At 58.9% G+C, this 57,671-nt stretch carries 49 protein-coding genes (2 of these 49 only partly in view); 23 read left to right on the top strand and 26 right to left on the bottom strand.

The features are described 5' to 3' along the window. The 3 genes from NMB39_RS14660 to NMB39_RS14650 form a co-directional block, all read left to right on the top strand. Nucleotides 1–1,327, top strand: the 3' portion of a protein-coding gene (locus NMB39_RS14660; RefSeq protein ID WP_494340560.1) for an ATP-binding protein. It extends 344 nt beyond the left edge of the window; only the last 1,327 of its 1,671 coding nucleotides appear in the window; its start codon lies beyond the left edge, outside the window; it ends in the stop codon at nt 1,325–1,327. Nucleotides 1,328–1,459: 132 nt separating this feature from the next. Then, the gene (locus NMB39_RS14655) at nt 1,460–4,690 is read left to right on the top strand and encodes a hypothetical protein (protein ID WP_494340561.1); all 3,231 of its coding nucleotides are present in this window, start codon (nt 1,460–1,462) and stop codon (nt 4,688–4,690) included. A 216-nt stretch (nt 4,691–4,906) separates the two neighbouring features. Beyond that, nucleotides 4,907–8,104: a hypothetical protein gene (locus tag NMB39_RS14650; RefSeq protein WP_494340562.1), complete on the top strand. Its 3,198-nt coding sequence runs from the start codon at nt 4,907–4,909 to the stop codon at nt 8,102–8,104. Between the two features lie 95 nt (nt 8,105–8,199). Here the strand turns inward: NMB39_RS14650 and NMB39_RS14645 are convergent, their stop codons facing one another. From NMB39_RS14645 to NMB39_RS14625, 5 genes are all read right to left on the bottom strand, one after another. Then, the gene (locus NMB39_RS14645) at nt 8,200–8,577 is read right to left on the bottom strand and encodes a response regulator (RefSeq protein ID WP_057022269.1); all 378 of its coding nucleotides are present in this window, start codon (nt 8,575–8,577) and stop codon (nt 8,200–8,202) included. A 78-nt stretch (nt 8,578–8,655) separates the two neighbouring features. Further along, nucleotides 8,656–9,849: a hybrid sensor histidine kinase/response regulator gene (locus tag NMB39_RS14640; protein WP_057022268.1), complete on the bottom strand. Its 1,194-nt coding sequence runs from the start codon at nt 9,847–9,849 to the stop codon at nt 8,656–8,658. Continuing rightward, nucleotides 9,843–10,442: a chemotaxis protein CheB gene (locus NMB39_RS14635; RefSeq protein WP_306957962.1), complete on the bottom strand. Its 600-nt coding sequence runs from the start codon at nt 10,440–10,442 to the stop codon at nt 9,843–9,845. The genes NMB39_RS14640 and NMB39_RS14635 overlap by 7 nt, the downstream gene beginning before the upstream one ends. Then, nucleotides 10,439–11,254 carry a CheR family methyltransferase gene (locus NMB39_RS14630; RefSeq protein WP_057022677.1) on the bottom strand — a complete coding sequence of 272 codons (816 nt, stop codon included), beginning with the start codon at nt 11,252–11,254 and terminating at the stop codon, nt 10,439–10,441. The genes NMB39_RS14635 and NMB39_RS14630 overlap by 4 nt, the downstream gene beginning before the upstream one ends. A 15-nt stretch (nt 11,255–11,269) precedes the next feature. Further along, on the bottom strand, nt 11,270–14,767 hold the full coding sequence (locus NMB39_RS14625; RefSeq protein ID WP_057022266.1) for a response regulator: 3,498 nt from the start codon (nt 14,765–14,767) through the stop codon (nt 11,270–11,272). Between the two features lie 255 nt (nt 14,768–15,022). Here NMB39_RS14625 and NMB39_RS14620 point away from each other — a divergent pair, with 255 nt between their 5' ends. Both NMB39_RS14620 and NMB39_RS14615 read left to right on the top strand, forming a co-directional pair. After that, nucleotides 15,023–15,388 carry a response regulator gene (locus NMB39_RS14620; RefSeq protein ID WP_057022265.1) on the top strand — a complete coding sequence of 122 codons (366 nt, stop codon included), beginning with the start codon at nt 15,023–15,025 and terminating at the stop codon, nt 15,386–15,388. Between the two features lie 153 nt (nt 15,389–15,541). After that, nucleotides 15,542–16,942, top strand: coding sequence for a DUF1254 domain-containing protein (locus NMB39_RS14615; RefSeq protein WP_494338973.1), 1,401 nt, complete (start codon nt 15,542–15,544; stop codon nt 16,940–16,942). Between the two features lie 18 nt (nt 16,943–16,960). Here the strand turns inward: NMB39_RS14615 and NMB39_RS14610 are convergent, their stop codons facing one another. From NMB39_RS14610 to NMB39_RS14600, 3 genes are all read right to left on the bottom strand, one after another. Next, a complete protein-coding gene (locus NMB39_RS14610; protein ID WP_198719002.1) occupies nt 16,961–17,632 on the bottom strand; it encodes a DUF3313 domain-containing protein in 672 nt (223 codons plus the stop codon). A gap of 125 nt (nt 17,633–17,757) precedes the next feature. Further along, complete coding sequence (locus tag NMB39_RS14605; protein WP_057022262.1) at nt 17,758–18,252, bottom strand: hypothetical protein; 495 nt, start codon at nt 18,250–18,252, stop codon at nt 17,758–17,760. 88 nt (nt 18,253–18,340) lie between these two features. Further along, nucleotides 18,341–18,595, bottom strand: a complete 255-nt coding sequence (locus NMB39_RS14600) for an NUDIX hydrolase (RefSeq protein WP_057022261.1) — start codon at nt 18,593–18,595, stop codon at nt 18,341–18,343. A 211-nt stretch (nt 18,596–18,806) separates the two neighbouring features. Between NMB39_RS14600 and NMB39_RS14595 the strand changes: the two genes are divergently transcribed. Continuing rightward, nucleotides 18,807–19,499 (top strand): aspartate/glutamate racemase family protein, encoded by a 693-nt coding sequence (locus NMB39_RS14595; protein WP_057022260.1) that lies wholly within the window; start codon nt 18,807–18,809, stop codon nt 19,497–19,499. Here the strand turns inward: NMB39_RS14595 and NMB39_RS14590 are convergent. Further along, nucleotides 19,496–20,008, bottom strand: a complete 513-nt coding sequence (locus NMB39_RS14590) for a GNAT family N-acetyltransferase (protein WP_494338974.1) — start codon at nt 20,006–20,008, stop codon at nt 19,496–19,498. The two genes, NMB39_RS14595 and NMB39_RS14590, sit on opposite strands and share 4 nt — an antisense overlap. A gap of 228 nt (nt 20,009–20,236) precedes the next feature. Here NMB39_RS14590 and NMB39_RS14585 point away from each other — a divergent pair, with 228 nt between their 5' ends. The 4 genes from NMB39_RS14585 to NMB39_RS14570 all read left to right on the top strand — a co-directional run bounded on the left by NMB39_RS14585 (nt 20,237) and on the right by NMB39_RS14570 (nt 24,456). Continuing rightward, nucleotides 20,237–21,208, top strand: a complete 972-nt coding sequence (locus tag NMB39_RS14585; protein ID WP_057022258.1) for a helix-turn-helix transcriptional regulator — start codon at nt 20,237–20,239, stop codon at nt 21,206–21,208. A 98-nt stretch (nt 21,209–21,306) separates the two neighbouring features. Continuing rightward, nucleotides 21,307–22,182, top strand: coding sequence for a transporter (locus NMB39_RS14580; protein ID WP_494338975.1), 876 nt, complete (start codon nt 21,307–21,309; stop codon nt 22,180–22,182). Nucleotides 22,183–22,204: 22 nt separating this feature from the next. Beyond that, on the top strand, nt 22,205–23,347 hold the full coding sequence (locus tag NMB39_RS14575) for an MFS transporter (RefSeq protein WP_494338976.1): 1,143 nt from the start codon (nt 22,205–22,207) through the stop codon (nt 23,345–23,347). Further along, a complete protein-coding gene (locus NMB39_RS14570; protein ID WP_198719007.1) occupies nt 23,344–24,456 on the top strand; it encodes a class II histone deacetylase in 1,113 nt (370 codons plus the stop codon). The genes NMB39_RS14575 and NMB39_RS14570 overlap by 4 nt, the downstream gene beginning before the upstream one ends. Here NMB39_RS14570 and NMB39_RS14565 read toward each other — a convergent pair. Both NMB39_RS14565 and NMB39_RS14560 read right to left on the bottom strand, forming a co-directional pair. Further along, a complete protein-coding gene (locus NMB39_RS14565) occupies nt 24,446–25,585 on the bottom strand; it encodes a glycerate kinase (RefSeq protein WP_494338977.1) in 1,140 nt (379 codons plus the stop codon). The genes NMB39_RS14570 and NMB39_RS14565 overlap by 11 nt on opposite strands. 100 nt (nt 25,586–25,685) lie before the next feature. Next, nucleotides 25,686–26,786, bottom strand: a complete 1,101-nt coding sequence (locus NMB39_RS14560; protein ID WP_057022253.1) for a sugar diacid recognition domain-containing protein — start codon at nt 26,784–26,786, stop codon at nt 25,686–25,688. A 157-nt stretch (nt 26,787–26,943) separates the two neighbouring features. Here NMB39_RS14560 and NMB39_RS14555 point away from each other — a divergent pair, with 157 nt between their 5' ends. Beyond that, nucleotides 26,944–28,254, top strand: coding sequence for an MFS transporter (locus NMB39_RS14555; protein ID WP_306957969.1), 1,311 nt, complete (start codon nt 26,944–26,946; stop codon nt 28,252–28,254). Nucleotides 28,255–28,512: 258 nt separating this feature from the next. Here the strand turns inward: NMB39_RS14555 and NMB39_RS14550 are convergent, their stop codons facing one another. Beyond that, nucleotides 28,513–29,217 (bottom strand): SDR family oxidoreductase, encoded by a 705-nt coding sequence (locus tag NMB39_RS14550; protein ID WP_057022251.1) that lies wholly within the window; start codon nt 29,215–29,217, stop codon nt 28,513–28,515. A gap of 101 nt (nt 29,218–29,318) precedes the next feature. On the opposite strand from NMB39_RS14550, the gene NMB39_RS14545 reads away from it, so the two are divergent. The 3 genes from NMB39_RS14545 (at nt 29,319) to rarD (ending at nt 32,401) form a co-directional block, all read left to right on the top strand. Next, nucleotides 29,319–30,221, top strand: coding sequence for a LysR family transcriptional regulator (locus NMB39_RS14545; RefSeq protein ID WP_057022250.1), 903 nt, complete (start codon nt 29,319–29,321; stop codon nt 30,219–30,221). An 81-nt stretch (nt 30,222–30,302) separates the two neighbouring features. Further along, nucleotides 30,303–31,319 carry an aldo/keto reductase gene (locus tag NMB39_RS14540; RefSeq protein ID WP_494338978.1) on the top strand — a complete coding sequence of 339 codons (1,017 nt, stop codon included), beginning with the start codon at nt 30,303–30,305 and terminating at the stop codon, nt 31,317–31,319. 200 nt (nt 31,320–31,519) lie between these two features. Further along, nucleotides 31,520–32,401: an EamA family transporter RarD gene (rarD, locus tag NMB39_RS14535; RefSeq protein WP_057022248.1), complete on the top strand. Its 882-nt coding sequence runs from the start codon at nt 31,520–31,522 to the stop codon at nt 32,399–32,401. Between the two features lie 69 nt (nt 32,402–32,470). Here the strand turns inward: rarD and NMB39_RS14530 are convergent, their stop codons facing one another. The 3 genes from NMB39_RS14530 to NMB39_RS14520 form a co-directional block, all read right to left on the bottom strand. Beyond that, nucleotides 32,471–33,700, bottom strand: a complete 1,230-nt coding sequence (locus NMB39_RS14530; protein WP_494338979.1) for a dermonecrotic toxin domain-containing protein — start codon at nt 33,698–33,700, stop codon at nt 32,471–32,473. A 165-nt stretch (nt 33,701–33,865) separates the two neighbouring features. Further along, a complete protein-coding gene (hppD, locus tag NMB39_RS14525; RefSeq protein ID WP_057023914.1) occupies nt 33,866–34,942 on the bottom strand; it encodes a 4-hydroxyphenylpyruvate dioxygenase in 1,077 nt (358 codons plus the stop codon). A gap of 245 nt (nt 34,943–35,187) precedes the next feature. Then, nucleotides 35,188–36,108 (bottom strand): DMT family transporter, encoded by a 921-nt coding sequence (locus NMB39_RS14520; protein WP_057023915.1) that lies wholly within the window; start codon nt 36,106–36,108, stop codon nt 35,188–35,190. A gap of 77 nt (nt 36,109–36,185) precedes the next feature. Between NMB39_RS14520 and NMB39_RS14515 the strand changes: the two genes are divergently transcribed. Continuing rightward, entirely contained in the window at nt 36,186–37,073 is an 888-nt protein-coding gene (locus NMB39_RS14515; protein ID WP_057023916.1) for a LysR family transcriptional regulator, read from the top strand. Here the strand turns inward: NMB39_RS14515 and NMB39_RS14510 are convergent. The 5 genes from NMB39_RS14510 to NMB39_RS14490 are packed head-to-tail and all read right to left on the bottom strand — an operon-like array spanning nt 37,064 to nt 42,876. Continuing rightward, on the bottom strand, nt 37,064–38,131 hold the full coding sequence (locus NMB39_RS14510; RefSeq protein ID WP_124356131.1) for a fimbrial protein: 1,068 nt from the start codon (nt 38,129–38,131) through the stop codon (nt 37,064–37,066). The genes NMB39_RS14515 and NMB39_RS14510 overlap by 10 nt on opposite strands. Next, a complete protein-coding gene (locus NMB39_RS14505; protein ID WP_057023917.1) occupies nt 38,128–38,877 on the bottom strand; it encodes a fimbrial biogenesis chaperone in 750 nt (249 codons plus the stop codon). The genes NMB39_RS14510 and NMB39_RS14505 overlap by 4 nt, the downstream gene beginning before the upstream one ends. Further along, on the bottom strand, nt 38,877–41,498 hold the full coding sequence (locus NMB39_RS14500) for a fimbria/pilus outer membrane usher protein (protein WP_494338980.1): 2,622 nt from the start codon (nt 41,496–41,498) through the stop codon (nt 38,877–38,879). Before NMB39_RS14500 ends, NMB39_RS14505 begins: the two co-directional genes overlap by 1 nt. A 2-nt stretch (nt 41,499–41,500) precedes the next feature. Continuing rightward, entirely contained in the window at nt 41,501–42,271 is a 771-nt protein-coding gene (locus NMB39_RS14495) for a fimbrial biogenesis chaperone (protein WP_057023919.1), read from the bottom strand. A gap of 44 nt (nt 42,272–42,315) precedes the next feature. Beyond that, a complete protein-coding gene (locus NMB39_RS14490; protein WP_306957977.1) occupies nt 42,316–42,876 on the bottom strand; it encodes a fimbrial protein in 561 nt (186 codons plus the stop codon). Nucleotides 42,877–43,172: 296 nt separating this feature from the next. Between NMB39_RS14490 and NMB39_RS14485 the strand changes: the two genes are divergently transcribed. Both NMB39_RS14485 and NMB39_RS14480 read left to right on the top strand, forming a co-directional pair. Then, a complete protein-coding gene (locus tag NMB39_RS14485; protein ID WP_198719021.1) occupies nt 43,173–44,714 on the top strand; it encodes an EAL domain-containing protein in 1,542 nt (513 codons plus the stop codon). 198 nt (nt 44,715–44,912) lie between these two features. Further along, a complete protein-coding gene (locus NMB39_RS14480) occupies nt 44,913–45,278 on the top strand; it encodes a histone-like nucleoid-structuring protein, MvaT/MvaU family (protein WP_057012468.1) in 366 nt (121 codons plus the stop codon). Between the two features lie 113 nt (nt 45,279–45,391). On the opposite strand, the gene NMB39_RS14475 is transcribed toward NMB39_RS14480, so the two are convergent. Beyond that, a complete protein-coding gene (locus NMB39_RS14475) occupies nt 45,392–45,928 on the bottom strand; it encodes a DUF4946 domain-containing protein (protein WP_494338981.1) in 537 nt (178 codons plus the stop codon). Between the two features lie 176 nt (nt 45,929–46,104). Here NMB39_RS14475 and gloA point away from each other — a divergent pair, with 176 nt between their 5' ends. Further along, a complete protein-coding gene (gene gloA / locus NMB39_RS14470; RefSeq protein ID WP_057023922.1) occupies nt 46,105–46,626 on the top strand; it encodes a lactoylglutathione lyase in 522 nt (173 codons plus the stop codon). Nucleotides 46,627–46,691: 65 nt separating this feature from the next. Here gloA and ahpF read toward each other — a convergent pair whose 3' ends face one another. From ahpF to NMB39_RS14455, 3 genes are all read right to left on the bottom strand, one after another. Next, entirely contained in the window at nt 46,692–48,257 is a 1,566-nt protein-coding gene (gene ahpF / locus NMB39_RS14465; RefSeq protein ID WP_057023923.1) for an alkyl hydroperoxide reductase subunit F, read from the bottom strand. A gap of 131 nt (nt 48,258–48,388) precedes the next feature. Continuing rightward, on the bottom strand, nt 48,389–48,952 hold the full coding sequence (gene ahpC / locus NMB39_RS14460) for an alkyl hydroperoxide reductase subunit C (protein WP_003191303.1): 564 nt from the start codon (nt 48,950–48,952) through the stop codon (nt 48,389–48,391). A 133-nt stretch (nt 48,953–49,085) separates the two neighbouring features. Further along, nucleotides 49,086–50,018: a site-specific integrase gene (locus tag NMB39_RS14455; protein ID WP_494338982.1), complete on the bottom strand. Its 933-nt coding sequence runs from the start codon at nt 50,016–50,018 to the stop codon at nt 49,086–49,088. A 168-nt stretch (nt 50,019–50,186) separates the two neighbouring features. Between NMB39_RS14455 and NMB39_RS14450 the strand changes: the two genes are divergently transcribed. Beyond that, complete coding sequence (locus NMB39_RS14450; protein WP_057023925.1) at nt 50,187–51,194, top strand: DNA-binding protein; 1,008 nt, start codon at nt 50,187–50,189, stop codon at nt 51,192–51,194. Here the strand turns inward: NMB39_RS14450 and gorA are convergent, their stop codons facing one another. Both gorA and galU read right to left on the bottom strand, forming a co-directional pair. Next, the gene (gorA, locus tag NMB39_RS14445) at nt 51,195–52,553 is read right to left on the bottom strand and encodes a glutathione-disulfide reductase (protein ID WP_494338983.1); all 1,359 of its coding nucleotides are present in this window, start codon (nt 52,551–52,553) and stop codon (nt 51,195–51,197) included. A gap of 103 nt (nt 52,554–52,656) precedes the next feature. Then, the gene (gene galU / locus NMB39_RS14440) at nt 52,657–53,496 is read right to left on the bottom strand and encodes a UTP--glucose-1-phosphate uridylyltransferase GalU (protein ID WP_043049885.1); all 840 of its coding nucleotides are present in this window, start codon (nt 53,494–53,496) and stop codon (nt 52,657–52,659) included. Nucleotides 53,497–53,805: 309 nt separating this feature from the next. Between galU and NMB39_RS14435 the strand changes: the two genes are divergently transcribed. The 4 genes from NMB39_RS14435 to NMB39_RS14420 all read left to right on the top strand — a co-directional run. Further along, nucleotides 53,806–53,991, top strand: a complete 186-nt coding sequence (locus NMB39_RS14435) for a hypothetical protein (RefSeq protein ID WP_057012475.1) — start codon at nt 53,806–53,808, stop codon at nt 53,989–53,991. Nucleotides 53,992–54,481: 490 nt separating this feature from the next. Next, nucleotides 54,482–55,003: a fimbrial protein gene (locus tag NMB39_RS14430; RefSeq protein WP_043049883.1), complete on the top strand. Its 522-nt coding sequence runs from the start codon at nt 54,482–54,484 to the stop codon at nt 55,001–55,003. 52 nt (nt 55,004–55,055) lie between these two features. Further along, complete coding sequence (locus NMB39_RS14425; protein WP_043051527.1) at nt 55,056–55,616, top strand: fimbrial protein; 561 nt, start codon at nt 55,056–55,058, stop codon at nt 55,614–55,616. 19 nt (nt 55,617–55,635) lie between these two features. Then, nucleotides 55,636–57,671 carry the 5' portion of an outer membrane usher protein gene (locus NMB39_RS14420; RefSeq protein WP_198719025.1) on the top strand. 574 nt of this gene lie beyond the right edge of the window, so only the first 2,036 of its 2,610 coding nucleotides appear in the window; its start codon is at nt 55,636–55,638; its stop codon lies off the right edge, out of view.

The raw sequence follows: 57,671 nt of genomic DNA, 5'->3' as shown, positions 1-57,671 counted from the left end.
CTTCCACCCGGTCACGCTGATCAGCCTGGTCAGCACCGCCCTGCGCGGTCGGCGGCGCCAATACGAAGCGCGCGACCGATTGATCGACCTGAGCGAAAGCGAACTGCGCCTGCAACGCATCCTGGAAACCCTTGAACAGCAAGTCGAAGAACGTACGGCGCAATTGCGGCAAAACGAAGAAGCCTTGCGCCAGTCACAGAAAATGGAAGCCGTCGGCCAGTTGACCGGCGGCATCGCCCATGACTTCAACAATATGCTTACAGGGATCATCGGCAGCCTGGAGTTGCTCCGCAGGCGCGTGTCCCGCGGCAAGCTGGATGATCTGGACAGCCTGATCGACCTGGGCGTCACCTCGGCAAACCGCGCTGCCGCCCTCACCCACCGCCTGCTGGCTTTCTCCAGGCGCCAGTCATTGGATTCCAAACCCGTGGAAATCAACCAATTGGTGTCCTCCATGGGCGAGTTGCTGCAACGCAGCATCAACGAAAGCATCGCACTGGACATGCGCCTGGCGAGCACGCTGTGGACTGCCGAAGCCGACCCCAATCAACTGGAAAGTGCACTGCTCAACTTGGTCATCAATGCCCGAGATGCGATGCCCAACGGCGGCAAGTTGATCGTCGAAACCTGTAACCGGCATCTGGACAGCGTATTCACTGCGGCCTACGGCACCTTGCAGCCCGGCGATTACGTTGAGCTGAGCGTCAGCGATACAGGCTGCGGGATTCCCGAACATCTGATGAACCGTGTGTTCGACCCGTTTTTTACCACCAAGCCCATCGGCCAGGGCACGGGGCTGGGACTGTCGATGATCTACGGCTTCGCCCGCCAATCCCACGGCCATGTGACGATTCACAGCGAACTCGGCAAAGGCACCACGGTAAGTTTGTTTCTGCCGCGTTTCATTGGCGAGATGCAGACACAGGAGCCGATCAACCCGACATTGTTGCCGTTTGCCAGTGCGGGGGAAACCGTACTGATCGTCGAAGACGATCCCGCTGTCCGGGTATTGGTCAGCGCCGTACTCAAAGAGTTGGGCTATGGATTTGTCGAGGCGTGCGACGCGGATACGGCGGTGCCGATCATTGAGTCCGGGCAACGCATTGATCTGATGATCAGCGATGTCGGCTTGCCCGGCATGAACGGGCGGCAATTGGCAGAAATTGGTCGGCAGATTCGCCCGGCTCTCAAGGTGTTGTTCATCACCGGTTATGCCGAACATGCGGCGGTGCGCGGGGGCTTCCTGGACCCCGGGATGCAGTTGATCACCAAGCCGTTCACCTTTGATTTATTGACGGCCAAGGTGCGGGAGATGATCCAGGCGTAGAGCAGTCAGAACTCGTAATAGGCTGTAATGGTTTAACAAGCAGCAGATGGAATCGATGTAGGTTTCTTTCCACATAGGGTTGCGAACAACTTTTGTAAAGAACCCAAACTACATCGATCTGGACCATTTCTGATGACTTATATTCCTAATTCACGTCTGCCTGAACTGTCTACGCCTGCGCGGATTAATGCAGGTTCCTCCCCCACGCCACTGACGCTTATCGATACAGAGGTTTCCAGGCACGACGTTGAAACACCCCAGGACAAGGGTGAACGAAGCCTGGCCAGGTTGTATGCGCAAGCGTTGAATCAACCGCCGGGGTCTGATGAGAAACCTGGACAGAGGACCGTCAAGGATATCCCGCCGGCATCTGCTTTCGGACAGTGGAGGACACTTCTTCATGAAATCCTCGATAGCCCGCAAATGAAAAGTTGGGCAGCCGAGAAAGGCGTCAGTCTGTCAGCTCGTAACATCATCGATATAAATGGCACCCTATACGTCCCGGGCTCGTTCGGTTTTGGAACCGTTGACCTGCGTGAATTTGTTGGTTGGCCTTTGCTTAAGAGCGTCGTTACGGCCCTTGCAGGTTCTGGCACCTCCGTACGGTCAGACACAGCCACCACGGCAAGGATCTCGGACATCGGCCAATTTTATGGCCACTCCCTGCCTTTTGATCCCTCCCTCTCACCCTCAGAGCAAGAGGCGTCCATCACCGATTACATCGCCGGGTGGGACCGCAAAGGTACCCTTGGCGCAGACAGTTCCAATCTCCCTTCCAAGATGGATCTGGACCGTTATACCGCACAACTCGGTGACCAGAACAACCAAACGACCGTGATCGCGGTAGTACCCAAGCTGGCAGCTGAGGCATCCAAAGGCATAATGGAAGATCTCGCTAGCGCAAGTGAACAGTCGAACCTTACCGAAGACGAATATTTGGAGGTGTCCAAGCAGTCCAAGCGCCAGCGGATGCAGACTGCTCTGGATACGCCCATCGATATAGACCCTGCCTCCTCCTACGCCCTGAACCACGGGCTGAAGCCTGGCGTGGCGGTGACCCTTCGCGAGTATATAGAGGCCCATGGCTTGTTGGTTCCAACGGAGCCTTCAGAGTTAGAGGCCATTGCAAAGTCTCTGGCAAGTCCGCCGCTGGAAAAGCCGGCACACGGTAATATGGGTGGGGCCCTGTCGTGGCCTACGCTATTGAGCAATCAGGACCAACGCCAACTCAGTCGCGTCGTTGATGATGTCTTGAAAACAGAGCCAGAGGGCGATTTACTCGAGTATCTGACCCGTGATATCGAATTGGATGAGAACGCTGTCAAGAATGACCCGCGTCGCGTCATTGACGACATCCTCAAGTCAAGCAACGCTCAAACCCTAGGTCGCGCTGCCGAGCAGGAAATCGGTGAAATCGCTTCGTCGGAACCTATCAACGACTGGGTTCTGGCAGCGCTCCATGTCTCCCTGGAGAAGCAGAACGTATTCACCAGCCCGTCGCTCTCTACCAGAACCAATATCGCTGGATTCGATTTGAATAGCGTTGCTGGGCGAAGCGCTTCCTACATACGCGCAGCGTTGGCTGATTACTTGATCCAGACTGGCAAAGCGACGCCGCGAACGGTCGACCTTGCGGTGTTTGTACTGTTGTCACGCAAAGCCCCGGAACTCTTGGTGAAGGATATACCTGAGAGCTTGGTCAAGGGTTCCCACGCATGGGTGACTTTTACGACGGCTGTGGCTCGTATTGAGGCGCAATCTCCGGGTTCGACCAGCTCAATGACTTATGCGCAGATCATGCTGCGACATGAGCTGGCTCCCGTCACACGGGCAGACAAACTGGTGGAATCACTGGCCCAAACTGACGCACTCAAAGATTGGGGCCGCAACAACGGCTTGCTCGGAGGCAACGCGGAAGATAAATACCCAGACACTAAAATGAACGAAATACGCTTTGAGTTCAGCAAGCAAGTGTTTGAGTTGAGTAATGCTTCCAATACGTTTGCGATGGAAAGCCCTGACCTTCACAAATGGGCAGTCGCTGAAATAAAAAGTCAAAACCCACATTTATCAGAAGAGCAAATCAAAGAAAAGGTCTTAGACCCTAAAGAATCCGGCATTTTAGAGTCCCTAGGCCCCTACTCACTGCTGGATATATTTCTCAATACACGCGACTACCTTAATGACATCGATTTTTCCAAGTACACCTCTCGAAGCAAAAGCATAGATCTCAATGCAATAACAGTTAAATCCGGCTCAAGAGCTGATATCAAGTCCCGATTTGAAAATGGTGTTGAGTTATATTTCAATCGCTTTGAAGCGGCTGTGCAGGCGCAAACCAAATACTTGATTTCGACACTGCCGATCGAAGACCGCGAGATCATTGAGCATGGCAAAGTCTCGGTTGCCAGAGAAATGTCAGTTAGTACAAATAATTCTGGTGCATCCGATAAGAAATCAACGCCTGGAACCCTAGTAGTGCGCAGCGAGTTCAAGGACCGGGAGGGTAATGAAAGCACCCATACCTATGAAATAAACATAGCATCTAACACCATCAGCAAACGTGACGACTTGAACGATAGGGAGATCGCCCCTCTTCCTGACGACTTTAACGCAGGTGTCAGCTCGACGTTCCTCGAACCCCTTGTTCCTGACGGCGATCATGACGAAACTGCACTTCAGGGCTCCTCCCTTAACACTGTCAATGATACGCCCAACAGCTATTTCAGCGAGAAAACCCGGTATATCGCCGACGCCATGGTAAAAAGCGTGGATATTCGTGATACAGAAGAAAAGCTGCGAGGGAAAACGACGTTCGATACAGAAGTTCCTTTTTGGGCAAAAGCCGAGTACTTCGCACGAGGGCTCATTCCAGGCTATAACGCCATCAATAACTTTATTGACGGCAAGTGGCGTGAGGGTCTTGTTGATTTGTCATTTGATGTCTTTGGCTTTCTTCTATCAGGCGTGGGGGGCGCTGCAAAGGCTATCGGCTCCGGGCTGCAGGCCGGAGCGACTGCCGGCCAAGCGTTCGCGTATGGCGCAAAAAAACTGGCGCGTAGCGCCATAGGGGCCCTCAACCCCGCAGATCCAGTGGGACTGGGGCTGGCCGGCGTGCAATCAGGCCTGGAAGCACTGGATAGGCATGCCCGCCAAGGCGACAGGGCTTCCAGGCCTATTTTCAAATATGACTTGGTCAACACGTTCAGGGGCGTTGATAACGCCACAATAGGCACAGCCACCATGCAAGGCGCGACGGAGGACGTCGCAGCAACCCAGAAGAATGGCAAGTGGTATGCCCTGGATCCCGTCAGCAAACAACCCTATGGACTCCCTCTGAAGGATTTCAGCCCTTCCAATTGAAGTACCTGGGGGCTCGAAGAATCTTGCCAGGCTAGAAAGGTTCTTCATGGCCAACCATGAAGAACCCTGCAACACCTGCTATAAGCCGATACCACCTCGCAATAGAAAGTCACGGATTCAAGAATAAAGCATGGAATCGATGTGAGTTTTTTTCCACATACCTTGACGCACATCGTATGAAAAAACTCTCAAACAGCGTCGACAAGGAATATTCCGATGACCGTTATTTCTCACTTGCCTATACAGGACCGTTATTCACCAGCACTCGAAGAGGAAAAACCAGCGCCACTGCCCGCCAACGAAACTCCGGTTGCAGATACTTCGGAACCCACCCAGGAATCCCCTCAAGCCAGGGGAGACAAAACGTTATTCAACCTGTTCATCAACACCCTGAAGAATCCGACGAGCTATCATGAATTAATACTTGAAGACATCCCTGCGACGTCTACTTTTGGGCAGTTGCGAACCCAGCTTCGCAGTATCCTCGTTAGTCCTGCGATGACGAAGTGGTCCATAGAGAAGGGAGTGGATCTGTCAAAAGATGTTCAAATCTTTCCTGACAAGAATCAACTCTCGGTACAGCTTGCCGATGGCCGTATACAGTATGTTGACCTTACTGACTTCGCTGGTTTTTATTTGCTTAAGGCCGTTATTAATGCACTGTCGCCTTCAGCCCTCCCTTTCACGGTCTTCGCAGAAAACAAGGCGGATCTGCACGACATTGCCCATTTTCACGGCCATGCGCTGCCATTCATCGGCGGTTACGTGCTGCCGCCGCAGATGGCCGCACTCTCAGCATTTGCCGATCAGTTACTACAAGGCGCTGTCTTCGAGCCCCCTCGGGAGGCGTCCGCTTTTATTGACCCAGCATCACGCCTAAGCGACTTGAACAATCGAACGGCTTTAAGTGCGGCCATCGCCAACGCACTGCCCACCCTACGCGCCGACATTATCAACGATGCTAAAGATGAACTGCGTAACCCACACAGAAACAATAAACAGGTCATTGAGCAATTCTCCCGCCCCAAGGTACAGGCCTTTCTCGATACCACGATTGAAATAGCCCCCAACTCTTCCTACTTTCGCAGCAAACACTTGAAAGCAGATGTTCCTGTCACGCTACGTCAGTTCATCGGCGATATGGGCTGGTTGCTTCCAACGAGTTATGAAGAATTGAAGACCTTTCAAAAAGCACTGCTAAGCCCGCCCCTGGTAGCACCAGCTCATGGCAACCTGGGTGGTGCACTTTCGTGGCCCACGCAGTTGAGCAACCAGAATCAACGCAAGCTCGACGGTGTGATCAGCAACGTCCTGAAAAAGACTCCAGACTCCACCTTGCTTGAACATTTGACCCGTGGCTACCAGTGGGACCCAAAGGCCTTCAAGGACGATCCTCGTCGCGTCATCGATGACATTCTCAAATCAGCCAATGCTCAAAACCTGGGCCGCGCAGCGGAACGCGAAATTGGCGAGCTCGCCTCCCCCGACGCTATCAGTGATTGGGTACTGGCAGCGCTATACGTCTCGCTGGATAGGCCAAGTGTCTTCACCGACCCAGCCTTCTCGACCAGGACCCAGATCGCGGGGTTCGACTTGGCGGACATAGAGCTAGCGGGCAGAAGCGCATCCTATGTGCGCAATGCCCTGGCGAACTACTTGATCGGCAAGAAGATAGCGACCCCCGAAACCGTTGACCTCGCAATGTTTATACTGTTGTCCCGCAAGGCACCGGCATTGCTGGTCAGGGATATACCTGAGTCCGTGACCTTTGGCTCTCACGCATGGGTCAGTTTCACCACTGCGGTGGCGCGCATCGAAGCCCAGGCTCCAGGATCGACCAGCAACATGACTTATGCAGAAGTCATGATGCGTGGAGATCTGGTGCCTATTACCCTGGCGGATAAGCTGGTTGAACAACAGGCCCAAAGCGACGCCTTGAAGGACTGGGGCATCAGCAACGGCGTATTGGTAGCGAATCGGCAAGATGAGTACACAGCTACACAGATGGAGGGCTTGCGTACCGCCTTCAGCAAACAAATCAGCGAATTGAGTGCGGCTTCCAAGGTTTTTGCGACGCCCATGCCTGACCTTCATGAGCGGGCACTGACCGTACTGCAGCGGCAAAACCCACATTTGTCGCGAGAACAACTTACCCAAAAAACGTTGGATGCCAACGAGTCCGGAATTCTCGAGTTCCCAGGCCCCTACTCGATACTCGATGTTTTCCTCACTCCATGGAAAGACGGCAGGCGTGTGGGTAAAGACAGCTATACCTCCCGTGATAACAAGATCGACTTGAGTAACGTCAATATTGACCCTGTTTCATTGGCCTATGTCCGTGAGTCTTTTGAAGCGGACATAAAAGAGTATTTCAATGACTTCGAGGCGGCAGCGAAGGCTCAGACCAAATACCTGATTTCAAAACTGCCCTTGGAAGATCGGGACATCATTGAGAATGGAAAGATCACGCTCGCAGTGGAGCGGTCTGCCCATAGGGGCGCTAGTGGCATCTCGTCGAGTAAAAGCAGCCCTACGCTGCTGACCGTGCAGAGCGAGTTTGAAGGCAAGACCCATGCTTATGAAATTGACTTATCAGATAACATGATCCGCAAGCGTTCTGATTGGACGCGTCCTATTTCGCTGCCTACCAGCCTCGCGCCAGGCATAACCTCAGGTGTTATCTACGAGGCTGTGAGGCCTTCCGGCCAATACCGAAAAGACCTGCTAGAAGCGACTTCGCCCCATGCATCCGTAGGCGTACCCAAGAGCTATTTCAGCGAGCGGTCGCAATATATTGCTGACACGTTGGTACAAGATATCGACATCCGGCAGTTCGAGGGCGAGCTTCGCGGCCAAACCACGTTCAATACTGAAGTCGCCTTCTGGAAAAAAGCCGGTAATTTCCTGCTGGGTCTGATTCCTTTCTACAATGCCATCAACAACTTCGCGGCGGGCAACACCCGCGACGGCGCCATTGACCTGGCGTTTGATGCCCTGGGTTTTATCCTCTCCGGCGTCGGGTCGGCGGTCAAGGGCGCCAAGGCGGTGACGGCCGGTGTGGCTGCCAGTAGAGGACTCAGCCAAGGCGCGAAGAAACTCGCGCGTTTCGCCATCGGCGCGCTCAACCCCGTGGACCTCAAGGGATTCGCGTTGGCCGGTGTGCAAGAGGGCTTGAGTCAGGCAGGTGTCTTTGGTGGCGGGAGCGACATGAAGCTGCCCAGGACTGCTTACAAGTATGATGTGGTCAAGACTTTCAGGGACGTCGAACATGCCACGATAGGCAAAGCCAGTAATATGCATGGCGGCATCGAGGATGTCGCGGCAACGCAAAAGAATGGCAAATGGTATGCGCTTGACCCTGTCAGCAAACAGCCCTACGGCCTACCTCTAGAGGATTTTGTGTCATCTTCCTGATTGAAGAAACCACCGAAGAAGGTTCTTCACGGTGTACCGGAAGAACCTTGGCAGCCAGGCTGGCTGTGCACTGGGCGTTTATGGTTTTCAGCAAGTCACGCCAGCAAGCGCTGGATATGCTCCTGCAACGTATCCAGATCGAACGGCTTGGCCAGGATCGGTGCATTGCGCGTGATCGGGCTGTTGCAGTCGCGGATTTCCTGCGGGTAGCCGCTGATAAAGATCACTTTCAATTCCGGGCGCAGCTTGATAGCCGGCTCGGCAATCTGTACCCCGGAAATGCCACCCGGCAGGCGATAGTCGGTGACCATCAGGTCCAGGTGCGGCTTGGTCGCGAGGATTTCGAAGGCCTGCTCCCCATCGACCGCCTTCAAGACCCGGTAGCCCAAGCCTGCCAGGTACTCACCCAGCACAAACATAATGGATTCGTCGTCCTCGACGATCAGTACGACATCTTGCGCATCTTCACTCATGGGAAGCCTTTGTCCGGTCAATTGCTGCTGTTACGACCATGGGGTCACGCAGAGGTTGCGTCGAGGTGACGATTGATTTCACTCGCTCGCCTCAAGGGGCAGGCACACGCGAAACAACGCGCCCTCGCCTATCTGGCTCTCGACCTCGATGGTGCCGCCATGGGCCGCGACGATCTGCTCGGAAATAAACAAACCCAGGCCCAGGCCCGCTGCCACGTGGTTGGCGGAGACCCGCTCGAACTGCTGGAAAATGCGCTTCTGGTTCTCTTCGCTGATACCGATGCCATGGTCACGCACCTCTACCCGCGCTTCGCCATGCTCACTATACACCCGCACTTCCACCGGGCTCTTGGCCCCGTAGCGCAGGGCGTTGGTCAACAGGTTGGTGATCACCTGCTCGATGCGGAACTCATCCCAATGGCCTTCCACCGTGCCGTCAGCTTGCAACTGCATGGAGGACTCGGCGGCCGCCACCTGGGGTGCGAAGTTCTGCACCAGGTTGCGCACAAGTTGGCTCAAGTCACAGCGTGCCGGGCGGATCGACAGCTTGCCGGTGCGAATGCGCGACACGTCGAGCATATCCTCGATGAGGCGGATCAGGCTCTGGATCTGGCGTTCATCGCGGTCGACCATGGCGTGCATCTTGTCCAGGGTAAACGCCGCGGCGTTGTCCCGGGCCAGGTGCATCTTGCGCAGCTGGGTCTCCAGGATCAGCCCGTTAAGGGGCGTGCGCACTTCGTGGGCGACAATCGACATGAAGTCGTCACGCATGCGCACAGCTTGCTCCAACTCAGCCTGCGTGGCCTGCAGGCGCGCCAGCAACAGCTCCTGCTCGCGGCGGCTGCGCTCCAGCTCCTCCACTTGCAGCTTCATGGCCTTGCTCTGGCGATACAGGTCGACGAACACATTGACCTTGCTCTTGACCGCGTGGATATCCAGCGGCTTGTGCAGGAAATCCACGGCGCCGCTTTCATAGCCCTTGAAGGCGTAATTGAGTTCGCGGCCGGCGGCGCTGACGAACACGATCGGGATGTTCTTGGTCTTTTCGGTGCCGCGCATCAGTTCGGCCAGCTCGAAACCGTTCATGCCGGGCATCTGCACGTCGAGGATCGCCATGGCGAATTCGTGTTCCAGCAACAGGGACAACGCCTCGTCGGCACTCAATGCCTTGAACACCTGGCGATCCTCGCGCTTGATCAGCGCTTCGAGAGCCAGCAGGTTTTCCGGCAGATCGTCGACGATCAGCAGTTTGGCCTGGACAGTACTTAACATGGGGAGGGTTCCAGGGAAGCCAGCAATGAGCCGATACGGCCCAAGGAAAGAATATGGTCAGGCGTGTGTAAGGCCAGGGCGGCCAGGGGCATCACGGCAATGCGCGCCTCCTGTGGGTCCTGGACGACGGTGGTACCGCCCGATTGCTTGACGTGGGCCAGGCCGCTCGCGCCGTCGTGGTTGGCGCCGGTCAACAGGATTGCCAGCAGCCGGCGCCCATACACGTCGGCAGCTGAGGCAAACAGATAGTCGATGGCGGGCCTTGAGTGGTGCACGCGGTCTTCCTGGCTCAGGGACAGGCTGCGGTCATGCTCCACCGACAGGTGATAACCGGGGCTGGCAAAGTACAAGGTGCCCGCCTCCACCGCCTCTTTGTCCCGGGCTTCCTTGACCGGAATCCTCAGGCGCCGCGCAAAGACCTCCGCAAGTTGGCTGTGGCGTTCATCCGGCAGGTGCAGCACGGCAATGATCGGCAAGGCGAAGGTGTCTGGAAGTTGGCCAAAAATCGTCAGCAGCGCCTCGACGCCGCCGGCGGAAGCGCCGACAACGATGGCTTCAATCCCGTGAATCCGGGTGTCTGGCGCGTCACTCATGATTTTCGGTAGATCCGTTCCTGTTTGACCAAGGGTTCGAATTGCTTGCTGTAGGCGGAAAAATCCAGGGTTTCCTTACTGCCCAGCACCAGGAAGCCGCGATGACACAACGACTCATGAAACAGTCCAAATGCTCGATCCTGCAACTTTTTATTGAAGTAAATCAATACGTTGCGGCATGAAATTAATTGAGTTTCGGAGAAAACACTGTCGGTGGCCAGGCTGTGATCGGCAAAGGTCACGTTCTCGCGCAGGGTCTTGTCGAAGATCGCGTAATCGTAAGCCGCTGTGTAGTAGTCGGCAAATGAACGGTGCCCGCCGGCTTGCTGATAATTGGCGGTATAGGCGCGTACGTTCTCCAGGGAGAAGATGCCCTGCTTGGCTTTGTCCAGCGATGCCGGGTTGATGTCCGTGGCATAGATGATAGTGCGTTCCAGCAAGCCTTCTTCTCGCAACAGGATGGCCATGGAGTACACCTCCTCCCCCGTACTGCAACCGGCGATCCAGATCTTGATCGACGGGTAGGTCTTGAGCAGCGGCACCACTTCCCGACGGATTGCCAGGAAGTGCGACGGGTCGCGAAACATTTCGCTCACCGGGATGGTCAGAAATTGCAGCAACTGCATGAACGCCGCCGGGTCGTGCAGTACTCGCTCCTGCAACGCAGAAATGGTCGCGCAGTCGAACTGGCGCAAGGCATGGGCCACCCGGCGCTTGACTGACGCGCCGGAGTAGTCGCGAAAGTCATAGCTGTACTTGAGGTAAATCGCCTCGATCAACAGGCGCAGCTCAATCTCGCTGTTTTTGTCCAAAAAACACTGTTCCACTTAAATGCGTTCCATTTTCGGTAGCCATACGCGAATCAGTGAGAACAGACGGTCCAGGTCAATCGGTTTGGCCAGGTAGTCATTGGAACCCGCTGCCAGGCACCTTTCCTGATCATCCTTCATGGCCTTGGCCGTCACTGCAATGATTGGCAGTTTTTTCCAGCGCGGGTCCTGGCGGATCAAGGCGGTGGCCTCGTAACCGTCCATTTCCGGCATCATCACGTCCATCAGTACCAAGTCGATATCCTCGACTTCATTGAGTTTGTCGATGGCCTCGCGACCGTTACGCCCGATCACGACCACCGCGCCCTTGTGCTCCAGGGCGCTGGTCAGGGCGAAGATATTGCGTACGTCGTCGTCCACCAGCAGGATCTTGCGCCCTTCGAAGACCTTGTCGCGACTGCGGGCAGTCTTGAGCATCTTCTGGCGGTCATGGGACAGCTGGGATTCGACTTTGTGCAGAAAGAGTGTGACCTCGTCCAGCAAGCGCTCAGGGGAGCGAGCGCCCTTGATGATGATCGAGCGCGAATACTTGCGCAGTTCGGCTTCTTCATCGCGGGTCAGGTTGCGCCCGGTGTAGACGATCACTGGCGGGAATGAGCAAATGTCCTCGGTGGCCATGCGCTTGAGCAGCTCGTTGCCGAGCATGTCCGGCAGCTTGAGGTCGATGATCATGCAGTCGTAGACGTTAGTTCGCAGCAGGTCGAGAGCCTCCTGAGCGAAGCCGACGGCAGTGATCTCGATGTCATCGTCGCCGATCAGGCGGGCAATGCTATCGCGTTGCAGGTCATCGTCTTCCACCAGCAGTACGCGCTTGACCTTCTGGGTCAGCTTGGCTTCCAGGCGCGCGAACACGTCCTTGAGCTCTTCGCGGGTGGTGGGCTTGACCGCATAGCCGATAGCGCCCATGTGCATGGCGGCTTCGACGCGATCTTCCACGGAAATCACATGCACGGGAATGTGGCGGGTGTTGGCGTGTTCCTTGAGACGCTGCAGCACCGTCAACCCGGAATGGTCCGGCAGGCGCATGTCCAGCAGGATCGCGTCGGGGATGTATTCCTCAGCGAGGCTGTAGCCTTCGTCGGCACCATGGGCAACCAGGCAGTGGTAACCCAGCTCATGGGCCAGGTCGAACAGGATACGCGCAAAGTTCGGCTCGTCCTCCACCACCAGGATGCACCGGGTGCTGAACGGGGCTTTTTCGCGGTCATCGGCAAACCGTGGAATCTGCTGGGTGTCGGCCACCGGCAGGGGCGAAACGCGAACTGGCATGGGGGGCGGCACGACCACCGCTTGACGCGGTTGCTCCACAGGTGCCGCGTCTTCTTCACGCTCCACGTATTGCTCAGGCAATACCAGGGTAAAGATGCTGCCCTTGCCCGGCTCGCTGGTCACGCTGATGTAGCCGCCCAGCAAGGTGGCCAGGTCGCGGGAGATCGACAGGCCCAGGCCGGTGCCGCCGTAACGGCGATTGGTGGTGCCATCAGCCTGGCGGAAGGCTTCGAAGATACTTTCCTGCTGGTCCGGGGCAATGCCGATGCCGGAGTCGCGCACGGTAAAGGCAATGCCCTCCCCTGGCGCACGGGACACCGTCAGGCTGACCTCGCCCTGTTCGGTGAACTTGATCGCGTTGGACAACAGGTTCTTGAGGATCTGCTCCAGGCGCTGGCGATCGGTAAACAGCAGGGTCGGTGAGCCCTCCTGCACATCCACCTGGAAGCCCAGCTTGCGATCCGCCGCCAGCGGTTCGAACATGCCGCGCAGGCCGTCCACCAGCCGCACCACGCTGGAGTTCTCCGGGCGCACTTCCAGTTTGCCGGCCTCGACCTTGGAAATGTCCAGGATGTCGTTGATCAGGTTAAGCAAGTCATTGCCGGCCGAGTAGATCGACTCGGCAAACTTGACCTGTTCGGCGCTGAGGTTTTCCTGGGGGTTTTCCGCCAGCAGCTTGGCCAGGATCAGCGAGCTGTTCAGCGGCGTACGTAGCTCGTGGGACATGTTGGCGAGGAATTCGGACTTGTATTTGCTGGAACGCTGCAGCTCATCGGCGCGGTCTTCCAGCTCGAGCTGGGCCTGGTTCAGTTCGACGTTCTTGCGGTCCATGGCGTCGCGTTGCTCGGCCAGGGTCTGGGTCTGTTCGGCCAGTTGCTCGTTGGTCTGTTCAAGCTCGGCCTGCTGGGTTTCCAGGTGGGCCTGGGACTCCTTGAGGATACGCGACTGTTCTTCCAACTCTTCGTTGGCGGTCTTGAGTTCTTCTTGCTGCACTTGCAGCTCTTCATTGAGCTGCTGGGTCTCGGCCAGCACTTCCTGCAAACGCTGGCGATAACGGGCAGCTTCGATGGAGGTGCCGATATTGCTGGCGATCAGTTCCAACAGTTCGACATCACGCTCATCCAGCGCTCGCAGGAAGCCCAGCTCGACCACGCCATTGACGCGGTCGTCGTCGCTGGTGGGCATCACCAGCACGCTGCGGGTAGCGCCTTCGCCCAAGCCGGAGCTGACCTTGAAGTAATCCACCGGCACATCGTCCAGGCGAATCAGGCGATCCTGTTGGGCGGCTTGGCCAACGATGCCTTCGTCGCTGTAGATCGACTGCTCCTGTCGTTCCTGCTCGCGGGAGAAGCCATAAGTAGCCACGCGCTTGAGACCACCATGTTCTTCGCGCACATACAGCGCCGCCACGGCCGAGCCCATGTACTGGGCGAAAAACTGCAGGATATTGCGCCCAAGCATATTCAGGGTCAGTTGGCCGAGGACTTGTTCGGCCAGCTCGGTCTGCCCATTGCGTAGCCAGGCTTGGCGTTCGAGGCGTCGCGCTATCTTCTGTTGGGACGCGAGATTTGCGCTGTAACTTTCTGAAAGAGAAAGTAAATTTTTCCTGCCGATGTACGCAAGAAAGCCGCTCAACCCCAGTACGAATACCAGGTACAGGGTGACGCTGATCACCGTCGTGCGAGTGACTTCTTCGTTACGGGTGATACGGAATTGCTGCTCCATCGCCACCGCATCGTCGTACTCCTTGCGAATTTCGTCCGTCAGGCGCTTGCCACGGCCCGCCTTGACCGCATTGCGGTAGTCGCCGTTCTGGCGCTGCATATCAATCATCGACTGGGCGTAGTTGTTCCATTCGACCTGCAAGGCTTCCAGACGCTTGAGGCGGTCGACCTGCTGGGGATTGTCCGCCACCAGGTCCTGCAGATTGCGCAGATCGGCAATGATCCGCGGCTTGGCCACTTCATAGGGGTCGAGGAAATGCTCGTCGCCGGTGATCAGGAAACCCCGCATGCCGGTTTCCAGGTCCACCGTCAGCTTGGACGACTCATTGAGGTTATTGATAACCCGGTCGGTGTGTTCGACCCACTGGATCACCGAGAGCAAATAGGTAATCAGGCAGACGAAAAACACCGCGCTGAGCACGCCCACACCCAAGGGTAGGGCCACGTTTCGGCTCAACAGGGTACGGAAGCTCTTTTCATCGACGGACGACGCGGGAGTCATGGGCATGCCTTGGCCAAGTACGGAAAAACCGGGAGTTTGCCCCAAAGTGGCGCCTGAACGCTATTTTTCTGCGGGCGACGAGGGCAAGAAACATCTGCTACGGGCAAAAAGGACGCCATAACAGCTAGCTGGCGGGACATTCGCCCGCCCAGCGTTCACAATGCCATCAATTGCTTCGGAACTTGCTGGCATTGCCGTCACTCACAATCAAGTTGCCTTTAAGCCCTACGCTCTCACTTTTCAGGAATACCCGCCATGTCCGCAGCCGCCTCCACCATCCTCGTAGTCGAAGACGACGCCATCGTGCGCATGCTGATCGTCGATGTGCTGGAAGAATTGGAGTTCAAGGTGGTTGAGGCGGCTGACGCTGCAGAGGCGCTCGCAGCCGTAGAAAACACCGAGCAGGTGATCGACCTGATGATGACCGATGTCGGCCTTCCGGACATGGACGGCAAGGCACTGGCGAACAAGGTCCGTGCATTGCGGCCTGCCCTGCCCATCCTGTTTGCCAGTGGCTATGCCGAGAACATCGACGTCCCGGCCGGGATGCAGGTCATTGCCAAGCCGTTTTCGATTGATCAATTGCGTGACAAGGTCAAATCCATGCTGCCCGGGGCCTGATTTCTCCCTTACAACCCCCGACCTTCTGTGAGTAAGCACCCGACGAGGCTGAAAAGCGTCGCAGGGATTAACGTGACGTGCGGCCAATAAAACTGGAAACTCAGCGCCTTGCCCCCACGCCCCCTTAAAAGCACTCTGGAAGGACGCTACAACATGATTGGAAAACCGACGCGCCTGCTGTTGGCGAGCCTCTCGATAGTCATCAGTACCGGCGCCTGGGCCGACTTCACCGCCAGCCCCAGTGAAGCACGTGCCATCGCCAAGGAAGCGTACCTGTACGGGTTCCCGGTGGTGCAGATGTACAAGACGCTCTACACCCAGGCCGTTGATAAGGGCGGTGCCAACTTCAAGGCACCGTTCAACCATATTGGCAACTACGCCCAGGCGTTCACTCCCAAGGACGCGGCGTTCGCGAGTCCGAACTCCGACACCCCCTATTCGTTCGTGTGGATGGACCTGCGCAAAGAGCCTCTGGTACTGACCCTGCCCAAGATCGAAGACAACCGCTACTACTCGGTGCAGTTGATCGACCTCTATACCCAGAACTTTGCCTACCTGGGCACCCGCAGCACCGGTAACAACGGCGGCCACTACATGGTCGCCGGGCCTGACTGGAAAGGTCAGCAACCGGTGGACATCGACCGCGTGGTCTACAGCGAAAGCAATATCGCCTATGCCCTGTACCGCACGCAGCTGTTTGATGACAAGGACCTGGGCAAGGTCAAACAGATCCAGAGCGGCTACAAAGTCCAGCCGCTGAGCAGTTATGTGAAGCAGCCTGCCCCGCCCAAAGTGCCGAAGATCGAATGGCCCAAGCCAACGGCGACTATGACTGAAGGCCCGCAATTGTTTCGCTACCTGAACTTCATGCTGGCCTTCGCTGCGCCCCAGGACAGCGAAAAAGACCTGCTGGCACGCTTCACCAAGATCGGTGTCGCCCCGGGCGCGCCTTTCAAGGTCAACCAGTTGACCGCCGAACAGCGCAAGGCCCTGGAGGAAGGTATTGCCGATGGCCGCGCCGAATTTGCCGCGCTCAAGAAGGACAAGGTCGACACCCACCAGGTGGCCCACGGTGACTTGTACGGCAGTCGCGACCGCCTGCAAAACAACTACCTGTACCGTTACGCCGGTGCCGAAATGGGCATGTTCGGCAACTCCAGCGATGAAGCCGCTTACCTGACCTACCTTCTCGACAGCGAAGGCAAGCCAGCCAATGGTGCGCGCCACAGCTATACCGTGCACTTCGCCAAAGATCAGTTGCCACCGGCCGATGCGTTCTGGTCGCTGACGATGTATGACAGCAAGACCAAACTGCTGGTGCCCAACCACAAGAAGCGTTACCTGATCAACTCGCGGATGCTACCGGCTCTCAAGCGCGACGCCGACGGTGGGCTGACCCTGGCGTTGCAACACCACGAGCCGCCGAAGGCGGAACAGAGCAATTGGTTGCCGGCACCGCCCGGCCCGTTCTATGCGATCTTGCGCATCTACCTGCCTAAGCCCGAGGTGGGTAACGGCCAGTGGAAGCTGCCCCCGCTGACACCGCTGAAGTAACACCACGGGCCGGCTGGGTCAGCGCTTTTTCAGGCGCAGGTAGGATTGATGCAGGTCCGAGGCCCAGCCATCAATCACGCTTTTCACATCGTCGGCCTTCATCACCTGCGAGTCATTGGCCAATGGCTTGCCGGTGCCTTTGCGCACTACTTGGGCCACCACTTTATTGCTGGCGCCATCGAGGAACTGCGCCTCGGTGCCCAAGGTGGTTTCCTGGTCACGAATCCCGGTGCCGGTACTCACCGCAGCCGCAACCAGGGCCACGGGTACGAACTCATAGGGTTTGAGGCCTTCGGTCTTGCTGCTGACGGCGGTGATCGCCGCACGCACCACCATCACCCCGGGGCCGGGAGCGTTGGCCAAGGGCAGCGACTTGGCCAGCTCGCGTTTGAGGGCCTGGTTGAAGTAATCGTTGATACCACGCAGGGTGCTGTCTGGAATCTTCGTGGTGGCCTGGGGCTTGGGGTAGAACTGGGTGGGTTCGATATACACCGAGGTGTACCGGCTCAGGTCCAGTTGCGGATCAACCCAGCGCATCACCTCCGCCCCCGACGGTGACTTGGCCTCCTTGAGCTGGCTGTAGTTGGAAAGGAACCCTGAATACTCGTCCGGTTGCGGCACCTTGCTCGCGCAACCGGCCATGCCGAGTGAGGCGACGCACAGCGTGCTGATCAATAGCCCTAGCTTCATCGTGGAACTCCCTGGCGACCATCATCGTGATGAATGAGTTGTAGGTATAGCCAATGCTTGGCAAATACACCTAATTTAACGCGCCGCCAGCCATGAGTTATTTACCTGCGATTAAAGCGTGCAGGTCAGGCTCGCTCGCGTGGGATCAGGCTCTGCAACTGCGAGGCCAGGAAGTTGGCATCGAAACCGAAGGTGTCGGGGTCTTTGAGGCCGTTGGTTTTCTTCCACAGCCAATCGTTCTTATCGGCCGGCAGTACCAACGACACGCTGCCATGGCGCGCAGCGGTGAGCCCCATTACCGCTACCGAAATCAAACCGCCGGCGCCCATGACGTCCGGCACGAACTCAACGCTTTTGCCGGTGATATGCACGCTGAGTTTTTCGCTCTTGAAGGGCGAACTCTCCACCGGCACGCTCGGGCCGCTGGCGGTGTAGGCCTCACGCTGTACTTCCAGCAAACCCACAGTCTTTACTGGCTCCAGCCATTGTTCGATCTGCTGGAACAACTCACCGAGCTTCTGCGCCCAACGCGCCGACTGCAGGTCAAATTGCTGTTTTTTATGCGCTTCGCTATCGGCGTAGTGACGAAGCATCTCGCCTAGTTGCTGTACATCGTCCATTGCGGATTTCCTTTGGGTGAGCCAGGTTGCGAAGCGTGATCATGGCAGATGCCGCGGCCTGGCGTATGTCTAAACATCAGCCCAGGCCTCAAAGGGAATGTAAGGCAGGTGTATCGAACGAAGGGTGCTCCGATAGAAGGCGACGCATTTTACCGGCTGCGCGACGCTGAAGCAGATGACGCCCCTGGCTATCGATCAGATGCACCGAAAATGCACGATGCAGACGGCCCACGCCCAGGTGTGCCTCGCGTTTATCACACACTCCGATTTGCGCATTGTGGGTCATCACCCGAATGCCAGGAATATCGGTCAGGAATCGGGTGTCGATGTCGGTCGTGGTCACAGTACAACCTCCAGTTGCTCAGGGCAGCGGTTGAGGATGCCCCGTTCGATGGGCTTGAAGCCCGGAGCCCAGCGCAGAGCACCTTTTGTGGACACATCTGCGATCTGACAGGCGTAGTTGAACTGCTCCGGTGAATTTGCTGGCAACTGCCTGTGACCAACCGGCCTTCAATGGGTAAGGTGAAGCCACATCCCTTGTCCTGGAGTATCAGATGCGCACCATCGGCCTTATCGGCGGCATGAGCTGGGAGTCCAGCGCCGAGTATTACCGCATCATCAACCAGCGCGTGCGCGACCAGCTCGGCCCGCTGCGTTCGGCCCAGATCCTGATGTACAGCGTGGACTTCGGTCCGGTGGAGCAGGCCCAGCATGCCGGACGCTGGGACGATACCGCGCTGATCCTGGAAGACGCCGCGCGCCGTTTGCAGGCCGGGGGCGCCGAGTGCGTGGTGCTGTGTACCAACACCATGCACTTGGTGGCGCCGCGCATTGAAGCGGCGGTGTCGATTCCATTCCTGCATATTGCCGATGCCACGGCGGGCGCGGCCGTGGGGGCCGGAACCTTGACGGTAGGTTTGCTCGGCACCGCATTTACGATGGAGCAGGATTTTCTCAAGTCCCGCCTCGCCGCCCAGGGCCTGACCGTGCTGGTACCGGATGCGGATGAGCGCAAGGAGGTGCATCGAATCATCTATGAAGAGTTGTGCGTGGGCGTCATCAGTGAAGCCTCTCGCCGAGTGTATCAGCGCGTGATCAAAGGCCTGGCCGCTCGTGGCGCCCAGGCAATCATCCTGGGCTGTACGGAAATCTGCCTGCTGATCCAGCCCGAACACAGCGACCTGCCATTGCTGGACAGCACCGCACTGCATGCGCAGGCTGCGGTGGCGTTTGCTCTAGCGGATTAAGCCGACTTGCGCAGGCGCGCCATGCTCAGGGTGTCTACAAACACACCGTCACGCAGGGCGTAATCGCGCAACGTCCCCTCCACTTCGAAGCCGAACTTGCGATAAAGGTTATGCGCCGCCTCGTTGTCGGCGTAGACCGTCAGCTCCACGCGGTGCAGGTTCATCCAGTTGTCGGCCACATCCAGCGCAGCAGTCAACAGCCGAGAGCCTACACCCTTGCCCTGCCAGGCAGTCGACACGCCCATGCCAAACGAACCCACATGACTCTGGCGTACGCGCAGGTACTGCTCCAGCCCCAGCTGACCAATGACCTCGCCGCCATGCAACGCTACCAACTGTAGCCGCCGCTCATTATCCATCACCAGGCGTTTGCGCCAGGTTTCAACTGACTGGAAAGGCATTTGCAGCACCTGACGGCACACGGCCGGTTCGTTGTAGAGCGCGGCGACGCCCTCAAGGTGGGCCTCGGTAAAGCGCTGGATCACGATATGGGGTTCAGGTGTGTGCATTGCGTTTCATCCTATGAAAGACAAGTGGCCGGCCAGTGTAGAAGCAAAACTGTACGTCTGACGAGCCCAGAGCTTTCCCACATCGTCAACCGCACCCTCCTGCATCTGAACGATGGCGATCAAACCTGACAGCACCGATACTCAGCCCAGGCCCTGCCACCTCTAACCAAGGTTGTGGCCTTCACCCTGTGACGAGAACAACAAAAATAGTCCCACAGAGGAATATCCATGAGTCGCCTTGATCCCCTTGGCCTGTTGCAGGCCTTCAGCACCCTGACCCTGGACCTGCAGCGCCTGGCCCAGCATCAGGACATCGAGCATTTTCAGCACCACGCCTTGAGGCGGCTAAGCCAGTTGCTGGCGTTCGATAGCGCCTGGTGGGGCCGCGCAGCGGTGATCGACGGTTTGCCGGAAGAGCACAGCAGCTACCTGCACCATTTGCCACCGGGCTATCTGGCGGACTGGCAGTCGATCCGCCATCTGGACGTCACTGTTGCGCAGGTGCATGCCAAGCCTGGTCAAGCAGTGATCATTGATATGCGTGACCCTGCCAACGGCGCCGCGTTGAATTGGCTGGGCCAACGCCACGGCCTTGGTGAGCTGTTGTGCGTTATCCATATCGACCCGCAAACCCACCTCAGTGACCACCTGACTCTTTACCGCACACCTGGAGCGCCGCGGTTCAGCGCCCATGATTGCCTGTTGCTCAACAACCTGATGCTGCACTTGGTCGCGGCTGTCTCAGCGAATCAGATCCGCACCTTGGTGGCCATGCGTGAAACCCTCACCAGCCCGCGCAACCTAGCCCTGGCCGTATGCGATCCCCGGGGAGTGCTGCAATGCGCCGAGCGCGGCTTTATCGATCTGCTGCTCAGCGAATGGCCACGCTGGAGCGGCCCCACCCTGCCGGTGCCGCTGGATGAGCACGGGCATGACGGCAAGCGCATTCATCTCCAGGTTTCGACAGTGGGCGACCAATTGCTGTTGGCGGCGCGCATCAACCGCGCCCTGCCCCAGCTCAGCCCGCGGGAAAACGACGTGGCCCAAGGGTTTGGCGAGGGCAAGACCTATAAGGAAGTCGCTCGCGACCTCGGCCTCTCGCCCAATACCGTGCGCCATCATATTCGCACCATCTACACCAAGCTCGGGGTCAAGGACAAAGCGCGCATCGCGCACTTGATGCACGCCCCGCCGGACTGATCCCCGCCCCTATCTCGCGGTTCTACCAGGGTCGTTTTTCACGATCACGGGCTGTTGTTGCCCAGTTTTCGGCCTCCCAATACATGAGACACCTTGCCATGACTCACACACGCCTACGTAACCTGACGGTGCTGCTCAGTGGCACCTTGCTCGGCCTCGACAGCCAGGCTGCCGACCTCAACGCCCGGGATTTTTTCGCCGCCCCGCCGGGCACCAACCTGGGGGTGCTGTACCTGCCTGCGACCCGTGCCGGGAATTTCCACGGCCCCGCCGACAGCACCGGCAAGGCCGACCTCAAGGTCAACGCCGTGGCTTACCGCCAGGTGTATTTCACCGACGCCTGCGGCACGTTGTGCACGCCACAATTAATCCTGCCCTTTGTCGACATCACGGCGCGATTGCCCGGCGCCGAGCAACGGACCGGTGAACGCGGCTTGGGCGACCCGCAGATAGGCGGCACGCTGTTTTTCATTAACGATCCGGCCTCGCGCACCTACAGCGGTCTGTTGAGTCTGATCACCGTGCCGGTAGGCCAATACCACAGCCAAAACCCGGACGTGTCCCCCGGCACCAACCGTTGGGGCGTCACATTTGTCTACAACTATACCCAGGGCGTTGGCGACAAATGGGTGCTGGAAGCCAACCTCGAAGCCCAGCTTTATGCCAGGAATGATGACTACTTCGGCAGCGAGCTCAAGCAAGACCCGCTGTATCGCCTGCAAGCCTTTGCCTCCTACGACTTCAGCGCCGCCACTTATGGGGCGCTGCGCCTGATCCAGGCCGACGGCGGTGCGCTGCGCATTGACCATCGCCGTATCGACAACACCCACAGGCGCTACACCCAACTTGGCTTCGAATTCGGGCATTGGCTCGACCCACAGAACCAACTGATGGTCAGCCTTTCGCAAAACGTCGCGGCCTCCAACGGCTATGCCGGGACCGAGGCATTGTTGCGCCTGGTCCATGTGTTCTGACCCCCACTCCTGGAGCTTGAAGATGCCCACACAACCCTATCGGCTGGCGGCAATCGTACTGTTTGCCGCGATCACTCCGACCATCTTGATGACTGCCCCCGCCGTGGCCGCGCAGCTGGCGAGCCAATGGCAACTGAACCCTGCGCGCATCGGTGACCTGTTTTCCGTTGAGCTGGGAGCCATGAGCCTGGCGACCTTGCCTGCCTGGTTTTGGCTCAAACGGGTTGACTGGCCAAGCGCAGCCCTGGTCGCCGCGCTGGTGTTTATCGTGGCCAACCTGTTGTCGATGCTCGCCGACACTTACGCAGCTCTACTGTTGCTGCGCTTTGCCAGCGCCCTGGCCGGCGGCTCACTGATGATCATTTGCCTGGCCAGCGCCGCCGCCAGCGCCAATCCTGGTCGGGTCTACGGATTGTGGGTAATGGGGCAGCTGATTGTCGGCGCCCTCGGCCTTCTAGTACTGCCGGGGTTATTCGGACAGTTTGGCTTGAATGCCTGTTACCTGATCCTGGCGGGCTTGATGACCCTGTTGCTGCCTCTGGCCAAGGCGTTTCCTGCCGGTAGCCCTGTGGCAGAGGCAAGCAGCGGCTGTTCTTTGCCCGGCTCACGCTGCAAAGCAATGCTGGGAATCGGCGCAGTGCTGGGTTTTTACATCAGCCTCGGTGGCGTCTGGACCTTTATCGGTGCCTTGGGCGCCAATGCCGGGATCTCTGCGCCGCACAGCGGCCAAGTCCTTGCCATCGCCACGCTGATGGGGATTGCCGGTGCTGCAAGCGCATCACTGATCAGCGCTCGCCTGCCGCGTGGAATGCTGTTGCTAGTGGGCTATGCGCTGATGGCGGCTGCCGTATTACTTTTACTCGGCCAGCCCACGCTGCTGCGCTTTGCCCTGGCGGCGCTGCTGTTCAAGTTCAGCTGGACCTTCATCCTGCCGTTGGTCCTGGCCTGCCTGGCCGACCTCGATCACAGCGGCAAGCTGATGAACGCCTCCAACCTGGTGATCGGCGGCGGCCTGGCCATCGGCCCGGCGATTGCCGGGCGCCTGATTGAGGTCAGCGGCGGGTTCACCCTACTGCTGCTTGGCGCTGCCCTTATCACGCTAATGTCCCTGGTGATGATCCTCACCAGCCGTCCCAATTACCCCACTGAACTGGAGCCGGTATGAACCGAACCACCGCATTTTTCTTCGATGAAATGAGCCTGTGGCACAGCGCCGGCGCCCACGCGCTGACCCTGCCCGTGGGCGGCTGGGTACAGCCGCCGGCCGGCAGTGGGCATGCCGAATCACCGGAGACCAAGCGCCGCTTGAAAAGCTTGTTGGACGTGTCCGGATTAAGCCACCATCTGCATCTGCGCAGCGCACCACCGGCCACCGAAGAGGACTTGCTGCGAGTCCACGGCAGCGCCTACCTGCAGCGCTTCAAGGCGCTAAGTGATGCCGGCGGCGGTGAGCTTGGTCCCCAGGCACCGATTGGACCGGGTAGCTATGAAATCGCGCAACTCTCCGCCGGCTTGACCCTCGCCGCCGTGGACGCCGTGCTCAGGGGCCAGGTGCATAACGCCTATTCGTTATCCCGGCCACCGGGCCACCACTGCCTGGCAGACAGCGCCATGGGCTTCTGCTTTCTCGCCAACATTGCCATCGCCATCGAAGCAGCCAAGGCCCACAACGGGCTCGGCAAAGTCGCCGTGATCGACTGGGATGTGCACCACGGTAACGGCACGCAATCGATCTTTGAGGAACGTGCCGATGTGTTGACGATTTCACTGCATCAGGATGCTTGCTACCCGCCCGGCTACAGCGGCGAACAGGACCGTGGTCGCGGCGCTGGCCTGGGCGCGAACATCAACATTCCTTTGCCGCCGGGCAGTGGGCACGTCACCTATTTGCAGGCGATGGAACGCATCGTGGTGCCAGCCCTTGAACGTTTCCAACCAGAGCTGATCATCGTCGCCTGCGGTTATGACGCAGGCGCCGTCGACCCTCTGGCGCGCATGCTGCTGCACAGCGAATCGTTCCGGCTGATGACGCGCACCCTGCGCCTGGCTGCCGAGCGCTTGTGCCAGGGCCGCCTGGTGTTGGTGCATGAAGGCGGCTACAGCGAGGCCTATGTACCGTTTTGTGGGTTGGCGACCCTGGAGGAATTGAGCGGCGTGCGCACAGCGGTGGACGACCCGATGCTGGAGTTTGTGCAGTTGCAGCAGCCCGCAGAGGCGCTGCTGGAGTTTCAGGCACAGTGGGTGCAGCGGTTGGCGCGTGGGGTTAGTGATTAGATGCAAGGCGCCAAACGCGTGCGATGTCCGCAGCTCGCTCACATAATAGACGCGGAGCCTCACGGCAGGCTTGCTCCAGGCTCATCGGTCCCGAGGGCAAGGCAAATGCCGCATCCACGCCATGGGCGTACATCTGCTCGTAACCCTCGCCCAATGTGCCGGCGATCACGATAACCGGCACGCCATGGCGCTGGGCGATGCGCGCCACACCAAACGGGGTCTTGCCGCGCAGGGTCTGGGCGTCGAAGCGGCCCTCACCGGTAATGACCAGGTCGGCGCCGCGTACGGCATCATCAAGGCCGACCAGTTCGGCCACCACCTCCACCCCTGGGCGGAACTGTGCACCGAGAAAGGCCTTGGCGGCAAAACCCAGGCCACCGGCGGCGCCGCTGCCGGGTTGGTCGCGCACGTCGGTGGCCAGCACTTGGGCGCAGTGATCGGCGAAGTGGCCGAGGGCGGCGTCCAGTTGGGCCACTTGCTCGGGGCTCGCACCTTTTTGCGGGCCGAAAATCGCCGAGGCGCCGTGGGGGCCGCACAGCGGGTTGTTGACGTCGGCGGCAATTTCAAAGCGCACCTGGGCCAGGCGCGGGTCGAGCGTGTCAAGGCTGATACGCGCCAGACGCGCCAACGCCAGGCCGCCTGGAGGCAGTGGCTGACTGGCTGCGTCAAGAAGTTGCACGCCAAGGGCCTGCATCGCCCCCGCCCCGCCATCATTGGTGGCGCTGCCGCCAATCGCCAGGATGATGCGTTGCGCCCCGGCGTCCAGGGCGGCACGGATCAATTCACCGGTACCGTAAGTGGTGCTGGAACATGCGTCGCGCTGCCCCGGCGCGACCAATTGCAAGCCGTTGGCCTCGGCCATTTCGATCATCGCGGTATGGCTGTCGGCCAACCAGCCCCAGTGCGCCTCAACGGAGCCGCCCAGTGGCCCTTGCACCCTTTGCCGACGCAGTTCGCCCTTGCACGCGGCGAGTACTGCCTCCACCGTTCCTTCACCCCCATCGGCCATTGGGCATTCGACCAACTGTGCATCCGGCCAGACCTGGGCCAACCCTTCGGCAATCGCCTGGGCAGTGCCTGCAGCACTGAGGCTGTCCTTGAACGAGTCGGGAGCGATGATGATCTTCATGATGGGCTTTCTCCGGTTTTTATAACGCCCATGCTGCCAGTTGGCTGGGGTAATGACGCCTGTCAATTGCACAGATGCGGACAGGGTTTGTTGGTCATTTCTACAAAGTCTGGGGCAACAACTGCACGCCCAGGTACAAGGCCAGCATGCCATCGAGCGTCAACGGGTCCACGCCGCTGAGTTCAGCAATGCGTTCCATGCGATAACGCAGGCTATTGCGATGAATGCCCAGCGCGTCTGCGCAGGCCTGGCTTTGCCCGTCGTGTTCGCACCAACTGCGCAGGGTGGCGAGCAGTTGCCCGTTGCTGTCCTTGGTCAGCACTTTGCGCAAAGGGTTGAGCAGTTCGTCCAGGGCATCGTCATTGCGGTGACGCCAGAGCATGACCGGCAGACGATAACGGTTGAGGGTCAACAGCCGCATTTGCGGGAGGATATCGCGGCCATACGCAAGTAGATCGCCCACCCGACGATAACAACGGCGTAGCCCCGCCAAGCCCTCCGCTTGCCCACCAATGGCAACGCGCAGGATGTTCCAACCCAGGCCGTCGAGCTTTTCCAGCAAGCGGGGGTTGTCGACCTGCAACGCGGCGGGTCGGCACCACAGCAGGGAAAACTTCGCGGGGCTGACACACCAACTGTCCGGGTAACGGCTGGTGAGCCATGTACTCAAGTCTTCCGCCGTTTGGCCCGGGCCCAGTTCGAACAGGTACGGCGTGCGCGACAGCTGCGGCTTGAGACCCAGTTGCCGGGCTTCGTCCACCAGGCGTGGTGAGTCGCCACTGTCGGCCAGCAGCAAGGCCAGCAGATCATCGCAGCGCTGGCGCCGCCATTGCTGCTCGGCTTGCTGGTGGCGATGGCTGACCAGCATTTCAGCGGTCATGCGCACCAGTTCTGCATAGGTGCGCAGCCCGTCCGGTTCACCGGTGATGCCCAGCACACCGATCAGGCGTTGATCATGCAGCAACGGCAGGTTGATGCCCGGCTGCACGCCTTTGAGATGTTTGGCAGTCTGCCCATCGATCTCCACCACCCGGCCATTGGCCAGGACCAGTTGCGCGCCTTCGTGGCGGGTATTGATGCGTTCCGGCTCGCCGCTGCCAAGGATCAGGCCCTGGCTGTCCATGACGTTGACGTTATAGGGCAGGATGGCCATGGTGCGATCGACAATCTCCTGGGCCAAGGCGTGATCGAGCTCGAACATGGGGCTAATTTCCTAAAACAGGTTGTTCACTGGCACAGCGCAAAGCCTGCTTCACTGTGCGCCAGCACAAAGACAGTCGCCCATCACGTCATCGAGACTGTCGGGGCGGTCAACGTTAACCTCGCACCGCGAAAAATCATAATAAAGAGAGATTCCCATGTCACAGAGCGCCACTGCCGCACTGGCCAGCGATGACGATAAAAACGCCATCTACAAGCGCATCACCCTGCGCCTGATCCCCTTCATCTTTATCTGCTACCTGTTCAACTACCTGGACCGAGTGAACGTTGGCTTTGCCAAGTTGCAGATGCTCGATGCGTTGAAATTCAGCGAAACCGTATACGGCCTGGGGGCCGGGATTTTCTTTATCGGCTACGTGCTGTGTGGCGTGCCGAGCAACCTGGCGCTGACCAAGTTCGGCCCACGGCGCTGGATCGCGTTGATGATGATCGTGTGGGGCACGCTGTCTACCTGCCTGCTGTTTGTGACCACGCCGACGCATTTCTACACGTTGCGCCTGTTTACCGGTGCCGCTGAAGCCGGTTTCTTCCCCGGTGTGGTGCTGTACCTCTCGCAGTGGTTCCCGACCTTCCGCCGCGGACGGATCATGGCGCTGTTCATGTCGGCGATCCCGGTGTCCGGCTTGCTCGGTAGCCCCTTCTCCGGCTGGATTCTCAACCACTTTGCCGCCGGTCAAGGTGGCCTGGCGGGCTGGCAGTGGATGTTCCTGCTGCAGGGCATCCCGACCGTGATCCTCGGCGCCCTCGCCTACTTCCTGCTCAGTGACAGCTTCGCCAATGCCAAGTGGCTCACGCCCCATGAGCGCGCAGTGCTGGAAGCCGACCAAGCCACGGACCTGGCGAACAAGCCTAAAACCACCAGCGACTCCCTGGCCGAAGTGTTCAAGAACCCGGCGATCTGGGCATTTGGCCTGATTTACTTCTGCATCCAGAGCGGCGTGTATGCGATCAACTTCTGGCTACCATCGATCATCAAGAACCTGGGTTTCAGCGATAACCTGGTGATTGGCTGGCTCAGTGCGATCCCGTATCTGTTGGCGGCAGTGTTCATGTTGCTGGTAGGCCGCTCGGCCGACTTGCGCAAGGAACGTCGCTGGCACCTGGTGGTGCCAATGCTGATGGGTGCAATCGGTCTGCTGATTGCGGTGAGCTTCGCCACCACACCGGCCATCGCCATCCTCGGCCTGACCATCGCTACCATGGGCGCCCTTACCGGCCTGCCGATGTTCTGGCCGGTGCCTACCGCCATGCTCAGCGCAGGTGCCGCGGCGGGTGGCCTGGCGTTGATCAACTCCATGGGGCAGATGGCGGGCTTTCTCAGCCCGTATATCGTGGGTTTTGTGAAAGACGCCACCGGGTCCACTGATGTGGCGCTGTATCTGCTGGCGGCCGTGATTGTCGCCGGGAGTGTATTGGCGTTGCGCATGACGCGGACCTTGCAGGCATAAGACAGCCCAATGTGAGAGGGGCCTTGTTTCCGATGATTTAGTGTCAGTGCGCGCATCTGTGACTGAACCACCGCCATCGGGGGCAAGCCCCCTCCCACATTTTGATCTCTGTTGCCTTTGCAGGCTGTGTCAGACCTTAGGCAAGCAGCGAATACACCAACGCAGTAATTGCCCCCCTGTGGGAGGGGGCTTGCCCCCCGATACAGTAGTTCAGTCAATTCATAGTTGACTGATACACCGTTATCGGGAGCCCTGTGTCTACAGCAAGCCGCCGCCATCGATATCGATAACGGTGCCGGTCATGAAGCCGTTCTCCATGGCCAATACATACCCCGCCGCGACTTCTTCAGCCTGCCCTACCCGGCCAACCGGCAATGTCTCGCCGGTCTTGGCAAACATCGCCAAACGCTGCTCTTCGGCCAACCCGGCATAGGCTGGGGTGTCGATTACGCCGGGGCTGATGACATTGACGCGACGCGGCGCCAGCTCCTTGGCCAGTTGCTTGCCCAAGGCTTCGGTCGCGGCGTTGATGCCAGTCTTGATGAACTGCCCTGCTGCCAGCTTGCGCCCCAGTTGACCCGAAGTCAGGCTGATGCTGCCGTGCTCACCCAGGAATGGCAGCGCCTGTTGAATCGCACGTAGCGCGCCCCAGAGTTTCACATTGAAATTGTCCCGGGCTTCGTCAAGGTCGGTTTCGATCAGCGTTTTGGCCCGCACCGAAGGTCCCGAGGTGTAGACCAGGTGGTCAAAGTGGCCCACCGTTTCGAACAAGCGCTGCAACGATGCGCTATCGGTGACGTCCACCGGTTCGCTGCGTACGCCGTTATCGCTGCCGGAGGTCAAGCGCCGCCCTGCCAGCACTACGTGCGCACCGCGAGCGGTGACTGCCTGGGCCACTGCGGCGCCGATGCCGCTGCTGCCGCCAATTACGATGACGGTTTTACCGCTGAGGGAAGATGTCATGGGAGAACTACCTGCATGAGAAAGTGAGCGTTCATCTTCCCAGCTTGGCAATCAGCAAAAAATCCCGGTAAAACGACAAGATCTTTAAAGGATTTTTAATAATGAGCTCAATTCTCGACCTTGAAGTCTTTGTACGCAGTGCCGACACCGGCAGCCTGACAGCCGCCGCCCGTGGGCTTGGCTTGACACCGGCAGCGGCCAGCATTGCCCTTAAGCGCCTGGAAACCCGGCTCGGTATCCGCTTGCTCGCCCGTTCCACCCGCAGCATGCGCCTGACCGAAGAAGGCCGGCGTTATCTGGACAGCGTGCGGGTAGCGCTGGAGGCGCTGTCGGAGGGCGAACACGCCATCAAGCAACAAGGCCAAAGCCTCAGCGGTTTATTGCAACTGGCGGCGCCCTCGGATTTCGGCCGCAATGTGCTGCTGGGCTGGCTGGATGAGTTCAAGCTTGAGCACCCCAATATCCGCCTGCAACTGCTGCTCAACGACAGCAATGCCGACTTGTTTCGCGATACCGTCGACATTGCCCTGCGCTTTGGCGTACCAAGGGACTCCAGCCTGGTGGCGTTGCCGGTGGTGCCCGGCCACCAGCGCATGGCCTGCGCCAGTCCTGACTACCTCGCGCGCCACGGCACACCGCGCACGCCGGCGGACTTGGCGCAGCACAGTACGTTGCGTTACATGCGCCGCGGGCAGGCCAATAGCACGTGGTACTTCCGCCAGGGCGCGCTGCTCCAGGAGGTCGACGTCAGCGGCGATTACCTCAGCGACGATGGAGAAATCGTCCGCCGCTGGGCGCTGGCGGGCCACGGCATCGCCTATAAAGCCAACTTGGATATTGCCCGTGATATCCAGGCCGGTCGGCTGGTAGCGCTGTTGCCCGACTGGCAGGGCGAGCCGACCCCTTTCAACCTGATGTGCCCCCACCGTCTGCAAGTGTCGGAACGGGTGAAAGTGCTGCACCGTTTTCTACAGGCACGCTGCCAGACGTTACTGGGTACATGAAGAAACGCGCCCAGGGCTTGTTCCAGAGGCGTCGGGTCTGGTATTGCAGTACTCACGTTTCCCTGCGATGAGGAGCTCTCCATGATTTACCGCACATTGGGCCAGTCCGGCTTGAAGGTCAGCGCATTGACCCTCGGCACCATGATGTTTGGCGAACAGACCAGTACCGAAGACTCGCTGCGCATCATCGACAAGGCCTGGGGCCAAGGCATTAACTTTATCGATACCGCCGACGTCTACACCGGCGGGCGCTCCGAAGAGATAGTCGGCGAAGCCATTGCGCGTAACCGCCAGGACTGGATAGTAGCCAGCAAGGTCGGCTTCGGCCCCGCCGATGGCTTGCCCAACCGCAGTGGTTTGAACCGCAAGCGTATTTTCAACGCCGTGGAAGCCAGTCTTGGGCGCCTGGATACCGATTACCTGGACATCTACTACCTGCACCGTGAAGACCATGACACGCCGCTGGAAGTGACCGTGTCGGCCATCGGCGACCTGATCCGCCAAGGCAAGATCCGCTATTGGGGCCTGTCCAACTATCGCGGTTGGCGTATCGCCGAGGTGATTCGCGTGGCCGAGCGTCTGGGGGTGGATAAACCCGTCATCAGTCAGCCGCTGTACAACATCGTCAATCGCCAGGCCGAGGTCGAGCAAATCACCGCGGCGGCTGCCTACGGGTTGGGCGTGGTGCCTTATAGCCCGCTGGCCCGAGGGGTGCTAAGCGGCAAATATGCGCCGGACGTCACGCCCGAACCTGGCAGCCGGGCCGCACGGCAGGACAAGCGCATCCTGGAAACCGAATGGCGGAGGGAGTCGTTGCGCATCGCCCAGCAGATCCAGCAATACACCCAAGGGCGTGGCGTGGGCATGGTCGAGTTTGCCATTGCCTGGGTATTGAACAATGCCGCAGTGAGTTCCGCGATTGTCGGGCCGCGCACCGAGGCGCAATGGGATGCGTACACCGGGGCGCTGGCGGTGAAGATCACTGCTGAAGACGAGGCATTTATTGATTCCTTGGTCACACCCGGGCATTCATCCACGCCGGGGTTCAACGATGTCGGCCATTTCGTCTCAGGCCGTGTAGCGTGGCGAGCAGGCTGAAATCTACCTGATGCATGGAGATTAAAATGTCGGCGGGGCTTGCTCCGATAGCGGTGCTGCAATCAGTTCATCTGTAGCTGCCACACTGCCTATTAGGAGCAAGTCGAATCGTCGCCCGCCCCTCCCACATTTTATTTCTCGCAAAAACCGCCATACTCCGCCCCAGGAACTGGATATGAATCGGCTTTCGCGAGGACAGCGTGTCTAAAGGTGTAGTGTTATCGGTATTGGCCTCGGTGTTGTTTGCCGTGATGTATTACTTCACGTCGCTGCTCACGCCCTTGAGCGGCCTGGAGATTTTCGGCTGGCGCATGCTGCTGACCGTACCATGCATGACCGTGTTCATGATCGTCAGCGGTGAATGGCGAAGGGTGTTGGAACTGCTGCGCATGCTTGCCACCAAGCCACGTCTGGTCGGCGGTGTGCTGGCCTCTTCGGCCTTGCTGGGCGTGCAATTGTGGCTGTTCATGTGGGCGCCGCTGAATGGACGCAGCCTGGATGTATCGGTGGGGTATTTCCTATTGCCGCTGACCATGGTGCTGACAGGGCGCTTGGTGTACGGCGAACGCTTGTCGCGGCTGCAGCAGATTGCGGTGGTGTTTGCCGCGCTCGGCGTTTTGAATGAGCTGTATCAGGCCGGCGGTTTTTCCTGGGCAACCCTGGTAGTGATCATCGGTTACCCGGTGTACTTCGTGGTGCGCAAGTACCTGACTACCGATCACTTGGGTGGCCTGTGGCTGGACATGGCGCTGATGCTGCCAGTAGCTTGGTGGTTTGTGCAGAGCGGCGAACAGGGATTTGCCGTGCTCGATGTGCACCCCAGGCTGTATGCATTGATTCCGATGCTGGGTTTGATCAGTGCCTCGGCGCTGGTGAGCTATATCATTGCCAGTCGCTTGCTCGCATTCAGCTTGTTCGGGCTGCTCAGTTACGTGGAGCCGGTGTTACTGCTGGTGGTGGCGCTCTTGCTGGGAGAAGGCATCAAGGGTGGCCAATGGCTGACTTACATTCCCATCTGGCTGGCGGTGATGGTGCTGGTATATGAAGGGTTCAAGCATTTGGTGCGTCAACGTCGGGTTTGAGTAAAAGACTGGGAATGGGTGCCGGTTGCGGGGGTATCCGTACCCCTTCCGTACTACAGGGGGATGGCCTCAGGTCATTACCTGAGTCGTGGTTTCTTCGGGCGTACCGACCACGCTCTCGATGAAATCGGCTGCGGTATTCAGGTTTTCCCTCGCTGTGCCGTAGCGGGGAATATTGCTCTGGACCTCATTACCGAATTTTTCCAACTGTTGATCCATAATCTCCTTCTCAACACCAAACACATTGCCGAGCCGATTGTCGTGGTTCAGCTCAAGCAGCGTTCCTGTGACGGGGTTTTTCACGATTTCTTCGATGGATTCGGCTATGTCGTCAGGAACACCAAACTGTTTCAATGCAGTCCCTAGACCGTGCCCCGGGTTTCTGAGCTGCTTGCCGAGGTAGGCCCAGAAGTCACTCAGGTCATTAGGTCCTGCTTTTTCCATAGCCTGGCGCGCGACGTGCTTTTTGGCGAACTTGTCGGGTGACTCTGAACTTGGTTCGCCGAGCGGTTCTTTATTGTTCAGCCCGTCTTTCACAAAGTAATAACCGCCCTCACTGCCACCCCGAAAGTTACCATAAGCATCGTAATCATATACGACATGTTTTCCATCCTCCCGTGTACCGACATAGGTCGCTTTGCCATCGGAAGCGAGGTTGTAAAGCCTGGTGTTGACTAGCCCGTTGACCTCCACTGGCGGAACCGTTACATCCCTGTTCAAGCGCGCGAAAATATCATCGCGCTCTCGACCAAAACTTCCCACTGCAACGCTGGATTGTTCATCCTTGCCAAACTCCTTTAGTTGCTCCCTGACCCGCTCCTCCTGCCCGAGAGCTTCAGGGTGAGAGAAGTGTCCGGCTAATCGGTCTAGTTCGGCAGGGTCTTGGGCCATATTCCTAACCCATTCAGTCATCTGTTCAGCGGTTTCGAACTTGTAGAACGACATGACTTCATCCTCCGGCATATACACGATGAAATTAGTCATCCCCTCCGTTACAGGCACGCGCTTGATCACCATCATGTCTCGGGATTGAGCGCCATCGACGGCAAAAGTCGAGACACTCACGAAAGGTGCCCCCGGCTTGTCTGGATTCACCACCGCCTTTATCAACTGATTCTCGTCGGCAGTTAAACCGCCATTGAGGTGCTGTAATTCACCTTCGTCGAGGAAACGCTTTCGCGCCACCTCGATCGGGTCCCCATCATCGGTCGAGCGGACATTGCGAATGGGGCCAGCCTGTTGCGGCGGGATGGGATCACCTAACCTTGGCCGAAGAGAAGGAGTATGCACAGTCGTCATATGAGGGCCTCGTCTAAATTAGGGTGCAGGTTTTTTCCTACGCCCGGCCCTTATGTGATACTTGGTGAAACATTTGTTCCCGTTTGGCCGTCGCTAAATTGCAACTCGATGCAACACACACAAAAAAGCCCGGTATAAACCCGGGCTTTTTGCTTATCCAGTGGGTCAGTCGGCGGTCAATACACCACGACGTACTTGGTCACGCTCAATCGACTCGAAAAGCGCCTTGAAGTTGCCCTCGCCGAACCCATCGTCGCCTTTGCGCTGGATGAATTCAAAGAACACCGGCCCCATCAGGGTTTCCGAGAAAATCTGCAGCAGCAGGCGCTTGTCACCGGCGACCGACGAACCATCCAGCAAGATGCCACGCGATTGCAGTTGGTCGACCGGTTCACCGTGGTTGGGCAGGCGGCCTTCCAGCATTTCGTAGTAAGTATCCGGCGGCGCGGTCATGAAGCGCATACCGATCTTCTTCAGCGCGTCCCAGGTCTTGACCAGATCGTCGGTGAGGAATGCTACGTGCTGGATGCCCTCGCCGTTGAACTGCATCAGGAACTCTTCGATCTGCCCGGCGCCCTTGGACGATTCTTCGTTCAACGGGATGCGGATCTTGCCGTCCGGCGCGCTCATGGCCTTGGAAGTCAGGCCGGTGTATTCGCCCTTGATGTCGAAATAACGCGCTTCACGGAAGTTGAACAGCTTCTCGTAGAAATTGGCCCAGTAGATCATGCGTCCGCGGTAGACGTTGTGGGTCAGGTGGTCGATAACCTTGAGACCGGCACCGACCGGGTTGCGGTCAACACCTTCGAGGTAGACGAAGTCGATATCGTAGATCGAGTTGCCCTCGCCAAAACGGTCGATCAGGTACAACGGCGAACCGCCGATACCCTTGATCGCCGGCAGGTTCAGCTCCATCGGGCCGGTTTCGATGTGAATCGGCTGGGCACCCAGTTCCAGGGCACGGTTGTAGGCCTGTTGCGAATCCTTGACGCGAAACGCCATGCCGCACACCGACGGGCCGTGTTCGGCCGCAAAATACGCCGCCAGGCTGCCCGGTTCGTTGTTGAGAATCAGGTTGATCTCGCCCTGGCGATACAGGTGCACGTCCTTGGAGCGGTGAGTCGCCACCTTGGTGAAGCCCATGATCTCGAAGATCGGCTCCAGGGTACCCGGGGTGGGCGAGGCGAATTCGATAAATTCAAAGCCCATCAGGCCCATTGGGTTTTCGTATTGGTCGGTCATGTTCGTGCCTCATCATTCTTGTGGGTAGCAATTGTCTATTTGCAAGCAAGGATGAGGTCCGAGGGTGGCGCGCAGGAAAGGCCTCGCACGCTGCGGGCGAGGAAGTCACCAAAGATGAGGGGAGAGCCAAGTAGCTTCATGGTGTCATCAGTCTCTGACGGCCGAGGCTTGCGTGAGCGCAAGTCCATATTCTTGTATGCGTAAATCGATTCTACACAGCGTAAACCAGTTTGTCCGTACTCTTATCAAATCCCTGTTGCCCTGCCCCGTGCAAGAGGTTTATTGCACAAGTAGATGCCCAACAGGATGACCGCGCCACCCGCCAGCATCGGCGCCGTCAAGGCTTCGTCCAGCAGCAATCCGCCACATATCACCGCCGTCAGCGGGTTGAGGGCGATGAACACACCGGAGCGGGTCGCGCCGATTCGCCGGATGCCGTCGTAATAACCAATATAGGCCAGGGCCGAACCCAGCACACCCAGGTACAGCAGGCTGTACCACTGCGCCAGCTGCAGCGCACTGAAACCTTGCAGCGTCAGCCGACCGGTGGCGAGGGTAGCAAGGGTCAACATCAGCGTACCCCAGAGCACCGACCAAGTGACGGTTTGCACCGGTCCCAATGTCTGGTTGAGTTCCCGGGACAGCAGCGAATAGGCGCCCCAGGCCATTACGCAGCCCAGGATCAACAGGTCACCGATCCAGGCGTTGCGCGCCCCCTGCATGAGGTTGGGATTGCGGCTCACGATCACCACTGCCGCCCCCAGCAGGCACAGCCCGATACCCAGCCACTTGACCCGGCCCAGGCGCTCCTTGAACAACAACCAGGACGCCAAGCCAATCACTGCCGGGTTCAATGCCACGATCAAGGACGCCCGCGACGCATTGATGTAGTGCAGGCCATAGAAAAAACACAGGTTGTAGAAAAAGATGCCGCATAGGCCCAGCAGTACCAGCCGCGCCATTTGCCCCGTAGTTGGGCGCGCCAGTGGGGTCCGCGCACAGGCCAGGAACAGCAGCAGCGCCAGGCTGGCCAGGATAAACCGCAGGCTGGCCGCGAACAGCGGGTCCACTTGATCGGCCAGAAAGCGCCCGGCGACGAAGGTCCCGCCCCAGATCATGGTGACAGCGGCCAGCTTCAGGTAAGTAAGGCCTTCGCGGGCATGCATAAGAAAGTGCTCAACGTGAGAAAGGATGGGATTATTCTTTTACTAATGATCAGTCATCGTAAAATAAGGCTTTACTCATGACCCTGACCCAGTTGGAAATCTTCTCCCTGGTCGCCGAACTCCGAGGTTTCACCAGTGCGGCGCATCGCCTGGGCATCAGCCAATCGGCGGTGTCCCATGCAATCAAGGCCCTGGAGCAGGAACTGGGGGTGGAGTTGTTTCGCCGGCACCAGACCCTGGTGGAACTGAGCGATATCGGCGAGCAGTTACTCGGGCGCGCACGGGGCATGCTGGGCCTGGCCAACACTTTGCAGCAGGAAGCCGCCGATGCCCGCGGGATGAAGCGCGGCACGCTGCGCATCGGCTCATTCGGCCCCACTGCTTCGAACCGTTTGCTACCGACCATTCTCAGCCACTTTCGCCGAGACTATCCGGGTATCGAAGTGCATGTAGACGAAGGGCCGGATCGGCAGGTCATCCAATGGCTGGATCAGCGCCGGGTGGATGTGGGTTTCGTGGTACTGGAGCAGGAACGCTTCGACACCGTGGCCCTGCTCGAAGACCAACTGGTGGCGCTGATACCGGTCGGCCATCCCTTGGCGGCAAGCATGGCGGTACCCCTGCACGCGTTGTGCGATGACCCGTTCATCCTAACCGAGGCAGGCTCCGCAGAGCTGGTCACGCGTTTGTTTGGTGAAGCGCAGTTGCAACCTAAAGTGCGTTATCGCTGCACCCAGCTACTCACTACCCTGGAGGCGGTCAGCCGTGGCGACGGTCTGAGTATCGTGGCCCAGGGCTCACTGCCGACCGATGCCGACCAGCGCTACGTTGCCCGCCCCTTGTCGCCGGGCGTACCGCGCCGCATAGGCCTGGCGGTGCTGGATCGCCGCCAGGCCTCTCCCGCAACCCTGGCGTTTATCGCACTGGCACAAACGCTGTACCCCGATCCCCGGGCTCAGCGGTAGCTCAGGGTGAACGAGGCCAGGCCGTTGGCGCTCCCAGGCTTGATGGTCGATGCGGTTTGAACGTAGCGGGCGGTCAAGGGAATCGTCAGGGTGCCGTTGCCCGTGCTTGCGACCTGCCATTGGTTGGGGTTGCCCACGCCGGAGGAATCGGGCCCATAGCTTACCAACCGGTCGCCACTGAGCAATTGCAGGGCGACGCCACGGGCGTCCGAGTTGCGGGTCAAGGACAACTGGTTACTGCGGTTGCCGGGTTCCGTCTGGTCAGTCACGGTGATCCATACATCCAGGATGCCGCCGGTGCCGCCGGCACAGTCCAGGGTGATGCTGCGACTGACGCTGCCGGCGCTGCTGCCGACTCCCTTGAAATCGCGGCTGGGCACCTGCCCCAGCGGCATGGCAAGCGACGGCGTGCTCACCCGACAAGTCGGCTTTTGCGGCGGCAATATCACGGTATCGGCAAAGTTGACCGAGGCTGCACCGGGGCTTTCGATATTGACATTGGTCAGCACATACCTGGCGACTGTGTTCCCAGGAATGGTGCCCGACGTGATCGGGCCCGTTGCCACCAGGTACACACGCCCTTGCAGGCCCCAGCCATTGGGTTTGTTGTGCTTGATGTCCAACAGCGTGACGCCGGTGTGGGTGATGACCTTCAAATACTGGGACGGATCCCCGGCCATCATGACGAACCCGACGCCAGGGTAGCTGGTCGCATAGACGGGCAACGTCAGACCATTGGCGTTGAACGTCATGCCGGTTGCCGGCGAATTGACCACGCTGAGGTTGGCCGACACCGGATGCGACAATGGCCAGTCAGTGTAGCGGCACTGCATGACAAAGCCATTGCTGGCGAAGTCATAGCCGCTTGGGTAGCCAATCGCCTCGCCCACCTGCAGGTTGTTAGGCAGGGTGATGGGCGGGAAGGATAGCGTCACCGGGGCTTGGGGGGTACAGACGCCTGCATTGAAATGCGCCTGTGCGTCCATCGCGAATGCGCCAATACTCAAGCACACGCCAATCTGTATAAGCCTGAACATAAATTGCCGGATACCGTTCATAGCGCCAAATCCTTAGTGCGACCCAAAGACACTGCGTGCGTACGCGTCATGCCATGGTCATCCAGGGTGGTAAATCGCAGCGCGGCCGTACCCTGCCCCCGCGGCGCCCGGCCCTTCAGCACGATGCGGGCAACCGAATGCGGCAACAGCATCGGCGGGGCCTCACTGGGGTACTCGACGCCATCCACGGTCAGCAACACGCTGGAAAGCGTCACATGAAAGGCACTGGGATTGCGCACCTGCAGGGCCGGGCCGTCGCCCGCCAGGCGCCACTGCAACGTATCCACCGCCTGCTGCGCTTGGCCTGGCAACGCATCGGGGCGCAGGAACAGTTTGATCCGTGTGCGAAAGGCAAATTGCAGCTGGTTGCCGGTGTCGACGGTCGGCCGGATCCCCAGCACATTCAGCCAGTACACCGACTCCTGGGGTGCGGCCATGGCCTTGTCTTGGGGCGCGTGATACATCACCCGCAATGCGCGGTGCTTGCCGGCATCCAGGCGCAGGATTGGCGGGGTCACCGTAAAGGGCACGTCACTCGACTCAGGCGCGACCTGCGGGTCGCCCGCATCGATCCACACCTGGACCAATCGCGGGCCGTCGGCCTCATTGTGCAGGTTGACCGTTACCCCTGGGGCGCTGGCCGTGTAAATGATGCGCGTGCGGTCAATGACGATTTCCCCATGGGCCAACACCGCCTGCACCGCCAGGGCCAGGCCAAGCATCGCGTTGAACAATCGATGAGTCATCAGCTGCGCTCCTCGTCCGCATCACCATGCTCGGCACATTGACTGACCAACTGGTCCGCGTTTTCCTGGCGTTGCTCGGGCCTGCGCGGCGGCAAACGGTAATGGATAAAGCACTGGTCACCCGCCCCTGCATTCCAGCGCACCGTCAACCGTCCCTGGTCGGCAACCCCGCGCACAAAAGCCTTGCCAGCCTGGCCGATCACGCCGATTTCGACGCCGCGTTCGTCAAACACCTGGGCGGCAAATGGCAACGGCTTGCCATCCATATGGGTGGCCTTGATCACCACGGCACGGCCACTGACGGTCTCGAACCTGACCAGTGAGACGGCCCCCAGCGTCGGCACCACGGCGTGACTCGATTCCTTAAGTTCCACATCCATGGGCATGCCCTCGGGATCGATATCTACTTCATTGCGCTGAAAAGCCCTGAGGGCTGGCAGCACCGCATAACCCTGCTTATCGATACGCGCCCCGCTGCTGCCGAGCCGGGCACCTTGTGCATCCGGCGCATACACCAGTGCCGAGGCTTCACCGAGGTTTTGCGCCAAGGTCACGCCCCCCTTGTGGGCTATCAGCCCGCCATCGGCACTCATGGATAGTTGTGAACTGTCGCGGGCCTGGGCATAGCCGGCCCGCAGGCTCGTGGCGCGGCTGCGATAGCCGGCGTAGGCATTGAAGCTGGAGCCTTGCTGGTGGCCCGTGCCACGGCTGCCGGTCAGCCCGTAGCTGGCTTCACCGGCGTCACCCAGCAAACCATTGACCCCCACCTGATGCTGGCTGCCGCGTGAATCGCCAGCATCGTGCGACAGGCTGCTGCTCAGGGTCGGCGCATGCGTTCCTGCGCCCAATGGCATGGACAGTGTCAGCACCAGGTGATTATCCACGCGCCCGGCCTGCGCCGACCGGCCAAAAAAGATTTCGTCGCTGCGCTCGTGATCGTTCAATTGATGGGTTTCACTGACACGCGAGCGCTGCGCCGAGAGGTTCCAGTTAAGTGACTTCCAATTAGCCGCATAACTGAGGGTGAAGGATGTCTGGCGCCCTTGGCCGCCCGCCCAGTAGTCGATGGAGCTGCCATACAGGCTCAGCGAGCCTGCGCCCAACTGCTGGCTGATTGTCAGGTCGAGGCGGCTTTTCTGCCTGGCGTAACTGTTGATACTCCCGCCTTGGCGGGCCAGTTCCCGCACATTGAGCGCATCAGGCAGGTTCAGGTACCCGGCCGTGGAGAAACGATAGGCGCCCAGCGCAAAGTGCGTCCCCGAGAACGGCAGGTTCTTGTTATAGGCCAGGCCCCAGCTTTGCCCACCGACTACCCCCAGCCCCTGAACCTGGGTGCGCGAGTGGGTGCTGTCGAGGGAGAACGCGCCAATCGGAGTACTCATCGCCAGGCCGGCCTTGGCCTGGTCGTAGCCTTGGGAAAGCGTACTGCCACCATAGGCGCTCAGACGATCGCCCAGGCCATGCTGCAGCGTACCCTGCAAGATCAGCGGGCTGGCGTCGCTGACGCCGTATTGCTGCAACTGCCCCAAGGTCATGCTGTAGTGGCTGGCACCGTCACGCAGCAGGTAAGGCGCCACGGAGTAAGGCACCACGAAGCTGCTGCGCCGGCCGTCGACCTCGGTGACACTGACATGCAGGTCGCCACCGTACCCGGTGGGGTACAGGTCATCGATGACAAACGGCCCCGGGGCCACTGTGGTTTCGTAAAGGGTGTAGCCGTTCTGGCGCACTGTCACCGTTGCATTGCTGTCGGCAATGCCCCGCACCTGAGGCGCATAGCCTTGTTGCGACTGGGCAAGCATGCGGTCATCGGTGGCCAGGGTGATGCCGCGTACACGCACACCGTCGAGGATCTGGCCACTGCTGAAGCTGTCGCCGACGGTCAGTTGTGAACGCCAGGCGGCAAGGGACCGTTGCAGGTAGGTGGCGGTGTGTTGATAAGGCGCCAGGCCGCCACCGGATGCCCATGCCTGCCCACCCTGATGGCGTAGCCGCCAGTCGCCCAGGTTGAGACCGCCGTTGAGACCCAGGTAGCCACGATCCTCACCAGCGCCCGCTGTCACCGTCGCAGCACTGAAGTTGTAGTTGAGCAGCGCGGCGTCAATGCCATTGTCCCACTCAGACGGGTCAATGTAGCCGCGCGCGGAACGGTTGATATAGATCTGGGGGATGCTGACATCCAGGGTCAGGGTCTCGATATCGACGCGGCTGCTGGCCATGGGTATCCACTCGGCAAAATCCCGGCAGGCATGCTCGGTGTTATCCGCCAGCGCCTGCACAGAAACCCCCAGTTGGCCAAGCTCGGCAGCGTTCAGGCAAGGCTGGGCGTCGTCCTGCCCGGCAAGGGGGGCGAAGGTGATCTCGCGGCGTCCCATCGATTGCCCGTTGAGCATCACATCCACGCGGTAGACACCTGGCGCCAACACGTTGCTGGTATTGAAGCGTGAGATATCAGCCGAAGAGGACAGGCCGCTGGCGAACGCCTCGATGTCAAACAACAGTGGCGCGGCCTCTGCCGACATCAATAAGGTACTGAGCAGGCCCAGCCATAGCAGTAACCTGGGGTTGGCAAACAGCCAGGCAGTGAAGCGGTGAACGGGTACTTGCAATAAGGCATACATGATCAGAACTTCAGTGGAGCACGCTGCGGCACGGAGAATGCGCCGTAATCATTGATGTATTTGAAATGCACCTGGGCGTCCGCAGGTATTGCTCTTGCGACATCCCTGACGGGCAGCTTCAGGCTGCCGCCGGGGGGCACCATGCCCTCTCCCGCCGGTAACAGGCGAGCACCCGGGCCTGAGCCCATGGCCAAGGCAACCTCATTGAAGGTCACGTGATAAGCCGATGGGTTGTGCACTTCCAGTAGCGGTCCCTGGGCACTCCGGTGCAGGGTCCAGCGTAATTGGGTGGGCGCCTCGTCCGCGGAGCCCGGCAATCGGGCCGGGCGGAAAAACACTTTGGTGCGGATACGAAAAGCGAACTGCAGGTGGTTCGAAGGGGCCTCTTGCGAGCTGCCCGGTGCCACGTTGACCTTGGGCGGTATCTCCAAAGCGTTGAGCCAGAACAACGATTCGCGGTCATCCGGCAGTGGGTCCTGGGTATAGACCAGTCGCACCACCTGGCTTTTGCCCGCGTCCATGCGAAACACAGGCGGCGACAGGCTGAACGGCACGTCGCTGTCGGAAGGGTCTTGCGCCGGGTCGCCCTGGTCCAGCCAAACTTGGACCAGGCGGGGCGCCCGCTGATCGTCATTTGTCAGGCGCAGCGTGATTTCTCGACGCTGCTGCGGATAGATGTGCCGCGTGCCGTCGATCACTACGCCGGCGTGAGCGACGGATAGCAACCCGACACTGATCAGCAGGGGGTTCAATAGCAATGTTCGGGCAAGCATTTGTCTGTCCTTGCCTGGCGCACGGCCAGGCAACTGGGCCTCGATCAGGGGAACGTCACCGAATACAGCACTTGGGTGCTGACCGGCCCTGGCGTAGCGGTGCCCGTGGCGATGTATTGGGCGGCAAAGGGCAGCGACACCTGGCCGCTTTCCGGGACTTTCGCGGGGCTGGAGTTCTGGCCCAGGCGCAAATCCATGGGCTGGTGGGTGACGCCATCCACGAGTTGCACCTCAACGAAGGTGGCAGGCGTCGGCTTGGCGGGTGCCTGGTTGACCAGGTTACCGGTCGCCGGGTTGATCGCGGGGCTGCTGCTCTCATACATCACGGCGACGGTTGTATCCTTGGGGCAGGAACCGACATGAATGTAATAGGGTTTCGCCCCGGCAGTCTGGCCTGGCGCCTTGAGCGCGCTGGCCTGGACCTTGTTGAGTGGCACCGAAAAGTCCGGGCTGGTGCCGGGCGCAGAGCCCGTGCCGCCGCTGATGCTGCAGGTGGTGCCGGTGATTTCACCAGTCAAGGTGATCTTGCCGTCTGCGGCAACAGCAGGCAGAACGGCAACGCCGGTGGCCGCCAGAAATACAACGGCCAATGCGATAGTTTTCATTACAGATACTTCCTAGTGAATGTCAGTGAAAGTGTTGCAAGCCATGACTCATCAATCGAAGGGCGAGACGCGACCGTCCCGCCAAAATTGGGCTGAGTGGCTGTGAAAGAGGCTGTAGGGGTTAAGTGCTACTGAGTCTCTTACGTTTTGCAACGAAGTTTATGTTGCCAAGTTGAAGTGCCCGCCACAACTGACCGAACGGCTAGGTCAGTAGGTGTTAAACAAGTGAGCAGCCCCGTGCAATGCCATCTATCATCGGCAGAGACCACTCTTTTTTTCACGATTGATTGCCCCCTATGCCCCTGACCGCCAAAGGTCCACGAAGCCGAGCCGCCCGCTATTTCATCAGCACCCTGTGCGGGTTGTTGCCCATTCTGTTGGGGGTGGTAATTCTTTACTGGCAAGCCGAACGCACGCTTGAGCAAAGCACGGCCCAAACCGCTCAAGAGGCGGTGCGCCAGTTCGACCTGATGCTCGACAATACCGCCCTCGCCGCCCAGGCTTTGTTGCCTTTGGCAGGTAAGCCATGTGACAGCGAGGCGCAACTGGCGCTGCGCGAACAGGTCACGCGCCGCCCGTTTGTACGCGCCACCACCCTGTCCTGGCAGAAAAACATTTATTGCAGTTCGCTGTTCGGCGGCAACCATCAGTCGCCGGTCGACCCGGATGACTACGTCAATGGCCGGTTATGGCTGATGAACGGCAACCCCGTCACGCCGGATACCGCACTGTTGGTCTACCGCCTCGTGGAAGGCGACCAGGGCGCGTTCGCCTCGATTGACAGCTACCATCTCACCAACGCCTTGCGCTTGATCAGCCGTTACGCCGATCTGGTCTTGCAAGTCGGCCCCCATTGGCTGGATGCCGAGGGCAAGGTGCATGACAGCGCGGTGCCGGTATTTGCCGTGGCCCATCATCATCTGGCGTCCAAGCGTTATGACTACAGCGTCGAGGCGGGTATGCCGGAGGGAGAAACCTGGCGTTATATGCAGGCCCGTTACCCGGCGCTTTTCAGCCTGGTGGTGTTCTTCGGCGTACTGGCCGGCATCCTCGCGCATTGGTTGCAAAAACGCTCGTCCGCTCCCACCCAGGAGTTGCAGCGTGCGTTGAGTGCCAACGAATTCATCCCGTATTTCCAGCCAGTGGTACGCGGAGACACGCGTCAATGGGCAGGCTGTGAAGTGCTGATGCGCTGGAAACATCCAAAAGAGGGCCTGGTGCGGCCGGACCTGTTTATTCCCCTGGCCGAAGACTCGGGCCTGATCGTGCCGATGACCCGCGCCCTGCTGCGCCAGACCGCTGCGCAACTGGCGCCCCACGCTGCGCGTTTCAGCCCCGGCTTCCATATTGGCGTGAACATCACCGCACGCCATTGCCAGGACCTGGCGCTGGTGGAGGACTGTCGGGAGTTCCTGGCCGCCTTCCCCCCTGGCCAGGTAAGCCTGGTGCTGGAGTTGACCGAACGCGAGCTGATCGAGCCCACCGATATCACCCGCCAATTGTTCGATGCCCTGCACCAATTGGGTGTACTGATCGCCATCGATGACTTTGGAACAGGCCACTCCAGCCTGGCTTACTTGCGCAACTTCAACGTCGATTACTTGAAGATTGACCAAAGCTTTGTCGCCATGATCGGTGCGGATGCGCTGTCGGGGCATATCCTGGACAGCATCATAGAACTGTCCGGCAAGCTGGACCTTGGCATTGTTGCCGAGGGCGTGGAAACAGCACAACAGTGTGAATACCTGGTTGCCCAAGGTGTGGATTTCTTACAAGGTTATCTATTCGGCCGGCCGTTACCCTGTGATGAGTTCATTAACTCGTTGGGCAATCATTGAATAGCCCTGCGCCACCTTCGATGAAAGATTGTTATTTTGACGGCAGACATGATTTACTCGAGATGGATTAACTACTACAATTTTTCCTACCTGTGCAGAACTCGCAGAGGGGTCTTTTTCGTTGAGTTACCTTAACGTTCCTGGCTTATAGCTTTGTCTGCCGTTGATATCAGCAACTACACTATTGGAGTACAGATTTTGTCCAGACTCGCCGAATTTCGCGCAGCAGAAAAAGCCCTTCAAGAGCAGCTTGCGCAGCTGGAATCCTTGAAGAACGATGCAGGCCTGAAGAAAGAAATCGAATTTGAAGAAAAGCTCAAGAAGCTGATGGACAGCTACGGCAAAAGCCTGCGCGACGTCATCGCCATTCTTGACCCAACCCCACGCAAAGCCGGCGCAGCCGTTGCCGCGGCACCAAAGCAGCGGCGTGCGCGGGTCGTCAAGGTTTACCACAACCCGCATACCGGCGAGCTGATCGAGACCAAGGGCGGCAACCACCGCGGTCTTAAAGCCTGGAAAGAAGAGTACGGCGCCGCCACTGTAGATTCCTGGCTTCGCGGCTGATCAACAGGCACTAAACACAGAGCCCCGCCTAAGCGGGGCTCTTGTGCTTTATAGGTTCGAAAACGAACTTTTCCAACCGCTCACTTTGTTCAGATTCGCTCAACTTGGCCGAGTCATAATTTCAGGCTATTACGCACCGAACTCACTTCATCCTTGCTTGCCTCATAGGCTTGCACCTGGCCTGCATATGAAAAGACATAGGCTTTATCGACATCCACTGCGCCGACTAATGTCTGTGACAGAACGTGCCGGCCATTCTCGGTAATCACACAAGTAGTTTCGAGCGCTTCAAGACGACTCAATGTGCTGGGGTGCATCTTGCTGCACACGCTTTGATAACCGCTTCGAGCAAAATCCTTCTGGATGGATTTGCGCATTTCCAGCAATACGCCTGGAAGATTAACTTTATGTCCGACTTCAATCGGTGTACCGGTCAACTCCATAACCATCAGGGTCGCGCCATTTTCATCATTCTTGATCGCACGCTGGCGCGACACCGCTTGGGGCTTGGCGGGTGTTTCGCCGTCAGGCACGAATTCCTCGACCTGCCAACCACTGGGCCAGTGAATCTCCGGGTCGGCGGCCAATACCAACGAACTGGACAGCAACCCACACACAGCGCTCAACAGCAATCTACGAAACTCGATCATTGCAAAAAACACCCAAGATTCAAGCAGCAAAGTTTGCGGCCCAGCCGGTGCGGGTCGCAAGGGCTACGTGCGCTTTTTCATTTGGCGCAGCGGGCAGGCCTTGCGTATCATGGTCCGGCTGCACGGAGGCTGCCGCAAGCCAAGGGACCGCTTTGCCCCATTTTTCTGGAGGGCCCATGAGCCTGCACGATCTGAATAATTTCCCGGGCGTCACCGCCCAGCCTGATACCGCTACGACGAACTTCGTGTTTAACCACACCATGCTGCGGGTCAAGAACATCACCCAGTCACTGGATTTCTACACCCGTGTCCTGGGGTTTTCACTGGTTGAAAAACGCGACTTCCCGGAAGCCGAGTTCAGCCTGTACTTCCTGGCCCTGGTGGACAAGGCCCAGATCCCGGCCGACGCCGCAGAGCGCACCCAGTGGATGAAGTCGATCCCGGGCATCCTGGAACTGACCCACAACCATGGCACTGAAAACGACGCCGACTTCGCTTACCACAACGGCAATACTGACCCGCGTGGCTTTGGCCATATCTGCATCTCGGTGCCGGATATTGTCGCGGCATGCGAGCGTTTTGAAGCACTGGGCTGCGACTTTCAGAAGCGCTTGACGGATGGCCGCATGAAGAGCCTCGCCTTCATCAAGGACCCGGATGGCTACTGGGTCGAGATTATCCAGCCAGCGCCGATGTAATCCTCGCACGACAGAAAACAAAAAGCCCCACGAGCAATCATGGGGCTTTTTTTTCAAGGGCTCGGTTATGCCGGAGCCGACGTACGAATCAAGTGATCAAAGGCGCTCAACGAAGCCTTGGCCCCCTCACCCACTGCGATCACAATCTGCTTGTAAGGCACAGTAGTGACGTCACCGGCGGCAAACACGCCTGGCAATGAGGTCTCGCCACGGGCATCGACGATGATCTCGCCGCGCGGAGTCAGCTCTACAGTGCCCTTGAGCCAATCGGTGTTGGGCAGCAAGCCGATCTGAACAAAAATACCTTCCAGGTCGAGGGTCTTGAACTCGCCGCTGTCGCGATCCTTGTAGGCAAGGCCGGTGACTTTCTGGCCGTCGCCCTTGACTTCACTGGTCAGCGCGCTGGTAATCACATCCACGTTCGGCAGGCTATAGAGCTTGCGTTGCAATACCGCATCAGCGCGCAACTTGCTGTCGAACTCGAGCAGCGTGACATGGCTGACGATCCCGGCCAGGTCAATGGCAGCCTCAACGCCAGAGTTACCGCCGCCGATCACCGCCACGCGCTTGCCCTTAAACAATGGGCCGTCGCAGTGCGGGCAGAAGCAAACGCCCTTGGCCTTGTATTCCTGCTCGCCCGGAACGCCCATCTCTCTCCAGCGGGCGCCAGTGGCCAGGATCACAGTCTTGGACTTGAGAGTCGCGCCGCTTTCGAAGCGAATTTCGTGCAACTCACCAGGATTTTTCGCCGGAACCAAGCTACTGGCACGTTGCAGATTCATGATGTCCACGTCGTACTGGCGCACATGCGCTTCCAACGCACTGGCCAGCTTCGGCCCTTCGGTTTCCTGTACCGAGATAAAGTTCTCGATCGACATGGTGTCCAGTACCTGGCCACCAAAGCGCTCGGCGGCAACACCGGTACGAATGCCTTTGCGCGCCGCATAGATGGCTGCCGAAGAACCGGCCGGGCCACCGCCGACGACGAGTACGTCAAAGGCGTCTTTTGCGCTGATCTTTTGCGCGGCTTTTTCGATGCCGCTGGTGTCGAGCTTGGCAAGGATTTCTTCCAGGCCCATACGGCCCTGGCCGAAGTTGACCCCGTTCAAGTAGACACTCGGCACCGCCATGATCTGGCGCTCGTCGACCTCGGCCTGGAACAGCGCACCGTCGATGGCGACGTGGCGGATGTTCGGGTTCAGCACGGCCATCAGGTTCAAGGCCTGTACCACGTCCGGGCAGTTCTGGCACGACAGCGAGAAGTAAGTCTCGAAGCTGAACTCGCCTTTGAGGGCACGAATCTGTTCAATCACCTCGACACTGGCCTTCGACGGGTGGCCACCGACTTGCAACAGGGCCAGCACCAACGAAGTGAATTCATGGCCCATGGGGATGCCGGCGAAGCGCAGGCTGATATCGGCACCCGGGCGGTTGATGGAGAACGATGGCCTGCGGGCATCATCGCCATCGGTTTTCAGGGTAATCAGCGTGGTGAGGCTGATGACGTCCTGTAAAAGAGCAAGCATTTCCTGGGATTTCGCGCCGTCGTCGAGGGAGGCGACGATCTCGATCGGCTGGGTGACCCGTTCCAGGTATGACTTCAACTGAGCTTTAAGATTGGCGTCCAACATACGGGCGATTTCCTATTGATTCGGTTTATTGCAGAAAAAAAAACGCCCGAGCGAATCTCGCCCGGGCGTTTTGAGGGGCGGATGCAGCTTACTTAAGTGCGGATTCCCGCCCTTGATACGTCTTCATAGACTTAGATCTTGCCGACCAGGTCCAGGGACGGAGCCAGGGTGGCTTCGCCTTCTTTCCACTTGGCTGGGCAAACTTCGCCTGGGTGGGCAGCGACGTATTGAGCAGCCTTGATCTTGCGCAGCAGCTCGGAAGCGTCACGGCCAACACCGCCGTCGTTCAGTTCAACGATCTTGATCTGACCTTCTGGGTTGATCACGAAAGTACCGCGGTCTGCCAGGCCTGCTTCTTCGATCAGCACGTCGAAGTTGCGCGAGATGGTCAGGGTTGGGTCGCCGATCATGGTGTACTGGATCTTGCCGATGGCTGGCGAAGTGTTGTGCCAGGCAGCGTGGGCGAAGTGGGTGTCGGTGGACACGCTGTAGATCTCGACGCCCAGTTTCTGGAATTCGGCGTAATTGTCAGCCAGGTCTTCCAGTTCGGTTGGGCAAACGAAGGTGAAGTCGGCTGGGTAGAAGAACACCACCGACCACTTGCCTTTCAGGTCAGCGTCGGTCACATCGACGAAGCTGCCGTTTTTGAAAGCGGTGGCTTTAAACGGTTTTACTTGGCTGTTGATGATAGGCATCGTTGACTCTCCGTCAGGGGTTAGTAAGTTGATGAAGTGAATCCTACCGGCTCTCTCGGTCGATGGCTCATTGGCAAACCTGATGTTGACGATTGGCTTTCTCTATCAGGTAACAGTATTAATAGAAGAAATCTCACAACAGCGGTTGGGTGGCCAGGGCCATACCAAGAAATGGCGTCGCTTCAACATAGCGCATGGCAGATTTCATGTCGCTCCAACCGACGTAACTCATCAGTGACTTCAAATCCCAGCCACTGCGATGCGCCCAGGTAGCGAAGCCTCGGCGTAGTGAATGGCTGGTGTATTGCTCAGCCGCAATGCCTGCGCGCTCAAGGGCCTGGCGCAATAAGGGGATCACACTGTTGGGGTGCAAGCCCTCCTCGCCCAGGTTGCCCCAGCGGTCAATACCGCGAAAGACCGGGCCGCGCACGAGGGCCGAGACGCTGAGCCACTCGCTGTAGGCCTGCACCGGGCACAGGCGTAGCAGCGCTGGGGTCTGGTAAGTCTTGCCGAGATTGTCACGGTCGCTTTTGCTGCGTGGCAGGTAGAGGCTGATGCCGGCTCCGGGCACTACCTGGACATGCTCGATACTCAAACGACACAGCTCATCACTGCGAAAGCCGCGCCAGAAGCCGAGCAGGATCAGCGCGGTGTCGCGCTTTGCGCGTAGCAATCGAGGGTTGTCCTGATCCGCAGCGGCCTGCCTGGCCTCACTTTCGAGGGACGCTACGACCTGCTCCAAGTGCTTGAGCTGCAAAGGCTCGGCCTGTCTTTCTCGCGCCGGGTGCACCGCACGGATCCCCTTTAGCACCTTGCGCACCACGGGCGCCTTGGTCGGGTCGGCAAAGCCTTGGCTGACATGCCATTGCGACAAAGCCGAGAGCCGCAGCTTCAAGGTGTTCACTGCCAACACTCCGGCATAGGCCACCAGGTAACGCGCCACGCCGTCACTCGTGGCAGGCAGGAACCCACCCCACGTCACTTCGAAATGCTCGATGGCAGCCCGGTAGCTGCGGCGCGTGTTGTCGCGGGTAGCGGCGTTTAGGTATCGATCCAGGTCGCTCATCGGCGTCTTTCGTACTGTTGGCGGGTGGGTTGGCAAGGAAAATCGCTATGACACGGGATAATACGCCAATATCCCGTCTGTTAAATCATGAATTTCAACGAATTTTTAGACATGATATAGTACGTATATACATAATACGTACCACATTATCAAATCGACGGAGACCCCATGGCTCGTGGCGGCATAAACAAAGCAGTAGTCCAGACGGCACGCCTGGCAATCCTTGCCCGAGGCGAAAACCCCAGCATCGATGCCGTACGTATCGAGATGGGCAATACGGGCTCGAAGACCACCATTCATCGCTATTTGAAGGAGCTGGACGAGAGCGAGACCCGCCAGGCGATCACCCAAGCGCCGATCGACGACGAGCTGGGCGAACTGGTCGCGCGCCTGGCCCAACGCCTGAAAGAGAAGGCCCAGGAGCCGATTGACCTGGCCCTGGCGCAATTCGAACAACAGAAAGCCGCCCTGCTCGCCCAGGTTGAAACCTTGGAAGAGGCGCACGCCCAGCTCAAGCAGCAATTGGATATCCAGGCCGCGGCCCTGACGGAAGAAAGCGCCGCCCTGCAAACCGCCAGCACCAGCCTGCAGGCCGAACAGACCCGCAACGCCGGGCTGAGCCAGGCGTGCAGCGATTACGAGCTGAGGATCAGCGACAAGGACGAGCAGATTCGCTCACTGGAAGAAAAGCATCTGCATGCCCGGGATGCGCTTGAGCATTACCGCAATGCAATCAAGGAACAGCGTGAACAGGAGCAGCGCCGCCATGAAGGCCAGTTGCAACAGATCCAGGCCGAGCTGCGCCAGGCCCAGCAAAGCGCACTGGTGCGCCAGGATGAAATCACCCAGCTGCATCGGGACAATGAACGTCTGCTGATTGAGCAGCGTGTGACGGTCAAGGAACTCAATGCGCTGCAAGAGCAGGTGCGCAAGGATCAAGCCACACAACTCAAACTGAACGAGCAGCTCAGCCGGACCGACAGCGAGCGCACCCTGCTCCAGGAGCGCTTGCGTGTTGCCATGCAGGACAGTCAGTCGCGCCAGGAGGCGCTGCTTGAGCACCAACGGCACAACAAGGCGCTGGAACTGGACCTGATCAAGGCCCAGGCGAGTATCGACGCGCTGCGCCTGGCGGCCGCCGTTGCGACGGCGCCAGAGGCAACGGAGCCAACCTGATCAGTCGGCCACAGGCGTGCGCATGGTGACGAATTCTTCCGCCGCCGTAGGGTGCACGCCGATAGTTTCGTCGAAATGCTGCTTGGTCGCGCCCGCCTTGAGCGCGATCGCCAGGCCTTGCACGATCTCACCGGCATCCGGGCCAACCATGTGGCAACCCAGCACTTTGTCGGTGTCGGCGTCGACTACCAGCTTCATCAGGGTCTTTTCCTGACAGTCCGTGAGGGTCAGCTTCATCGGCCGGAACCGGCTTTCGAAAATCTGCACCTTGTGACCTTTGGCACGCGCATCCTCTTCGCTCAGGCCTACGGTGCCGATAGTTGGCTGACTGAACACCGCTGTCGCGATATTGGCGTAATCCACCGGACGGTATTGCTCGGGCTTGAACAAGCGCCGCGCCACAGCCATGCCTTCGGCCAGTGCCACGGGCGTCAGCTGCACACGACCAATGACATCGCCAATGGCCAGGATCGACGGCTCGGCAGTCTGGTACAGCTCATCCACGGCGACAAAACCACGCTCATCCAACTTGACCCCGGTATTTTCCAGGCCCAGGTTGTCCAGCATCGGGCGGCGACCGGTGGCATAGAACACGCAATCGGCCTCCAGCACACGCCCATCCTTAAGAGTGGCCTTGAGGCTGCCATCGGCTTGCTTGTCGATGCGCTCGATGTCGGTATTGAATTGCAGGTCCAGGCCGCGCTTGGTCAGCTCTTCCTGCAAGTGCTTGCGCACCGAGCCATCAAAGCCGCGCAGGAACAGGTCGCCTCGGTACAGCAATGACGTCTGCGCGCCCAAGCCGTGGAAAATGCCGGCGAACTCAACCGCAATGTAACCACCGCCCACCACCAGCACACGCTTAGGCAGCTCTTTGAGGAAGAACGCCTCATTGGAACCAATGGCGTGTTCGCGCCCTGGAATCTCCGGGATCTGCGGCCAGCCACCGGTGGCGATCAGGATATGCTTGGCGGTAAACCGCTCGCCATTGATCTCCACTTGATGGGCATCAACCAGGCGTGCATGCCCTTCATGCAGGGTTACACCGCTGTTGACCAGCAGGTTGCGATAAATGCCGTTGAGGCGATTGATTTCGCGATCCTTGTTGGCGATCAGGGTCGCCCAATCAAAGTTCGCCTCACCCAACGACCAGCCGAAACCGCTGGCCTGTTCGAAGTCTTCGGCGAAGTGCGCGCCGTATACCAACAGCTTTTTCGGCACGCAGCCGACATTCACGCAGGTGCCACCCAGGTAGCGGCTTTCCGCCACGGCCACCTTGGCGCCAAAGCCCGCGGCAAAGCGCGCTGCGCGAACACCACCGGAACCGGCGCCAATTACATACAGGTCAAAATCGTAGGCCATTTCATTCTCCTCGGCAGGACGCCAGCATACCGACTTACATGGGGCTGAAAAACGAAAAAGCCACCCGAAGGTGGCTTTCTCTTAAAACACCGGCAGGCTTAAATCAGTAAGCCTTGCCAGTCTTGTAGAAGTGCTCGAAGCAGAAGTTGGTCGCTTCGATGTAACCTTCAGCACCACCGCAGTCAAAACGTTGGCCTTTGAACTTGTAGGCAATCACGCAGCCATCTTTGGCCTGCTTCATCAGCGCGTCGGTGATCTGGATCTCGCCGCCCTTGCCTGGCTCGGTTTCTTCGATCAGCTTGAAGATATCCGGGGTCAGGATGTAGCGACCAATGATCGCCAGGTTCGACGGCGCGTCTTCCGGTGCTGGCTTCTCGACCATGTCGCGCACGCGAATCAGGCCATCACCGATATCGTCACCGGCGATCACGCCGTACTTGTTGGTCTGAGATGGATCAACTTCCATCACCGCAACGATGGTGCAGCGATACTTCTGGTAGAGCTTGACCATCTGGGTCAGCACGCCATCGCCTTCCAGGTTCACACACAGGTCATCGGCCAGCACGACTGCGAACGGCTCGTCGCCGATCAGCGGGCGACCGGTGAGGATGGCGTGGCCAAGGCCTTTCATCTGGGTCTGGCGGGTGTAGGAGAACGAGCACTCGTCGAGCAGCTTACGAATACCGACCAGGTATTTTTCCTTGTCGGTGCCCTTGATCTGGTTTTCCAACTCGTAGCTGATATCGAAGTGGTCTTCCAGGGCGCGTTTACCACGACCGGTCACGATGGAGATTTCGTTCAAGCCGGCATCCAGGGCCTCTTCGACGCCGTACTGGATCAGTGGCTTGTTCACCACCGGCAGCATCTCTTTGGGCATGGCCTTGGTCGCTGGCAAGAAGCGAGTGCCGTAACCGGCTGCTGGGAACAAGCATTTCTTGATCATATGAGTCCTTACAAAGGGCTGTGCGTACGGAATTCGGCGCAGTCTAATCAGGCCGCAGTCACCTTACAATGGGTCCTGCTGGCGTTGCGATGTCATCATAGAGAAAAAATGTCGGCGTAAGTTCCGCTGATCTTACAAAGGGCTTCACCATTGGCCAGGCAAAAAACGCCCTCCCCCTTTATTTAAAAGGCTGCCAACCGTTTTAGCACGCTTTCAGCCGCCGGGCACTGACCTGCAACATCTTGCCCGCCCCCAGGGTATTTGGCGCTATCATGGGCAGCTTGAACCCGACCACGAGATTGCCAATAGATGTCAGAACCAAAAGGTGTAAACGGCTACCTGATCACACAGCGAGCGGACGGCTGGCACTTGATCAATTTCCACGGCGACAGCGTTGCTGGGACATTTGCCACCGAAAGCCAGGCGATTGCGGTCGCCGAAGTGTTTGTGGATGAAGCGGGCCATGCATCGAGCAAAAGGCCGAAAGGCAAGTAAGCCGCCAATGCAGTACAAGAAGCCCCGGTTAACGGGGCTTTTTTGTGTGCGTCGATCCTGTAGTGCATTGAAACCATCTCTAAGTTGCTCGCCTCGCCTGGACGCTGTTATTTTTCAGGCGTTGTAATCCCCTTCTTACAGCTCCCCATCCAACTAAAATATTCTCATTAAGCCGCATGTAGTCCATCTCTTACAGCTTAACTTTAAGTTTTGGCATATTGCCATAATCCTCCTATAGCACGTGATACCGCGCAGCTACACGACTTAGCGAATCAGGCGACTTACTTACTCAAGGCGAGCGTGGACAATCACCTCGCCTCAAATGTGACGCGAAATTGCAATGCAAGTAGTTGGAAAAACACTTTCTTGACTACAACTCGGCAGACGCTTGATCGGGTTTTGCGCGAGCCACTTTTGAAGCGAAGAAGTAAGTCCCGCACACACCGTGGCGAGGCTCAATCAATGACATCTTTTATGTAGGCATCTGCAAATGAAAACTAAATTTAAAACTGCGCTGTTGACCATCGGGTTGTTCGCGGGCTCGATCTCCGCTGCCCATGCGGCGGATGGAACAGTTACTTTTTTGGGATCGGTCCATTCGGGTGCCTGCTCAATCAAGCCTGAATCCATCGACCAGACCGTCAATCTTGGCGCTATCGCAAAGCATCAACTGCAGGCTGGCGGCAAGTCTGAAGCCCGCAGCGTGAAAATCGAACTGGAAGGCTGCGACCTGACCGATCTCACCGATAACACGGTGACCACCACGTTCACCGCCGCTCCCTCCAACGATGTGCCGGGCGCGATCGGCACCGTCGGTGGCGCTGGCCGCATCGGCATCATGATGACCCATGGCGGCAAGCCCGTTGAGCTGGGTGTCGCCACCACCCCGCAGGCGATTTCCACGGGCGATAACACCCTGGAATTCGGTGCCTACGTTCAAGGCGCCGCTACCGGCGACATCGTCCCCGGTGATTTCAGCGCGGTCACCAACTTCACCCTGGCTTATCAGTAAGGCTTTCCCCCCGCCACCCATGGGTGGCGGGGGGAATTGGTGGGAGATAACGGTGAAAACACTCTTAAACCTCGCAGTCACCTCCACATTGACGATGTGCATCAGCCCCTGGGCGTTTGCCCAGGAACCGTCGCAAGGCGAAGGCGTCGTTACTCTCGGTGGAGAGATCGTCGACTCTGCGTGCGGCCTGGAACTGACCAGTGCCGACCAGTCCATCGAGATGACGCCCGAGCCCATAGGCAGGCTCCTGCGCAATGCGCTGGGGGAGCCGCACCCGTTTGAGTTGCGCCTGGTCAATTGCACCCTGACGCGCCCGGACCCGTCGCGCCCCGGCGCCACCTTGCCTGACTGGGAGCATCTGCGGGTGACGTTTGACGGCCCTCGCGACAGGGACGGCCGTTCCTTTGCTGCCTTCGGTGACTCACAGGGGGTGGCCTTCCATATCTGGGATTCGGCTGGCCAGGAGAGCGTGCCAGGCGAGCCGATGGCTCCGCACCCCCTGGCCGAGGGTGACATCACACTTCACTACACGCTCCGCCTGGTCGGCAACGGGCTGCCACTGGCGCCAGGTGCTCACCGTGTCGCGGTGCGGTTCAAGTTGGAATACTTTTGAACATTGATGGGTTGCTTTCATGCTGAATGCGTCGAAGATCAAAAATACACTTCGCCCCGGGCTGGTTGGCGGGCTGATGTCACTGGCAGGCACTGCCTTGGGTGCCGGCGATATCGAATTCAATACCGACGTTCTTGATCTGAATGATCGCAGCAATATTGATTTGTCCCGGTTTGCGCGAGGCGGTTTCATTCTGCCCGGCACCTACACGATGTTCGTGCAGATCAATGGCCAACCAATTTCCGAGCAAGCGGTGGCGTTCTACCCCCCAGAAGATGATCCCAAGGGAAGCCAGGCTTGCGTTTCCCCCGCGCTGGTGGAACAGCTGGGGCTGAAGGCGTCCGATGCCACCAGGCTCACCCCGTGGAAAGACGGCGAGTGCCTGGACCTCCAAGGCCTGCCGGGAGCGCAGGTGAGCGCGGATCTGGCGACCTCCACGCTGGACATCAACCTGCCCCATGCCTATCTCGAGTACAGCGCACTTAACTGGGATCCACCCGCGCGCTGGGATGAGGGGGTGCCGGGGTTGCTGGTTGACTACAACCTGACGGCGCAGTCCAACGCCCAGAAAAACGAGCGCACGCGCAATCACCTCAGCGGTAACGGCACACTGGGGGCCAATGCCGGGGCCTGGCGCCTGCGCGCCGATTGGCAGGGGCGCGTCGACAGCGCGAGGGATCGGTCCGCCGGGGAGCAGAAGCTGGAATGGAGCCGCTACTACGCCTACCGCGCCATTCCCTCATTGAAGGCGCGGCTGGTGGTCGGCGAAAACTACCTGTATTCGGACCTGTTCGACAGCTTCCGCTTTACCGGTGCGGCGTTGAATTCAGACGAAAGCCAACTGCCACCGAACTTGCGCGGCTATGCGCCGGAGGTTGTCGGGGTGGCCAAGACCAATGCCAGGGTAGTGGTCAGCCAGCAAGGGCGTGTGCTGTATGAAACCCTGGTGGCAGCCGGCCCCTTTCGCATCCAGGACCTCAATGATGCGGTGACCGGGACGCTGGATGTGCGTGTGGAAGAGCAGGACGGTTCGGTACAGACCTTCAAGCTCAACACCGCAGGCGTTCCCTACCTGACGCGCCCCGGGCAGGTTCGATACAAGCTGGCGACTGGACGACCTTCTGATCTTCAGTATGGGGCCGACGGTAACTTTTTTGGTACCGGTGAGTTCTCCTGGGGGATCAGCAATGGCTGGTCGCTGTTCGGTGGCGCCATCACCGATAACAACTACCGTGCGGCCACTGTCGGCGCGGGTCGTGACCTGCTGGTGCTGGGCGCTTTATCCCTGGACGTCACCCAGTCCCACGCCAACGTGTGGAATCAAACACTCTCGGGTAAATCCTATCGCCTGCAATACTCGAAGAACTTTGAACAATATGACAGCCAAGTAACCTTTGCCGGTTATCGCTTTTCCGATAAGAACTTCCTGAGCATGAGTGAATACCTGGATGCGCGTCACTACGGCATGAACGGCGAACTCGCAGGACGCGGCAAATACGACGAGTTCGGTCAATACGCCGGTGAATTCAAGCCGATTGGCGGCAGCAAGGCGCTGTATACCGCCACCGTCAACAAGCAGTTTCGTGACTTGGGCGCCACGGTGTACGCCAGTTATAACAAACAAACTTACTGGTCGCGGCCGGCCAGCCAGCGCTGGAACTTGTCAGTGTCTCGTTACTTCAATGTCGGCACTGTCAAGAACATGAGCCTGTCCCTCAACGTTTATCGCACTCAGGACTACAACTACAAGGATAACGGCATGGCACTGACGGTCAGCCTGCCGCTTGGGCGCAGCGGCACCCTGTCGCTGGATGCCAACCGGGCCGCTGGCAAGAATGGCTTTTCAACGCGCTACAGCGATCGCCTGGATGAGCGCAACAGTTACCAGCTCAGTGCCAGTGACAATTCCGCCAGTGGTTACCTGAGCCACACGGGTGAGCAGGCTGACCTGACACTCGCAGCCAGTCGCCAACAAGGCAACACCAGCCTGAGCATGTCGGCTCGCGGCGGCGGCACGCTCACGCGCCACGGCGCGGCGCTGCATCGTACCGGCAG

This window comes from Pseudomonas sp. FBCC-B545 (assembly GCF_059134095.1).
Note: the sequence above shows the minus strand (reverse complement) of the source record. Positions and strands in the feature narration are given on the sequence as shown.

Coding starts and splice junctions, on each gene's coding strand:
- NMB39_RS14655 (WP_494340561.1), top strand. CDS start 1,460: ATGACTTATATTCCTAATTCACGTCTGCCTGAACTGTCTACGCCTGCG.
- NMB39_RS14650 (WP_494340562.1), top strand. CDS start 4,907: ATGACCGTTATTTCTCACTTGCCTATACAGGACCGTTATTCACCAGCA.
- NMB39_RS14645 (WP_057022269.1), bottom strand. CDS start 8,577: ATGAGTGAAGATGCGCAAGATGTCGTACTGATCGTCGAGGACGACGAA.
- NMB39_RS14640 (WP_057022268.1), bottom strand. CDS start 9,849: ATGTTAAGTACTGTCCAGGCCAAACTGCTGATCGTCGACGATCTGCCG.
- NMB39_RS14635 (WP_306957962.1), bottom strand. CDS start 10,442: ATGAGTGACGCGCCAGACACCCGGATTCACGGGATTGAAGCCATCGTT.
- NMB39_RS14625 (WP_057022266.1), bottom strand. CDS start 14,767: ATGACTCCCGCGTCGTCCGTCGATGAAAAGAGCTTCCGTACCCTGTTG.
- NMB39_RS14620 (WP_057022265.1), top strand. CDS start 15,023: ATGTCCGCAGCCGCCTCCACCATCCTCGTAGTCGAAGACGACGCCATC.
- NMB39_RS14615 (WP_494338973.1), top strand. CDS start 15,542: ATGATTGGAAAACCGACGCGCCTGCTGTTGGCGAGCCTCTCGATAGTC.
- NMB39_RS14610 (WP_198719002.1), bottom strand. CDS start 17,632: ATGAAGCTAGGGCTATTGATCAGCACGCTGTGCGTCGCCTCACTCGGC.
- NMB39_RS14605 (WP_057022262.1), bottom strand. CDS start 18,252: ATGGACGATGTACAGCAACTAGGCGAGATGCTTCGTCACTACGCCGAT.
- NMB39_RS14595 (WP_057022260.1), top strand. CDS start 18,807: ATGCGCACCATCGGCCTTATCGGCGGCATGAGCTGGGAGTCCAGCGCC.
- NMB39_RS14590 (WP_494338974.1), bottom strand. CDS start 20,008: ATGCACACACCTGAACCCCATATCGTGATCCAGCGCTTTACCGAGGCC.
- NMB39_RS14585 (WP_057022258.1), top strand. CDS start 20,237: ATGAGTCGCCTTGATCCCCTTGGCCTGTTGCAGGCCTTCAGCACCCTG.
- NMB39_RS14580 (WP_494338975.1), top strand. CDS start 21,307: ATGACTCACACACGCCTACGTAACCTGACGGTGCTGCTCAGTGGCACC.
- NMB39_RS14575 (WP_494338976.1), top strand. CDS start 22,205: ATGCCCACACAACCCTATCGGCTGGCGGCAATCGTACTGTTTGCCGCG.
- NMB39_RS14570 (WP_198719007.1), top strand. CDS start 23,344: ATGAACCGAACCACCGCATTTTTCTTCGATGAAATGAGCCTGTGGCAC.
- NMB39_RS14565 (WP_494338977.1), bottom strand. CDS start 25,585: ATGAAGATCATCATCGCTCCCGACTCGTTCAAGGACAGCCTCAGTGCT.
- NMB39_RS14560 (WP_057022253.1), bottom strand. CDS start 26,786: ATGTTCGAGCTCGATCACGCCTTGGCCCAGGAGATTGTCGATCGCACC.
- NMB39_RS14555 (WP_306957969.1), top strand. CDS start 26,944: ATGTCACAGAGCGCCACTGCCGCACTGGCCAGCGATGACGATAAAAAC.
- NMB39_RS14550 (WP_057022251.1), bottom strand. CDS start 29,217: ATGACATCTTCCCTCAGCGGTAAAACCGTCATCGTAATTGGCGGCAGC.
- NMB39_RS14545 (WP_057022250.1), top strand. CDS start 29,319: ATGAGCTCAATTCTCGACCTTGAAGTCTTTGTACGCAGTGCCGACACC.
- NMB39_RS14540 (WP_494338978.1), top strand. CDS start 30,303: ATGATTTACCGCACATTGGGCCAGTCCGGCTTGAAGGTCAGCGCATTG.
- NMB39_RS14530 (WP_494338979.1), bottom strand. CDS start 33,700: ATGACGACTGTGCATACTCCTTCTCTTCGGCCAAGGTTAGGTGATCCC.
- hppD (WP_057023914.1), bottom strand. CDS start 34,942: ATGACCGACCAATACGAAAACCCAATGGGCCTGATGGGCTTTGAATTT.
- NMB39_RS14520 (WP_057023915.1), bottom strand. CDS start 36,108: ATGCATGCCCGCGAAGGCCTTACTTACCTGAAGCTGGCCGCTGTCACC.
- NMB39_RS14515 (WP_057023916.1), top strand. CDS start 36,186: ATGACCCTGACCCAGTTGGAAATCTTCTCCCTGGTCGCCGAACTCCGA.
- NMB39_RS14510 (WP_124356131.1), bottom strand. CDS start 38,131: ATGAACGGTATCCGGCAATTTATGTTCAGGCTTATACAGATTGGCGTG.
- NMB39_RS14505 (WP_057023917.1), bottom strand. CDS start 38,877: ATGACTCATCGATTGTTCAACGCGATGCTTGGCCTGGCCCTGGCGGTG.
- NMB39_RS14500 (WP_494338980.1), bottom strand. CDS start 41,498: ATGTATGCCTTATTGCAAGTACCCGTTCACCGCTTCACTGCCTGGCTG.
- NMB39_RS14495 (WP_057023919.1), bottom strand. CDS start 42,271: ATGCTTGCCCGAACATTGCTATTGAACCCCCTGCTGATCAGTGTCGGG.
- NMB39_RS14490 (WP_306957977.1), bottom strand. CDS start 42,876: ATGAAAACTATCGCATTGGCCGTTGTATTTCTGGCGGCCACCGGCGTT.
- NMB39_RS14485 (WP_198719021.1), top strand. CDS start 43,173: ATGCCCCTGACCGCCAAAGGTCCACGAAGCCGAGCCGCCCGCTATTTC.
- NMB39_RS14475 (WP_494338981.1), bottom strand. CDS start 45,928: ATGATCGAGTTTCGTAGATTGCTGTTGAGCGCTGTGTGTGGGTTGCTG.
- gloA (WP_057023922.1), top strand. CDS start 46,105: ATGAGCCTGCACGATCTGAATAATTTCCCGGGCGTCACCGCCCAGCCT.
- ahpF (WP_057023923.1), bottom strand. CDS start 48,257: ATGTTGGACGCCAATCTTAAAGCTCAGTTGAAGTCATACCTGGAACGG.
- ahpC (WP_003191303.1), bottom strand. CDS start 48,952: ATGCCTATCATCAACAGCCAAGTAAAACCGTTTAAAGCCACCGCTTTC.
- NMB39_RS14455 (WP_494338982.1), bottom strand. CDS start 50,018: ATGAGCGACCTGGATCGATACCTAAACGCCGCTACCCGCGACAACACG.
- NMB39_RS14450 (WP_057023925.1), top strand. CDS start 50,187: ATGGCTCGTGGCGGCATAAACAAAGCAGTAGTCCAGACGGCACGCCTG.
- gorA (WP_494338983.1), bottom strand. CDS start 52,553: ATGGCCTACGATTTTGACCTGTATGTAATTGGCGCCGGTTCCGGTGGT.
- galU (WP_043049885.1), bottom strand. CDS start 53,496: ATGATCAAGAAATGCTTGTTCCCAGCAGCCGGTTACGGCACTCGCTTC.
- NMB39_RS14435 (WP_057012475.1), top strand. CDS start 53,806: ATGTCAGAACCAAAAGGTGTAAACGGCTACCTGATCACACAGCGAGCG.
- NMB39_RS14430 (WP_043049883.1), top strand. CDS start 54,482: ATGAAAACTAAATTTAAAACTGCGCTGTTGACCATCGGGTTGTTCGCG.